Source organism: Stenotrophomonas genospecies 5, from assembly GCF_054473825.1.
The window spans coordinates 1,387,231-1,444,901 of record NZ_JBTMUW010000001.1 but is presented as its reverse complement, the minus strand read 5'-3'; the positions used below and the strand labels follow the sequence as shown (position 1 = coordinate 1,444,901).

43 protein-coding genes (1 of these 43 running past the window's edge) are annotated in these 57,671 nt (G+C 67.8%); 23 read left to right on the top strand and 20 right to left on the bottom strand.

Annotation, left to right across the window (positions count from 1 at the left end; translation table 11 throughout):
- The 5 genes in view from ACX9OW_RS06590 to ACX9OW_RS06570 are tightly spaced (at most 57 nt apart) and all read left to right on the top strand, a layout consistent with a single transcriptional unit that may run on beyond the window.
- Positions 1 to 1,603: the 3' portion of a type VI secretion system Vgr family protein gene (locus ACX9OW_RS06590; protein WP_368865479.1), read on the top strand. It extends 1,172 nt beyond the left edge of the window; only the last 1,603 of its 2,775 coding nucleotides appear in the window; its start codon lies off the left edge, out of view; its stop codon occupies positions 1,601 to 1,603.
- Between the two features lie 2 nt (positions 1,604 to 1,605).
- Positions 1,606 to 2,469: a DUF4123 domain-containing protein gene (locus tag ACX9OW_RS06585; RefSeq protein WP_065182771.1), complete on the top strand. Its 864-nt coding sequence runs from the start codon at positions 1,606 to 1,608 to the stop codon at positions 2,467 to 2,469.
- A 16-nt stretch (positions 2,470 to 2,485) separates the two neighbouring features.
- A complete protein-coding gene (locus ACX9OW_RS06580) occupies positions 2,486 to 2,986 on the top strand; it encodes a hypothetical protein (RefSeq protein ID WP_368865480.1) in 501 nt (166 codons plus the stop codon).
- A complete protein-coding gene (locus ACX9OW_RS06575; RefSeq protein ID WP_053518378.1) occupies positions 2,973 to 4,670 on the top strand; it encodes a T6SS phospholipase effector Tle1-like catalytic domain-containing protein in 1,698 nt (565 codons plus the stop codon). Before ACX9OW_RS06580 ends, ACX9OW_RS06575 begins: the two co-directional genes overlap by 14 nt.
- A gap of 57 nt (positions 4,671 to 4,727) precedes the next feature.
- Positions 4,728 to 5,504 carry a CDP-diacylglycerol diphosphatase gene (locus tag ACX9OW_RS06570; RefSeq protein WP_459062095.1) on the top strand — a complete coding sequence of 259 codons (777 nt, stop codon included), beginning with the start codon at positions 4,728 to 4,730 and terminating at the stop codon, positions 5,502 to 5,504.
- On the opposite strand, the gene ACX9OW_RS06565 is transcribed toward ACX9OW_RS06570, so the two are convergent.
- The gene (locus ACX9OW_RS06565; RefSeq protein ID WP_309250431.1) at positions 5,501 to 6,052 is read right to left on the bottom strand and encodes a GNAT family N-acetyltransferase; all 552 of its coding nucleotides are present in this window, start codon (positions 6,050 to 6,052) and stop codon (positions 5,501 to 5,503) included. The genes ACX9OW_RS06570 and ACX9OW_RS06565 overlap by 4 nt on opposite strands.
- Positions 6,053 to 6,314: 262 nt before the next feature.
- Here ACX9OW_RS06565 and ACX9OW_RS06560 point away from each other — a divergent pair, with 262 nt between their 5' ends.
- Positions 6,315 to 9,041 carry a TonB-dependent receptor plug domain-containing protein gene (locus ACX9OW_RS06560; RefSeq protein ID WP_459062094.1) on the top strand — a complete coding sequence of 909 codons (2,727 nt, stop codon included), beginning with the start codon at positions 6,315 to 6,317 and terminating at the stop codon, positions 9,039 to 9,041.
- Between the two features lie 108 nt (positions 9,042 to 9,149).
- On the opposite strand, the gene ACX9OW_RS06555 is transcribed toward ACX9OW_RS06560, so the two are convergent.
- Both ACX9OW_RS06555 and ACX9OW_RS06550 read right to left on the bottom strand, forming a co-directional pair.
- Entirely contained in the window at positions 9,150 to 9,791 is a 642-nt protein-coding gene (locus tag ACX9OW_RS06555) for a hypothetical protein (RefSeq protein ID WP_065175273.1), read from the bottom strand.
- Between the two features lie 109 nt (positions 9,792 to 9,900).
- Positions 9,901 to 10,782 carry a LysR substrate-binding domain-containing protein gene (locus ACX9OW_RS06550; protein ID WP_053518369.1) on the bottom strand — a complete coding sequence of 294 codons (882 nt, stop codon included), beginning with the start codon at positions 10,780 to 10,782 and terminating at the stop codon, positions 9,901 to 9,903.
- Between the two features lie 92 nt (positions 10,783 to 10,874).
- On the opposite strand from ACX9OW_RS06550, the gene ACX9OW_RS06545 reads away from it, so the two are divergent.
- From ACX9OW_RS06545 to ACX9OW_RS06520, 6 genes are all read left to right on the top strand, one after another.
- Complete coding sequence (locus ACX9OW_RS06545) at positions 10,875 to 11,579, top strand: ankyrin repeat domain-containing protein (protein WP_459062093.1); 705 nt, start codon at positions 10,875 to 10,877, stop codon at positions 11,577 to 11,579.
- Positions 11,580 to 11,630: 51 nt separating this feature from the next.
- The gene (locus ACX9OW_RS06540; RefSeq protein ID WP_459062092.1) at positions 11,631 to 13,097 is read left to right on the top strand and encodes an amidohydrolase family protein; all 1,467 of its coding nucleotides are present in this window, start codon (positions 11,631 to 11,633) and stop codon (positions 13,095 to 13,097) included.
- Positions 13,098 to 13,688: 591 nt separating this feature from the next.
- Entirely contained in the window at positions 13,689 to 22,577 is an 8,889-nt protein-coding gene (locus ACX9OW_RS06535; RefSeq protein WP_459062091.1) for an Ig-like domain-containing protein, read from the top strand.
- A gap of 104 nt (positions 22,578 to 22,681) precedes the next feature.
- Positions 22,682 to 23,851, top strand: coding sequence for a TolC family protein (locus tag ACX9OW_RS06530; protein WP_319637168.1), 1,170 nt, complete (start codon positions 22,682 to 22,684; stop codon positions 23,849 to 23,851).
- A complete protein-coding gene (locus ACX9OW_RS06525) occupies positions 23,832 to 25,997 on the top strand; it encodes a type I secretion system permease/ATPase (RefSeq protein ID WP_164152513.1) in 2,166 nt (721 codons plus the stop codon). Before ACX9OW_RS06530 ends, ACX9OW_RS06525 begins: the two co-directional genes overlap by 20 nt.
- The gene (locus ACX9OW_RS06520) at positions 25,990 to 27,180 is read left to right on the top strand and encodes an HlyD family efflux transporter periplasmic adaptor subunit (protein ID WP_005414746.1); all 1,191 of its coding nucleotides are present in this window, start codon (positions 25,990 to 25,992) and stop codon (positions 27,178 to 27,180) included. Before ACX9OW_RS06525 ends, ACX9OW_RS06520 begins: the two co-directional genes overlap by 8 nt.
- Here ACX9OW_RS06520 and ACX9OW_RS06515 read toward each other — a convergent pair.
- Positions 27,161 to 28,108 carry a LysR family transcriptional regulator gene (locus ACX9OW_RS06515; protein ID WP_065182966.1) on the bottom strand — a complete coding sequence of 316 codons (948 nt, stop codon included), beginning with the start codon at positions 28,106 to 28,108 and terminating at the stop codon, positions 27,161 to 27,163. The genes ACX9OW_RS06520 and ACX9OW_RS06515 overlap by 20 nt on opposite strands.
- Before the next feature lie 93 nt (positions 28,109 to 28,201).
- Here ACX9OW_RS06515 and ACX9OW_RS06510 point away from each other — a divergent pair, with 93 nt between their 5' ends.
- Complete coding sequence (locus tag ACX9OW_RS06510) at positions 28,202 to 29,395, top strand: MFS transporter (protein ID WP_459062090.1); 1,194 nt, start codon at positions 28,202 to 28,204, stop codon at positions 29,393 to 29,395.
- A 22-nt stretch (positions 29,396 to 29,417) separates the two neighbouring features.
- Here the strand turns inward: ACX9OW_RS06510 and ACX9OW_RS06505 are convergent, their stop codons facing one another.
- Complete coding sequence (locus ACX9OW_RS06505) at positions 29,418 to 30,071, bottom strand: response regulator (protein ID WP_065175264.1); 654 nt, start codon at positions 30,069 to 30,071, stop codon at positions 29,418 to 29,420.
- On the bottom strand, positions 30,064 to 33,093 hold the full coding sequence (locus ACX9OW_RS06500) for a sensor histidine kinase (protein ID WP_459062089.1): 3,030 nt from the start codon (positions 33,091 to 33,093) through the stop codon (positions 30,064 to 30,066). The genes ACX9OW_RS06505 and ACX9OW_RS06500 overlap by 8 nt, the downstream gene beginning before the upstream one ends.
- A gap of 96 nt (positions 33,094 to 33,189) precedes the next feature.
- Here ACX9OW_RS06500 and ACX9OW_RS06495 point away from each other — a divergent pair, with 96 nt between their 5' ends.
- From ACX9OW_RS06495 to ACX9OW_RS06465, 7 genes are all read left to right on the top strand, one after another.
- Positions 33,190 to 33,522, top strand: a complete 333-nt coding sequence (locus ACX9OW_RS06495) for a hypothetical protein (RefSeq protein WP_128989511.1) — start codon at positions 33,190 to 33,192, stop codon at positions 33,520 to 33,522.
- A gap of 78 nt (positions 33,523 to 33,600) precedes the next feature.
- Entirely contained in the window at positions 33,601 to 34,017 is a 417-nt protein-coding gene (locus tag ACX9OW_RS06490) for a helix-turn-helix transcriptional regulator (protein ID WP_065175261.1), read from the top strand.
- Positions 34,014 to 34,670, top strand: coding sequence for a hydrolase (locus ACX9OW_RS06485; RefSeq protein WP_065175260.1), 657 nt, complete (start codon positions 34,014 to 34,016; stop codon positions 34,668 to 34,670). Before ACX9OW_RS06490 ends, ACX9OW_RS06485 begins: the two co-directional genes overlap by 4 nt.
- Before the next feature lie 2 nt (positions 34,671 to 34,672).
- Entirely contained in the window at positions 34,673 to 35,092 is a 420-nt protein-coding gene (locus tag ACX9OW_RS06480; RefSeq protein ID WP_065182957.1) for a DoxX family protein, read from the top strand.
- A 119-nt stretch (positions 35,093 to 35,211) separates the two neighbouring features.
- Positions 35,212 to 37,059 carry an amidohydrolase gene (locus tag ACX9OW_RS06475; RefSeq protein ID WP_180875334.1) on the top strand — a complete coding sequence of 616 codons (1,848 nt, stop codon included), beginning with the start codon at positions 35,212 to 35,214 and terminating at the stop codon, positions 37,057 to 37,059.
- Complete coding sequence (locus tag ACX9OW_RS06470; protein ID WP_128989503.1) at positions 37,038 to 38,321, top strand: alginate export family protein; 1,284 nt, start codon at positions 37,038 to 37,040, stop codon at positions 38,319 to 38,321. Before ACX9OW_RS06475 ends, ACX9OW_RS06470 begins: the two co-directional genes overlap by 22 nt.
- Entirely contained in the window at positions 38,315 to 39,961 is a 1,647-nt protein-coding gene (locus tag ACX9OW_RS06465; RefSeq protein WP_340044646.1) for an MFS transporter, read from the top strand. Before ACX9OW_RS06470 ends, ACX9OW_RS06465 begins: the two co-directional genes overlap by 7 nt.
- A 105-nt stretch (positions 39,962 to 40,066) precedes the next feature.
- Here the strand turns inward: ACX9OW_RS06465 and ACX9OW_RS06460 are convergent, their stop codons facing one another.
- On the bottom strand, positions 40,067 to 40,891 hold the full coding sequence (locus tag ACX9OW_RS06460; RefSeq protein WP_074899116.1) for an alpha/beta fold hydrolase: 825 nt from the start codon (positions 40,889 to 40,891) through the stop codon (positions 40,067 to 40,069).
- A 187-nt stretch (positions 40,892 to 41,078) separates the two neighbouring features.
- On the opposite strand from ACX9OW_RS06460, the gene ACX9OW_RS06455 reads away from it, so the two are divergent.
- Positions 41,079 to 41,474, top strand: coding sequence for a hypothetical protein (locus ACX9OW_RS06455; protein WP_459062467.1), 396 nt, complete (start codon positions 41,079 to 41,081; stop codon positions 41,472 to 41,474).
- Between the two features lie 70 nt (positions 41,475 to 41,544).
- On the opposite strand, the gene ACX9OW_RS06450 is transcribed toward ACX9OW_RS06455, so the two are convergent.
- From ACX9OW_RS06450 to ACX9OW_RS06390, 13 genes are all read right to left on the bottom strand, one after another.
- The gene (locus tag ACX9OW_RS06450) at positions 41,545 to 42,252 is read right to left on the bottom strand and encodes a DUF2968 domain-containing protein (RefSeq protein ID WP_065175254.1); all 708 of its coding nucleotides are present in this window, start codon (positions 42,250 to 42,252) and stop codon (positions 41,545 to 41,547) included.
- A gap of 98 nt (positions 42,253 to 42,350) precedes the next feature.
- Entirely contained in the window at positions 42,351 to 44,498 is a 2,148-nt protein-coding gene (locus ACX9OW_RS06445; RefSeq protein ID WP_111185930.1) for a TadG family pilus assembly protein, read from the bottom strand.
- Between the two features lie 8 nt (positions 44,499 to 44,506).
- Positions 44,507 to 44,962, bottom strand: coding sequence for a DUF3613 domain-containing protein (locus ACX9OW_RS06440; protein ID WP_459062088.1), 456 nt, complete (start codon positions 44,960 to 44,962; stop codon positions 44,507 to 44,509).
- On the bottom strand, positions 44,959 to 45,834 hold the full coding sequence (locus ACX9OW_RS06435; protein ID WP_262100531.1) for a tetratricopeptide repeat protein: 876 nt from the start codon (positions 45,832 to 45,834) through the stop codon (positions 44,959 to 44,961). Before ACX9OW_RS06435 ends, ACX9OW_RS06440 begins: the two co-directional genes overlap by 4 nt.
- A 5-nt stretch (positions 45,835 to 45,839) precedes the next feature.
- Positions 45,840 to 46,769, bottom strand: a complete 930-nt coding sequence (locus tag ACX9OW_RS06430; RefSeq protein WP_253118575.1) for a type II secretion system F family protein — start codon at positions 46,767 to 46,769, stop codon at positions 45,840 to 45,842.
- A 22-nt stretch (positions 46,770 to 46,791) separates the two neighbouring features.
- Positions 46,792 to 47,742, bottom strand: a complete 951-nt coding sequence (locus ACX9OW_RS06425; protein WP_065182947.1) for a type II secretion system F family protein — start codon at positions 47,740 to 47,742, stop codon at positions 46,792 to 46,794.
- A 2-nt stretch (positions 47,743 to 47,744) separates the two neighbouring features.
- Positions 47,745 to 49,094, bottom strand: a complete 1,350-nt coding sequence (locus tag ACX9OW_RS06420; RefSeq protein ID WP_065182946.1) for a CpaF family protein — start codon at positions 49,092 to 49,094, stop codon at positions 47,745 to 47,747.
- Positions 49,079 to 50,335 carry an AAA family ATPase gene (locus tag ACX9OW_RS06415; RefSeq protein ID WP_065175248.1) on the bottom strand — a complete coding sequence of 419 codons (1,257 nt, stop codon included), beginning with the start codon at positions 50,333 to 50,335 and terminating at the stop codon, positions 49,079 to 49,081. The genes ACX9OW_RS06420 and ACX9OW_RS06415 overlap by 16 nt, the downstream gene beginning before the upstream one ends.
- A gap of 27 nt (positions 50,336 to 50,362) precedes the next feature.
- Complete coding sequence (locus tag ACX9OW_RS06410; protein WP_459062087.1) at positions 50,363 to 51,721, bottom strand: type II and III secretion system protein family protein; 1,359 nt, start codon at positions 51,719 to 51,721, stop codon at positions 50,363 to 50,365.
- An 18-nt stretch (positions 51,722 to 51,739) separates the two neighbouring features.
- Positions 51,740 to 52,783 carry a Flp pilus assembly protein CpaB gene (cpaB, locus tag ACX9OW_RS06405; RefSeq protein WP_065182944.1) on the bottom strand — a complete coding sequence of 348 codons (1,044 nt, stop codon included), beginning with the start codon at positions 52,781 to 52,783 and terminating at the stop codon, positions 51,740 to 51,742.
- Positions 52,784 to 52,802: 19 nt separating this feature from the next.
- A complete protein-coding gene (locus ACX9OW_RS06400) occupies positions 52,803 to 53,279 on the bottom strand; it encodes a TadE/TadG family type IV pilus assembly protein (RefSeq protein ID WP_065182943.1) in 477 nt (158 codons plus the stop codon).
- Complete coding sequence (locus ACX9OW_RS06395; protein ID WP_065182942.1) at positions 53,276 to 53,821, bottom strand: A24 family peptidase; 546 nt, start codon at positions 53,819 to 53,821, stop codon at positions 53,276 to 53,278. The genes ACX9OW_RS06400 and ACX9OW_RS06395 overlap by 4 nt, the downstream gene beginning before the upstream one ends.
- Positions 53,822 to 53,925: 104 nt before the next feature.
- Positions 53,926 to 54,105, bottom strand: a complete 180-nt coding sequence (locus ACX9OW_RS06390) for a Flp family type IVb pilin (protein ID WP_065175243.1) — start codon at positions 54,103 to 54,105, stop codon at positions 53,926 to 53,928.
- Positions 54,106 to 54,795: 690 nt separating this feature from the next.
- Between ACX9OW_RS06390 and ACX9OW_RS06385 the strand changes: the two genes are divergently transcribed.
- Together ACX9OW_RS06385 and ACX9OW_RS06380 are read left to right on the top strand one after the other, a co-directional pair.
- On the top strand, positions 54,796 to 55,776 hold the full coding sequence (locus ACX9OW_RS06385) for an AraC family transcriptional regulator (protein ID WP_459062086.1): 981 nt from the start codon (positions 54,796 to 54,798) through the stop codon (positions 55,774 to 55,776).
- Between the two features lie 202 nt (positions 55,777 to 55,978).
- Positions 55,979 to 57,671, top strand: a 1,693-nt coding sequence (locus tag ACX9OW_RS06380; RefSeq protein ID WP_459062085.1) for an ESPR domain-containing protein, incomplete at its 3' end; no start/stop codon positions are given.

Sequence of the window (57,671 nt, the reverse complement as noted above, 5' to 3'; positions counted from 1 at the left end):
CCGGCGTTGGCGTCCGACGCTATGGGACGGCACGGGTGCGCGACGCAATCCGCGGCCGCTGGCGCCCGGTTACCAGACAGCGGTCGTGGTGGCTGCGCAGGGCGCCGACGGCACCGAGCTGCACGCCGATGCACTGGGACGGATCCGCGTGCGGTTCCACTTCCAGCAGGAAGAGGGCAGCACGGACAGCGCGTGGCTGCGCGTCGCGCAGCGCTATGCGGGGCCGGGCGTGGGCAGCCAGTTCCTGCCCCGTATCGGCCAGGAAGTCCTGGTGGGCTTCCTCGAGGGCGACATTGACCGGCCGCTGGTGCTGGGCGCGCTGTACAACGGGCGCGGCGAAGCCGGCGTCGCGCCGACACCGGCGGGCGCCAGCGCGGAGGCCGATACGTCCATGTACGCACAGGCGAGGGATGGCACCGGCAGTGCGCAGGCCAACCTCGGGGGCGGCCAGGCGCCTGCCTGGCACGCGGCGGCGGCCGGAGAGCAGGCACACCGCAACGCCGGTGCGCTGTGGGGCCTGCAATCACGGGAGTGGCAGGGGGCCGGCTGGAACCGTCTGCTGTTCGACGACAGCGACCAGCAGCTGCGGGCCCAGCTGGCCAGCAGCCAGCAGGCTTCGGCATTGACGCTGGGACATCTGCGCCATCAGGCGGACAACCATCGAGGCAGCTTCCGCGGCAGTGGATTCGAGTTGCGCAGCGACGCCTGGGGCAGCGTGCGCGGACAAGGCGGGCTCTGGTTGAGTGCCTATGCCCGCCGCAGCGCCGAACCGGCAGGTGCGGCGGCACAGCCTGCTGCGCTGCTGCAGCAGCTGGCCACGCTGGCCCGCAGCCATGCGGCGGCGGCGGGTACGCATCTGACAGTGCGGCCGGCCGCGCATGTCGGCGTGCAATCGCCGCAGCGCTCGCGTTTGGACGGTTCGCAGTCACCGCTGCCGGTGCTGTTGGCCAGCGTACGCAGCACGGTGCCCGGTAACGCGTTGCAGGAAGCGGCCGGGTCGGCGCCGGAACGCAGCGGTGATGCCGGCGAGGGCCGCGTTCCGCATACCGGCGATGCCCTGCTGGGCCTGGCTGCACCTGATGGTGCGCTGATGGTGGCCGGACAGGGGCTGCTTTGGGCGCCGGGCGAGACACTGGCACTGGGCAGCGGCCAGCACGGCGAGGCCGTGGTGATGGGGCAGGCGCGCTGGCATGGACGGCAGGCCATCGGCGTACTGGCCGCAACACTGGAGGGGGCTGATCCGGGCGAGCCGGCGTTGACCCTGGCCAGCGGCGAACAGGTGCTGGACGTCAAGGCGCAACAGGACGAGGTGCGCGTGCAGTCGCGGCAGTCGCTGCGGGGCACGAGCGCACAGGGTGCCGTGGAGGTGGCTGCGGGCCGGACGGTGCAGGTGGCCACCGCAGGCGGGGCCAGCATCACCCTCAGCGGCGGCAACATCGTGTTCAACGCACCCGGGAGGATCGCCGTGCACGCGGGACGCAAGTCGTTCCTGCCCGGCGATCGCGGCCGTTACCCGTTGCCGGTCTTCCCGCAGTCGGTCTGCAAGGAATGCCTGCTGCTGGCCGCACAGCGTGCAGCCCCGCTGACACCAAAGGGAGGCTGAGCGTGGCCAACGACTGGCAGTTCCCACCGTTCTCGCCACCGCCGTTGGAGGAGGGCACCCAGCGTTACGTTCTGCTTGATGGCGCGCAGTGCGAGCAGCCCCTGCAACTGCTGCGCGCGCTGCCCTGGGCGCCGCTGCCCCTGTTTGACGGCCTGCTGGCCGATGGCACGGATGACGCCAGCGTGTTCCTCGCGCGCCTGCCGCGTGGCCTGGAGCTTGACGGTTTCCTGCAGCGTGCGGCGTCGTACGCGCGTTCTCCGGGCCTGCTCAGCCTGATCGACACGGCATTGCCTGCGGAAGAGCTGCAGCAGCGGCTGCAGAGACGGCTGGACGCCAGCTACCCGAACGGCAAGCTGTTCCTGGCCCGCTTCTTCGACGCGCGGGTGCTGCCATGGTGGGTGCAGGTGCTGGACGCGGCGCAGTGCCGGGCCTTCCTGGCGCTGGGAGAGCGCTGGTGGTACCTGCGCCACGATCTGAAATGGGCGCACCTGGAATTGCAGGACAGCGTGCAGGATCCGCACGATCCTCCCTGGGTGCTGGAGGCGGCGCAGCGGCGCGCCCTGATCGATGCCAGCTACCCCTACACGCTGATCGATCACTTCCAGCTCTCCGATCCGGAGCTGCTGGCGCGGCTTCCCCGTGCGCGCTGGTATACCTTCTTCCGACGGGTGGTGGCCACGGCCGCGGACGTCGGCATCGAGGACAGCCGACGGCTGGTGATGGTGTCGACCTGGGCGCTGCTGGCCGGTGTCGATCTTGGCGAGGATCCCGCATGGCGGCTTCGCCTGCAGGACTTCGCGGCGGGGCGGCGCAGCGCTGCCGATATCGGTGACGAAGTGTGGCCGCTTGAAGAAAGCTGGGACTGAACGGAGCGCGATCGGAATGATGGGCAACAAGTACCTGTGGTGGAGCGCGCTGGCGGTGATCGCGCTGCTGGTGGTGGGCGTCGGCTGCAGCCGGGCGATGGCGCGCGGCAAGACGCCGATCATGTCGTTGTTCGCGTTCAACTACAGCCCGTATTACCTCGACGATGTAAGGGTGGATGGGCAGTTTCTGGGCGGAATCGGTGGATACACCAACGGTGGCTCCGGCATGGCCCCGCGTGCGCCCCGAGGCAAGGGGCCGCACAGCGTGCGCGTGCGCTGGATCGAGGCCAACCGATACGATCTGGCCACCAACCGCTATCTGGATGAAGGGCACCGCGTGCCGCGTGAAGCCGTGGTACCGCTGAAGACGCCCTATCCGCCCAACCCGGCCACCTTGCTGCTGCACTTCTATGCGGACGGCCATGTCGAGGCCGAGCTGCTGGACAAGCGCGTGAACAAGTGGGACGTACGGCGCATGCCAGTGCCGAAGGAGCACAAGGACCATGACCAGTATTGATCCGACCGCGATTCCCGGGCAGGTGGATCTTGAACCGGGCACCCCGGATCCGGTCGCCCAGGCTGAGGGCACGGCACGCACTGCGCGACTGGCCCGCGGCACACGTCCGCTGAGCGATGCCGAGCGCCGCCGTCGCCAGGAGGCGATGTGTGGCACCGTGCCCGACAAGGAAGCGGCCACTACGGGATGCACGCAGAGCCTGCACCTGGCCGTATTCTTCGATGGCACCGGTAACAATCGCGATGAGGAGCTGAACAAGGCCCAGAATGAGCGCGCATTGTCGAACATCGCCCGCTTGTTCATCGCGCACAGGGACGACACACGGAACATAAAACGGCAGTACCTGTCCGGCGTAGGAACACCGTGCCCGGAGGTCGGTGATAAGGGGGGGCTGCTGGGGCTGTCCATCGGCAAGGGCGGGCGCGAGCGCATCGACTTCGCGCTGCAGTCGCTGGACGAGCTGATAGACAGCCAGCCCGAGCCGATGCGCATCCTGGTGGTCAGCGTGTCGGTACTGGGCTTTTCGCGCGGAGCGGCTTCGGCACGCGCGTTTGCCCGCGATCTGGCCGCGCGCTGCCGACGCCAGGCCGATGGCACCTGGCTGTACCGCGAGCGTATTCCGCTGCGGATCGGATTCATGGGCGTGTTCGATACGGTGTGCTCGGTGTGGCCCAGCCTGACGGCGGCGGCAGTGAACTACCGCAATGGGCATACCGGATGGGCTGAAGGCATGACCATACCGGAGATCGTGGAGCAGTCGGTGCACATGACCGCCGCCCATGAGCTGCGCGGCCAGTTCCCCCTGGATTCCACCCGCGAGCATGCCGAATACCCCGCCAACACGGTGGAAATATGGTTCCCGGGTGTGCACTCGGACGTGGGCGGTGGCTACGATCCCCAGCACCAGGGGCGCCGGAACAGCATCGCGCGCTTTGCCCTGAACGAGATGTATGACATGGCGCAGGCCAGGGGGGTGCTGCTCAACCCGATCAGTCGCCTGGAACAGCACGTCAAGGCTGAGTTCGACAAGCAGGATCCGGAACTGCAGGCGGTGTTCAACGCCTATCTGCAGGCGGTGCGGGTCAAGCGTGGACGCATGGAGGACGTGCAGGCGTCGCATATGGAGCTGCTGTATCGCTGGCTGCGCGTGCGCGTGGCACGTGGTGACCAGTTGCCGTCGATGCAGCGGCTTGCTGCACGCGAAGAGGCCCTGCGCGAACAGGTGCGCACGCTGCGCCGACGGCAGTCGCAGCTGCCATCGCCCTGGGACAACGACAACCTGCATCTGGCCGACCAGGGCAATGCGGAGAAGACCGCCGAATGGAACCGGGTGTCAGACGAGCTGAAGGCGCGCAACGATGAGCTCTCTGCGGTACGCAAGCAGCGCCGGGGGCTGGAGAAGGAGAACGACACGCTGCTGGACAAGATCGTCAGCCTGCGACGGCGCCGGGAGCGCGGCAGAACGCTGACCATGGCCGAGCGGGTCACTCTGGAATCCTGGGACAATACGACCCTGCTGCCGCCGGACGTGGAGACCTTCTTCGACGGGTACGGTCATGACTCGGTGGCGCACTGGTTCATCGGCAACCTGAGCCAATGGCGGGTGCTGTACTTCGGCGCGACCAAGTACACGCCCGGCAAGGTCGAGGAGACGGCGGATACGCGAGAAGCCGTGCCCGGCTGAGGGGGCAGGGTACACTGGCCGGCGCAGCCCTTGGCCGTGCCGTCGATTGTGAGACCCGTGACCCGCCTGATCCTGTTGTTGTCCTGTTCGCTGCTGGCGGCCTGCGCCAGCGCGCCTCCGCCGGCTCCGGTCCCGTCGGATGCGCTGTGGAGGCTTATCGAGCGGGATTGCCGCGGTGCCGATGTGCCGCGTGGCGCCTGCCTGCAACGGGACGCGACCGCGGCCCGCCGCGATGTGCTCATCAAGGACGCCCATGGCGACTACCAGTTCCTGCTGATGCCACTGGACAAGGTCAGTGGCATCGAGAGCGCTGTGCTGTACCAGCGCGGTGCGCCGAACTACTTCGCGGCTGCCTGGCAGGCCCGCGGGCATACCGAACAGGCACTGGGCCGCCCCTTGCCGCGCAATGTCGCAAGCCTTGCACTGAACTCGCCGCACGGCCGTTCCCAGCATCAGCTTCACATCCACATCGACTGCCTGCGTGCCGATGTGCTGCAGGCGCTGGACACGCACGCCGCGGCGGTCGGAATGCAGTGGGCGGCGTTGCCCGTGCCGCTGCGTGGCCATCGTTACGTTGCGCGCATGCTGCCGGGAGCAGAACTGCGTGCCAATCCATTGAACCTGCTCGCCTATGACCTGAGCGGGCTGCCCGATGTCGGCCAATGGAGCCTGGTGGTGGCAGGCCGCGAGAATGTGCTGGGAGGCCCCGGCTTCATTCTGCTGGCGACCCGCCTGGATCCGGCGACCGGCAACGAGGCCAGCGGCGAGGAGCTGCAGGACCATGCGTGCTCGGTACTGACCGGGGCGGATGCGGCGCTGGAGCGGGTCCGCTAGTCCGGGCGGACCTGTTGTCGCCAGCGCGGCGCGGTCAAGGCCAGCAGTTGCCGGTCCTGCCAGCCATCGATATCCAGATGGTGATCGCGCAGCAGGCCTTCATGCTCGAACCCCACCGAGCGCAGTGCATCGACGAAAGGCGTGCTGCTGGCCACCGGAAGCAGGGTGAACACGCGATGCAGTCCGACCTGGTCGAACAGGAAGGGGCACAGCGCCTGCAACGCCTGCGCGGGATGCTCGTGGCTGTGCTGCATTGAACGCAGCTCGGCGCAACGGGCGTGGGCGGAGTGCAGCTGGATCTGCAGTTGATCATGCAGCATGCCGTGCCGGTCATCGAACACGCCCAGCAGCAGCTGGTCGTTGTCCTGCTGCAGGCGCGAACGGTGGACGCCTGCCAGGAAGCGCGCTTCCTCGTCGACGCCGGACGGGCGGAAGATGCCGCGGCTCCTTCGATCGTCGAAGGCGCGCCAGCGTGGCAGATCGGCGCGGTTGAACAGGCGCAGGGTGATCGGGGCCGCCTGCAGCTGCACAAGGTGTTGGCGCAGCACGGGGCGGAGCGGCGGAATCGGAGGGCCGAAGGAACAGGTCGTCATGGCTTGACGATGCCCGTACATGCGCCGCCACACCATCAAGAATGTTGTAAAACGCACGTTGTCAGCGCGCGGTGTCACTTATCAGGTTCCGGCATAAGCCCATCAGGCCTGGTCATTTCCGCTGAAACTGTCCGTTCGGGACACTTTCGTTACGGGATCGTTATGCGTGCACAGGCCGCCGCGTCCCGTCCAATCGTCCAACTCCCCCAGGAAGCCCATGTCCGCCTCTCCCCAGGCGCTGCGCCATCGTCCGCTGGTGCTCGCGCTGTCGTCCCTGATGCTGGCCTCGTTGCCCGCCTTCGCGCAGGAAAGCGCACCTACATCGCTGCAGGAAGTGAAGGTCACCGGTTCGCGCATTCCGCGCGCCAGCGTTGAAGGGCCGTCGCCGGTGACCGTGATCAGCCGGGAGCAGATCGACGCGCAGGGCTACCGCAATGCATTCGACGCCCTGAGTGCGCTGACCGAGAACACCGGCAACGTGCAGGGCGAGGATTACGGCAATACCTTCACCCCGGCCGCCAACACCATCAATCTGCGCGGGTTGGGGCCGAACCGCACGCTGGTGCTGGTCAACGGTCGTCGCCAGTCCGACTACCCGCTGGCCTACGAAGGCTCGGTCAACGTGGTGAACCTGGCCAACATTCCCAGTGCGCTCATCGAACGCATCGAAGTGCTCGCCGGCGGCGCTTCGGCCGTGTACGGTTCCGACGCCATCGCCGGCGTGGTCAACATCATTCTCAAGGAGCGCTACGACGGCGTGGACATCAACGTTCGTGCCGGCGGTACCGAGCAGGGCGGGGGAGACAACCAGCGCGTGCAGGTGGTGGGAGGTGGTGCCGGTGAGCGATGGGAAGGCGTGTTCGGCTTCGAGCTGGGAATCCGCAAGGCCATCCACGCACGCCAGCGCGATTTCATGGACTCGCTGGACGATGATCCGCGTGGCACGGTCCCGCAGGCCACGGCCATCGCCTATCGGCGCAATGCAGCCACCGGCAGGAACATCGACCCGGGCAGTGACGGCTGCGATGCCGCTTCCGGGATCTACGGCGGGAGCGTGTTCCGCGCCACCAATCCGCGCCTGGGCAGTTACTGCGGCAGCAACGAGGCCGCCGCCAGCTACTGGACCGTGCAGACTGAAAAGCGCAACCTCGATGGCTATGGCCTGCTGACCTTCCACCTGGACGAACGGACCGATCTGTTCGCCGACCTGGCCGTGGGCAGCGCCACCATCTACAACAACACCCGTGCCCCGACGTGGACGTCCGCACGCAATTACTTCTACAACCAGAACAGTGGTGAACTGGAGAGCTGGTATCGCCGGTTCGCACCGGAAGAAGTGGGCGGCCTGCCGCGCAACGCCAATCGCTTCCTGGAAAAATCGTGGTCGTTCAACGTCGGTGTACGCGGCCAGCTGGGTGACAGCGACTGGGACTACGAGGCCGTCTACAGCCGCTCGCGCTACGAGAACCGGACGCGGCGGCCGGTGCTGCTGGCGGGAATAAACGAATACCTGCTCGGCCCCACACTGGGCGTGCGCGACGGGGTGGAGGTCTACGCGCCGGATCCGGCACGGCTTTACCAGCCGCTGACGCCGGACGAGTACGGGCAGTTGTCCGGTTACCAGGAGAGCCGCAATGCGGCGTGGCTGCAGACCTTCAGCGCCAGCGTCAACGGCCGCCTGTTCGAACTGCCCGGGGGAGACGCGGCGCTGGCGGCCGTGGTCGAGGCCGGCAGCCAGGGGTATCGCAACCGACCGGACCCGCGGCTGGGAACCGGAGAGTTCTGGAACACGAGTGCCGGCGTTGGCGCAGGAGGAGAGCGTGATCGCTATGCGGTGGGCGCCGAACTGCAGCTGCCGTTGCTGCCGCGCCTGACCACCACGCTGGCGGGCCGCTACGATCAGTACCGGGCCGCAGGCGAACACATCGGCAAGGCGACGTGGAGCTTCGGCGTGGAGTTCCGCCCGCTGGACAGCCTGTTGATCCGTGGCACGGCCGCCACCAGTTTCCGTGCGCCGGACATGAACTACGTGTTCGCCACTGAAACCCGCGGCTACAACCCGGGCATGACCGATTACTGGCGGTGCCGTACCGCCGGTCAGCCGTATGACGAATGCGACTTCAACGGCCTGTCCATCGACTTCAGCAACCGCGCCAATCCGCAGCTGCAACCGGAAACCGCCAAGTCGTACGGCTTCGGCGTGGTCTGGTCGCCGCTGGCAAGCCTGGATTTCAGTGCGGACTACTACGACATCCGCATCGACAACGAGGTGACCAATCTCGACAGCAGCCGCATCCTGCGCGACGAAGCCGATTGCCGCCTCGGCCGTACCCTGGGCGGTGAAGTGCGCGATATCGGTTCGCCGCTGTGCCAGGACGCGCTGGCCCGCGTGATCCGTAATCCTTCCACTGCGGCGGTGCAGCCGGACCAGGTCACCCGGGTGCTGATCAATCCGATCAACGCGGCATCCGAATCCGTGCGCGGCATCGATCTGAAGGGCAACTGGCGTTTCGATGCCGGGCGGGCGGGGCGCTTCACCACGCGCCTGGCCTACACCGTCGTGCTTGAGCATGAGTACCGGCAGTTCGCCGATGACGAGGTGCGTGACATCCGCAATTCCCTCGACGACTGGCAGTGGCGCAGCAAGGTCAACGGCAGCGTGACCTGGAACCGCGGTGACTGGACCGCGACGGTGTACGGCAACCGCTATGGCTCGCTGCCGAAGAGCGACGGCAGCGGCCGCATCGGACCGTACATGACGTACAACGCAAGCGTGTTCCGCACCTTCGGCGACAACCTGTCGCTGGGTGTCATCGTCAACAACCTGCGCAACAGCCGGCCGCCGGCGGACCGCAACGGGGGGGGCTGGCCGTTCTATCCGGTCGGCAACTACGACCCCTATGGCCGCCAGTTCTGGGTGGAGATGGATTACCGCTTCAACTGAGCAGCGCAGGTGGGGCGCCTCTTCGACTCGCGTCTGCGGCGAGCGGAGAGGCGTCGTTTGGTGCCTTCACTACGCGCGGACAGTGGTCACAGCCATCCGCAATCACGCTTACGGCAACGCCTGTACCAGATAGGATTCGATGACGTAGCTGAAAGGTTGCTGCTGGCGGTCGCGCAGCAAGGCGCGTACTTCCAGGATGATGCCGTGGTCGCCCTCGCCACGGGGGGGCCAGAAGGTCTGGTCGGCTTCGGTCTCGCGCTGGAAGCCCAGCGGGCCGACCACGCGGCCGAAAGGCTCGTCGGTGCTGTCCAGCACCTGGTTCATCGCCGTACTGAGATGGCCGGGCAGGTACCAGTTGTCGGCCTCGGACAGCACGCGGTTCCCGCACACCAGCTGCACGCGGCGGTAGCGCAGCGCGGCGCTGGAGTCGGCGCCCAGTGCCTGCAGCACCTCGGCCGGGGCCTGCTTGTCATCGCCATGGATGCGCACCGCGCGGACGCGGGCCTGCTGGGCCAGGCCGTGTTCGGCACACCAGCTTTCCAGCGTGGCTGTGGCGCTCTGCCCGGACAGCACCCGCTGATGCAGCCGTTCGACCAGCGCCGCCGGGGCGATCCGCTGCTGGCCAGGCGGTGCCTGCGGCGGCGGAGCGCCGACGGCATCGCTGGCGGACAGGCTGGCGATCGGCGCGGCGGCAAGCAGTGAAGCGGCCTGCCAGCGGCGGATACGATCGTGGCGGTCGGACGGGCCCATGCGGCATCACAGCGGAAACAGGTGTCTATGGTACCCGTTCAGCGCTGTGTACGGCGCACCCGCCGCGCCCCTGCTCCCGGCGGTTCCCGGCGGTATTCATCGAACGGGCTCATACCGGCTCGCGCTGCACCTGCTGCCACAGCTCGCTGGCCAGCGCACGCACGGCATCATCGGCGTCGCCACGGTGCAGCAGCCCGATCTCGTAGTTGTCGATCACCGGCAGGTTCCGTTCGCCGTCGATGATGCGGTGTCCGCGGCCCACTGCCCGGCGCGGCAGCAGGCTGATGCCGATGCCATCGGCAACCGCGCCCTGGATGCCGCTGAGCGATGAACTGGTGAAGGCGATGCGCCAGCGCAGGCCGAGTGCTTCGACCGCCTGGATCATTTCGTCGCGGTACAGTCCGCGCGGCGGGAAGGTCACCAGCGGCAGGGGCTCCTGCAGCAGGCAGCCACTGCGCAGGCTGTCGATCCAGTGCATGGGTTCACGCCGGCAATGCACGGCCTGGCGGCTGTTGCGGCGCTGCTTGACCAGGACCAGATCCAGTTCGCCATGATCGAAGCCATGGGCCAGATCGCGGCTGAGGCCGCTGCTGATCTCCAGCTTCACCTGCGGATGGCGGCGGCTGAAAGCGGCCAGCATGCGCGTGGTCTGCGCGTTGACGAAGTCCTCGGGCACACCGATGCGGACCGCTGTTTCGACCGTGGCGCCCGCCAACGCCTGTGCCATTTCCTCGTTCAGGTCGAGCATGCGCCGCGCATAGCCCAGCAGCGTGTGGCCGGCGTCGGTGGGCTGCACATCGCGATGGCCACGCTCGAGCAGGCGATGACCGGCCAGCTCTTCCAGACGGCGCACCTTCTGGCTGACCGTGGACTGGGTCGAGTGCAGGCGGGTGGCCGCAGTGGTGAAGCTGCCGCAGTCGGCCACCATCACCAGGGCCCGCAGCAGGTCCAGTTCGAACAGTGACCTATTCGATTTTGAACTTTCTTGCATTTGAACATTTCATTTCTGGATACCCGTGGCGACTTCTACCATGCGGCCAAGGTACCGGCAACGTCCGGCCGACTGATTCCGGAGGGTTCATCATGTACCTGCAACACCGCTGCCTGCGCTGGGCTGCGCCCTCACGGCGCGCGCTTCTGCTGTGCCTGCTGGCCGTGGCATTTCCGGCCTGTGCCGCAGACCCGTCCGGCCAAGCCGACGTGCGGTTGCGGGAGGCCGCCAGCCGCGGCGATGCCGGAGCGGTGCGCCAGGCACTGGCCGATGGCGCGGCCTTGGAAGCGCGCGACGCACAGGGCCGCACCGCGCTGCTGCTGGCGACCCATGGCAACCGCGTGGACGCGGCGCGCGTGCTGATCGAGGCGGGGGCCGATGTCACCGCCAAGGACAGGCTGCAGGACAGTGCCTATCTGTACGCCGGTGCGCGCGGACTGGACGGGATCCTGGCCTTGACCCTGAGCCATGGTGCCGACTTACGCAGCACCAACCGTTATGGCGGCACCGCCCTGATTCCCGCCGCCGAGCGTGGCCACGTCACCACGGTGCGCATGCTGCTGCGTGCGGGCGTGGCAGTGGACCACGTCAATCGACTGCAGTGGACGGCGCTGCTGGAGGCGATCCTGCTCGGCGACGGAGGGCCGCGCCACACGCAGATCGTGCAGCTGCTGCTCGAAGCGGGCGCCGATCCTGAGCTGGCCGACGGCGAGGGCGTGACGCCGCTGGCTCACGCGCGCCAGCGCGGCCAGGCCGCGATCGAAACCCTGCTGCGCCAGCATGGCGCGACACGCTGATATCTGCTCCTTCCATTCCGCACGCTGGCCGTGCCCATCAGGATATTCTCCATGTTCTGTTTCCGCCCGTTGTCCCTTGCTGTGCTGTTCGCCTGCGCACCGCTGTCCGCAGCTGCGGCCGAACGTGCCGATCTGCTGATCCGCAATGCCACCGTGGTCGATGTGGAGCACGCCCGCACCCTGCCGGGGCAGAGCGTGGTGATCCGCGGCGAGACGATTGTTGCGGTCGGCCCTGACGCAGGGCTGGAGGGCCAGTGGCGCGCGGACCGGCAGCTGGATGCGCAGGGGAAGTACCTGATTCCGGGACTGTGGGACATGCATGTGCACTTCGGTGGAGGCCGTGCGCTGATCGAAGAGAACAAGGCACTGCTGCCGCTGTACGTCGCCCATGGCATCACCACCGTGCGCGACTGTTCGGGTGATCTGCCGCAGCAGGTGCTGCAGTGGCGTGGCGAGATCGCCGCCGGCACACTGTTCGGTCCACGCCTGCTCAGCTCCGGCGCCAAGATCGAAGGCATCAAGCCGGTCTGGAAGGGGACGATCGAAGTCGGCAGCCGCGCCGATGCCGATCAGGCGATCACGCGCCTGCTGCGCGACAAGGTCGACTTCGTCAAGATCACGGACAGTACGCTGACACCGGAACTTTTCCTGTACTCGGCCGCCGCCGCGCGCAAGGCAGGATTCAGGGCATCGGGCCATATCCCAATGGCACTGACCGTGGAGCAGGCGGTCGATGCTGGCCTGGCGTCGATCGAACACCTGGACTATGCGTTCAAGGCGGGCAGCAGGGATGAGGCGCGGATTGCAGCCGATTTCGGCGCCGGGCGTATCGATCGTGCGGAAGCCAACCGGCAGCTGGATGCCAGTTTCGACCGTGACACCGCGATGCGCGCGTATCGTGATTTCGCCCGTCGAGGCGTGTTCGTGACGCCCACACTCAACGGCGGACGCATTCTCGACTTCCTCGACCAGGACGATCATGCCCACGATCCCTATCTGGCCTACATCGGCCCAGGCCTGCGTGCCACTTACCAGTGGCGCGTGGAGCGCGCGGCCAAGGCCACGCCGGCACAGATCCAGGCGCGGCATGCGCAGTACCGGCAGGTGGCCGCGGTGCTGCCGATGCTTCAGGAAGCGGGTGTGACGATCATTGCCGGCACCGACGCCGGCTTCCTCAATTCGTTCAACTATCCCGGGATCGGACTGCACCAGGAACTGCAGCTGTTCGTGCAGGAAGGGCTGACACCGCCCCAGGCCCTGTCAGCGGCCACGCGGTCTGGCCCGGCCTGGTTCGGGCAGATGGACCGCTACGGGAGCGTGGCCGACGGCAAGGCCGCGGACCTGGTACTGCTCACCGCCAATCCGCTGCAGGACATCGCCGCGACCGGGAAGATCGACAGCGTGATCCTGCGCGGCCACGTGCATGATCGTGCAGCGCTGGACAAGATGCTGGCCGACACCCGCGCGCGCGTCGCCGCGTGGAACGATGAAGCAGACAAGGGCCGATCAGCGGACTGAACGCAGTCATCGTTGTAGTGATGAGGGGAACGGGGGAGTCGCCACGCGTTGCTGCGGGCACTCCCGACCGTTCCTTCGTTCGTTTTGCGCTGCGCAAAACGAGCCTGAAGCGTCAATTGGGATCGCATTTTTTCCCCCTGAAAACGGGTGTTCCAGCGTAATGACGTGCCAACTGCGTCACAGAGCTTTCAACGACCTGCGCGATGAAGGCCGCATGCACGCGATCTGCATGGAACGTTCACTTCAACGCGGTGTATACCCTCCCGCAGCGGACGGGGAGCAATGGCCGACGTCCGACGGCCCTGACCGCGTCGCTGAACGCGCGTCGGCGATTCCAGACAAGAGGATTGTCGTTCATGCATCTGCATCTCGCGCCCACGCTGTAGCGCTGCATCGCACCACGACCGGGCGCGTCGCATCGCTGCATCCGGTCGCCTGAAGAATCCGAAGCACGTATCCGACAGCAGGCGATTTGCCCGTTGGCGGTGGCTTCGCGCGAAAACATATCCATTCCGTGCCGCCGTGCCAGCGTGATCGCTGTGCGTGACGTCGTTGTGCGCATGGCGGTGCGCCTGTAGAGAGGAATGTCCCATGGCCATCCGCGTCAAGGTTGTCCCGGCAAGCGAATCGATCAGCTCCGATACCGCCGTCACCACCGTCCGCAATGATGTCGTGACGCTGCAGCAGAGCAGCAACGTCGCACTGGACATCGATCCAGACCAGGTCGCCGGCTACGTGAAGGACGGCCAGGATCTCGTGGTGCAGCTGAAGACCGGCGAGAACGTCCGCATCGTCAACTTCTATGCTGAAGGACAATCGCCCAGCCATCTGTTCCTGGTGGATGACAAGAAGCTCGTGGCCGTCGATCTGCCGGCGGTGGCCAGCGATGGGCCGTTGGCGGCGAGCTATCTGCCGCAGGAGACGCTGGCTGGGTTCGAGTCGCTGACTGCAGCGGGCGCGGGCGCAGGCAGTGGCATCAGCGGCGCGATGGTGCTGGGCGGGCTGGCCGCGGTCGGCGCAGCGGTGGCGTTGGCCGACAGCGGCGGCGGTGGCGGTGGCGGATCGCCGAATCCACCGCAGAATCCCCCGGTACCCGATACCACGCCGCCGGCCGCACCCACCGGGCTGGCATTCAGTGCGGACGGCCGGACGCTTACCGGCAGCGGTGAAGTCGGTGCCACGGTGCGCGTCGATACCAATGGTGACGGGCAGCCTGATGCGACCGGAACGGTGGGCGCCGATGGGCGATTCAGTGTCACCCTGTCGCCGCCGTTGACCAACGGCGAGAGCGTCAGCGTGACGCTGGTCGATGCCGCCGGCAACGTGAGCGGACCGGGGCAGGCGACGGCCCCCGATACGACACCGCCTGCAGCGGCCAGCAACGTGGTGGTGGCTGACGACGGCAGCAGCATCAGCGGCAGCGGTGAGCCGGGAGCAACGGTGGGCGTGGATACCGATGGCGATGGCCAGCCCGATGCCACCGTGGTGATCGGCGGCGACGGCCAGTTCACGGTGCCACTGGATCCACCGCTGACCCAAGGCGAGACGATCAGCGTGGTAGTGACCGATCCGGCCGGCAACAGCAGTCCGCCGGTCACGGTGCAGGCGCCCGACTATCCCGACGCGCCGCTGGTGAATGCCAGCAATGGCAGTGTGATTTCCGGAACGGCGGGCGCGGGCCTGACCATCCTGCTTACGGATGGCGATGGCAATCCGATCGGCCAGACGGTAGCGGATGCGAGCGGCAACTGGAGCTTCACGCCGCCTGCGGCGCTTGCTGATGGAACCGTGGTCACTGCCGTGGCCCAGAATGCGGCCGGCAATACCAGCCCCGCCACGTCGATCACCATCGATGGCGTTGCGCCTGCCGCACCGGTCATCGATCCAAGCAACGGCACGACGATCAGCGGTACCGCCGAGGCCGGCAGCACGGTGACCCTCATCGACGGCAATGGCAACCCGATCGGCCAGGTCACCGCCGATGGCGATGGCCACTGGAGTTTCACCCCGGGCACGCCGTTGCCGGACGGCACGGTGGTGAATGCCACCGCAACCGATCCGGCCGGCAACACCAGCGGCCAGGGAAGCATCACGGTCGATGCGGTCGCGCCGTCCACGCCTACCGTGGAGCCCAGCAATGGCGGCACGCTCACGGGCACCGCCGAGCCCGGAAGCACGGTGGTGCTGACCGACGGCAACGGCAATCCGATTGCGGAAGTCGCCGTCGATGGCAGCGGCAACTGGAGCTATACCCCCGGCACGCCGCTGCCCGATGGCACGGTGGTCACGGTGGTTGCCCAGGATGCCTCAGGCAACAGCAGCCCGCCGGCAACGGTCACCGTGGATTCGCAGCCGCCTGCCGCGCCCATACTCGAGGCCAGCAACGGCACCACGCTCAGCGGAACCGCCGAGCCCGGCAGCACGGTCACCTTGACCGATGGCAACGGTAATCCGATCGGGCAGGTCACCGCCGACGGCAACGGTGACTGGAGCTTCACCCCGGCCACGCCGCTTCCGAACGGCACCGTGGTCAACGCCAGTGCCACGGACGCCACCGGCAACACCGGCCCCGGCGCCAGCATCATCGTTGACGCGGTCGCTCCGGCCGCCCCGGTCGTCCTTCCCAGCAACGGCACGAGCATCAGCGGTACGGCCGAGCCCGGCAGTACCGTGACGCTGACTGACGGCAGCGGCACTGCGATAGGCCAGACCACCACTGACGGCAACGGCAACTGGAGCTTCACCCCGGCCACGCCACTGCCGGACGGTACCGTGATCAATGCCACCGCCACCGACGCGGCAGGCAACACCGGCGGGCAGGGCGGCACCACGGTGGATGCGGTGCCACCGGCCGCGCCTGTGCTGAATCTGAGCAACGGCAGCGCAGTCACTGGCACCGCCGAGCCTGGCAGCAGGGTGATCCTCACCGATGGCAATGGTGATCCGATTGCCAGCGTAACGGTGGATGGAAGCGGCAACTGGAGCTACACGCCCGCCACGCCGCTGCCCAACGGGACGGTGGTCAACGCCGTGGCAGTGGATGGCTCCGGCAACGCCAGCGTCGGCAGCAGCGTCACCATCGACTCGCAGGCGCCGTCGGCGCCCGTGCTCGACGTCAGCAATGGCACCCTGATCGTAGGCACCGCCGAGCCGGGAAGCACGGTGACGCTCACCGACGGCAATGGCAATCTCATTGCGCAGGTCACCGCCGATGGCTTTGGCGACTGGACCTTCACTCCGGCGACGCCGCTTCCTGATGGCACCGTGATCAACGCCACGGCCACCGATGCCACCGGCAACACCAGTGCGCCTTCGTCGATCACGGTCGATGCCGTCGCACCTGCCGCACCCGTGGTCAACCCGAGCAATGGCATCACGCTCACTGGCACGGCCGAGCCGGGCAGTGTCGTCACGTTGATCGATGGCAGCGGTAATCCCTTCGGTCAGGCCCCGGTCGACAGCAACGGCAACTGGTCGTTCCCGCTCGCTACGCCGCTGCCCGATGGCAGCGTCGTCAGCGCGACCGCCACCGATGCCTCTGGCAATACCAGCGGCGCGACCAGCATCACCGTGGACGCGCTGCCACCGGCGACGCCGGTGCTGAATCCCAGCAACGGCAACACGGTCAGCGGTACCGCCGAGCCCAACAGCACGATCATCCTCACTGATGGCAACGGTGGTCTGATCGCGGAGGTCACCGTCGATGGCAGCGGCAACTGGAGCTACACGCCGGCCACCCCGCTGCCCGATGGCACCGTCGTCACGGCCGTGGCGGTGGACGCGGCAGGCAATACCAGTCCGCCGTCCACCGTCCCTGTCGATGCCAGTGCGCCGCCGGCGCCGGTCATCGATCCCAGCAACGGCACCACCGTCAGTGGTACTGCCGAAGCTGGCAGCACGGTCATCCTGACCGACGGCAGCGGCAATCCGATTGGCCAGGTCACCGCCGACGGCAGTGGCAACTGGAGCTTCACTCCCGGCACGCCGCTGCCGGACGGGACGGTGATCGTGGCGACCGCCACCGATGCCACCGGCAATACCGGTCCCCAGGCGGCCATCACCGTCGATGCGCTGCCGCCGCCGGCCCCCGTGCTCGAACCGAGCAATGGCACGACGATCACCGGCACCGCCGAGGCCGGCGCCACGGTGATCCTCACCGATGGCAACGGCAACCCGATCGGACAGACCACGGCCGATGGCAGCGGCAACTGGAGCTTCACCCCGGCCACGGCACTGCCTGACGGGACGGTGGTCAACGCGGTCGCGCAGGACGCGGCCGGCAACACCGGCCCGCAGGGCAGCACCACGGTCGATGCGGTGGCGCCGCCAACGCCGGTCGTCAATGCCAGCAATGGCAACGTCCTCACCGGCACGGCCGAACCGAACAGCACCGTGACGCTGACCGACGGCAACGGCAATCCGATCGGGCAGGCCACTGTCGATGGCAGTGGCAACTGGAGCTTCAGCCCCGCCACGCCGCTGCCCGATGGCACGGTGGTCAACGTCACCGCGACCGATGCCGCAGGCAACACCAGCGCACCGGCAAGCACCACCGTCGACAGCTCGCTGCCCTCGATTCCGCTGATCGATCCCAGCAACGGCTCGGTGATCAGCGGTACTGCAGATCCGGGCAATACGGTCATCATCACCGATGGCAGCGGCAACCCGATCGGCCAGGTCACGGCTGACGGCAGTGGCAACTGGTCGTTCACCCCGGGCGTACCGCTGCCCGGTGGGACCGTGGTCAACGTGATCGCGCGCAGTCCTTCGGGTGTCGACAGTGCGCCGGCGGCCATCACCATCGATGGCGTTGCGCCGCCGGCGCCCGTGATCGATCCCAGCAATGGGGTCGAGATCAGTGGCACTGCGGAAGCCAATGCGGTCATCGTGCTGACCGACGGCAGCGGCACTCCGATCGGGCAGACCACGGCCGATGGCAGCGGCAACTGGAGCTTCACCCCGGCCACGCCATTGCCCGACGGCACGGTGGTCAACGCCATCGCGACGGACCCGGCCGGCAACAGCAGTGGCCCGGCCAGCATCACCGTGGATGCGCTGGCACCGTCGGCACCGATCATCAACGCCAGCAACGGCGTGGTGATCAGCGGCACCGCCGAAGCCGGTGCGATAGTGATTCTCACCGATGGCAACGGCAACCCGATCGGGCAGACCACGGCCGATGGCAGCGGCAACTGGAGCTTCACCCCCGCCACAGCGCTGCCGGACGGCACGGTGATCACCGCGGTCGCCCAGGATGCGGCGGGCAACACCAGTGGCCCGGCAAGCACCACGGTGGACGCGGTGGCACCGCCGGCGCCGGTGATCGACCCGAGCAACGGCAGTGTGGTAAGCGGTACGGCAGAAGCCGGTGCCACGGTGATCCTCACCGATGGCAGCGGCAACCCGATCGGGCAGACCACGGCCGATGGCAGTGGCAACTGGAGCTTCACTCCGGCCACGCCATTGCCCGATGGCACGGTGGTCAACGCCATCGCGACGGACCCGGCCGGCAACAGCAGCGGCCCCGCCAGTACCACCGTTGATGCGGTGGCGCCGCCAGCGCCTGTGATCAACGCCAGCAACGGTGCGGTGATCAGCGGTACCGCCGAAGCCGGCGCGACGGTGGTCCTGACCGATGGCAATGGCGATCCGATCGGGCAGACCACCGCCGATGGCAGTGGCAACTGGTCGTTCACGCCCGGCACGCCGCTGCCCGATGGCACCGTGATCACGGCGGTGGCCCAGGATGCGGCAGGCAACGCGAGTGGCCCGGCCACGACCACCGTGGATACGGTGGCGCCGCCGGCACCGGTGATCGACCCGAGCAACGGCAGTGTGGTGAGCGGTACAGCCGAAGCCGGTGCCACAGTGATCCTGACCGATGGCAGCGGCAACCCGATCGGCCAGACCACCGCCGATGGCGCCGGCAACTGGAGCTACACGCCGGCTACACCGTTGCCGAATGGCATGGTGATCACTGCGGTGGCACAGGATGCGGCGGGCAACGGCAGCGGCCCGGCCAGTACCACGGTCGATTCGGTCGCGCCGCCGGCACCGACGATCGACGCGAGCAATGGCAGCGTCATCAGCGGCACCGCCGAAGCCGGTGCGACAGTGATCCTCACTGACGGCAACGGTATTCCGATTGGGCAGACCATCGCCGATGGCAGTGGCAACTGGTCGTTCACGCCCGGCACGCCTCTGCCCGATGGCACCGTCATCAATGCACTGGCGCGCGACGCGGCCGGCAACAACAGCAGCCCGGTCAGCACGACCGTCGATGCGGTCGCGCCCTCGGCGCCGACGCTCGATGCCAGCAACGGCACGGTGATCACCGGCACCGTCGAGCCCGGCGTGAAGGTGATCCTGACCGACGGCAACGGTGATCCCATCGGCGAAGCCATCGCCGATGGCAGCGGCAACTGGAGCTTCACCCCGGCTACGCCGCTGCCCGACGGCACCGTGATCAATGCCATCGCGCAGGATGCGGCCGGCAACAACAGCGGCCCGGTCACCACCACGGTGGATGCGGTGGCGCCGCCGGCCCCGGTGATCGATCCGAGCAATGGCAGCGTCATCAGCGGTACGGCTGAAGCCGGCGCCACGGTGATCCTCACCGATGGCAATGGCGATCCGATCGGGCAAGCTATCGCCGATGGCAGTGGCAACTGGAGCTTCACCCCTGGAGCGCCGCTGCCCGATGGCACCGTGATCAACGCGGTGGCGCAGGATGCGGCGGGCAATAGCAGTGGCCCGGCCACCACCACGGTGGACGCTGTGGCGCCGCCGGCCCCGGTGATCGACCCGAGCAATGGCAGCGTCATCAGCGGCACGGCTGAAGCCGGCGCCACGGTGATCCTCACCGATGGCAGTGGCAACCCGATCGGGCAGGCTATCGCCGATGGCAGCGGCAACTGGAGCTTCACTCCTGGAGCGCCGCTGCCCGATGGCACCGTGATCAACGCGGTGGCACAGGATCCCGCAGGCAATACCAGCGGTCCTACCACCACCACGGTGGATGCGGTGGCGCCGCCGGCCCCGGTGATCGACCCGAGCAATGGCAGCGTCATCAGCGGTACGGCTGAAGCCGGCGCCACGGTGATCCTCACCGATGGCAATGGCGATCCGATCGGGCAAGCTATCGCCGATGGCAGTGGCAACTGGAGCTTCACCCCTGGAGCGCCGCTGCCCGATGGCACTGTGATCAACGCGGTGGCGCAGGATCCCGCAGGCAATAGCAGTGGCCCTACCACCACCACGGTGGATGCGGTGGCGCCGCCGGCACCGGTGATCAACCCGAGCAACGGCAGCGTCATCAGCGGTACGGCTGAAGCCGGCGCCACGGTGATCCTGACCGATGGCAACGGCGATCCCATCGGCGAAACCACCGCCGATGGCAGCGGCAACTGGAGCTTCACTCCTGGAGCGCCGCTGCCCGACGGCACCGTGATCAACGCGGTGGCGCAGGATGCGGCGGGCAATAGCAGCGGCCCGGCCACCACCACGGTGGACGCGGTGGCGCCGCCGGCACCGGTGATCGACCCGAGCAACGGCAGTGTCATCACTGGCACGGCCGAAGCGGGTGCCACGGTGATCCTCACCGATGGCAACGGCGATCCGATTGGGCAGGCTATCGCCGATGGCAGCGGCAACTGGAGCTTCACTCCTGGTGCGCCGCTGCCCGACGGCACCGTGATCAACGCGGTGGCCCAGGATGCGGCGGGCAACAACAGCGGCCCGGCCACCACCACGGTGGACGCCGTGGCGCCGCCGGCGCCGCTGCTCAGCGTGAGTGCTGACGGTACGCTGCTGAGCGGCACGGCCGAGCCCAACAGCCAGGTCCGGATTGTGGTCAATGGAGACACCGCGAATCCGATCACCGTCAATGTGGATGGCAGCGGCAACTTCAGCCTGCCGTTCGCACCACCGTTGATTGCCGGCGAGCTGATCTCTGCGGTGGCGATCGATCTGGCGGGCAATACCAGCGGTCCGGCGACGATCAATGCCCCCGATCTTGCGCCACCGGACATCAGCGTGCCGGAGGCCGCCGACACGTGGATCAATGCTGCGGAAATCGGCGACGGCATCCAGGTCGACGTGACCGTTCGCCCGACGATGCAGGTCGGGCAGGTCATCACCGTCAGGTTCGCGGGCCAGAACGGCTACGAGGCCGATGTCAGCCACACCCTGACCGCTGCGGACATCGCGGCCGGTTCGGTGACCGTGACCTTGACGCCGCCCGCTGGCATGGGGCCGTTCCCGGAAGGCGCATCGACCATCACCGCCGAAGTCGCCGGTGGCACCGCATCGGCGCCGGAAGCCTTCACCATCGATACGGTTCCACCCGCAACCCCGGTGCTGTCGCTGGTCGGCAATCTGCTGACCATTTCCGCCGAACCCGGCACCGAATTGACGGTCACGCTGACGGTAGGAGGTGTGACGGCCACGGCGACGGTCACCGCCGACAACAGTGGCCTGGCGTCGCTGAACCTGCTCACCGATCTGGATATCGACTTCACCTGGGACCAGCTGCTCAACGCACAGGTGTCGGTCGTGGGCAGTGATCCGGCTGGCAATCCGAGCAACGTGGCCAGCATCGGCATCGGCACCAGCATCGAACAGCCGGTCACCATCGGCAACTTCGGGGTGGACGTCAGCCTCAATCCTCTCAGTCCGCGCTTTGGCTTCAGTGGCACCACCGAGCCGGATTCGAGCGTTGTGATCCGGGTGATCACGCCCGCGCTGAACGTCGAGCTGCTGCCGATCCAGGCCGATTCCTCCGGCAACTTCTCGCTGAACCTGCTCAGTCCGACCATCCTCAGCCAGCTCGGGTTGAACATCACCGATATCCTCAACCTTGGGTCGCAGATATCCTTCAATCTGGTATCTACCGATTCCAACGGCAACGACAGCGCTGCCTACGGCGTCACGCTGAGTCCGAACGGCCTGTCGTTGAACATCGGTCAGATCGATGTCAACGGTACATCCGGGAATGACGTACTGTCCGGCGCCAACGGCAGTTCCGAGCACATCAACGGCGGCGATGGCAGCGATCTGATCTTCAACGTCGGCAGCGGCGATCACGTGGTCGCCGGCAACGGCGACGACGCGATCCAGATCACCGCCACCAACTTCGTCAGCATCGATGGAGGGGCTGGATTCGACACCCTGATCCTGGCCAATGGCATCGACCTGGACTACAACTCGGCCGGTGTGGGCACGCTCAGCAACATCGAGCGCATCGATCTGGGCACGGGAGATTCGGGCAGCGTGCTCACCCTCACGGCGGCGGAAGTGGCGGCGATCACCGATGGCAACGACACGCTGCAGATCACCGGCGAGAGCAACGATGTGCTGAACGTCATCGGTGCGGTCAACACCGGAACCACCCAGTTGATCAATGGTGTGACCTACGACGTGTACACCTTTGGCAGCACCACGCTGCTGGTGGAGGACAACTCGGTGCAGGTGGTGGCCTGATGCCGCAACGGCGGAGCCGAAGGCGGTGGGCAGGAGGAGCGTTCGCGCTCCTCCTGCTGTGCGGCCTGCCGGCGGGGGCCAGTGCGATGAGTGTGGAGCAGGCTGTGCAGACCGGACTGGCGATCCATCCCCGGGTGCGTGCGGCGCTGAGCGAAGCGGAACGGGCAGGCACCGACGTGAAAATCGCACGGGGGGGCTACTTTCCCGCACTGCAGGTCTCCGGCGGACCGCAGGCCGGACACATGTCCGAGATGGTGTACGACGTCACGCTGTCGCAGATGCTGTTCGACTGGGGCCGGACGCGCAGCCAGGTCGAGGCCGCCAGTGCGACCCAGCGCCGCTATCTGGCAGCGCTGGAGGTCGCCCGGGACGACGCAGCGCTGGATATCATCGAGACCTACCTGGACGTGCTGGTCGCCCGCGAAAGAGTGGTGGCCGTGCGTGACTTCCTGCAGCGGATCGAGGGCGTCCGCGGCATGGCCCGCGACCGCAGCGGCAGCGGCTACGCCGACCGCACCGAGCTGGATCGCGCGCAGCTGGAGTTCGCCCGCGGCCAGGACCAGCTGGCGTTCGAGGAAGGCGCCTTGCGCGATGCCAACAACCAGCTGGCCCTGCTGCTGGGCCGGGATCCTGGCCCGCTGCAGGCGCCGGACCTGCCTGCCGGCCGGCGGGCGTGGCAGCGTGACGGCCTGGATGCAGCAATCGAGGCCGCGCCGCTGCTGCGGGAATCGCGCGAGGATGCCGCGGCAGCCGAGGCGGAGCTGGCCGAATCGCGCGCGGCATTGAAGCCACAGCTCAACGTGGAGGCATCGGCGCTGCGCCGCGAGATCGGCGGGCAGATGGAGAACGATTCGGTGGTTTCGCTGCGCCTGCGCATGGATGTCCTGCGCGGCTTCAGCAATTTCCAGCGGCCGGCGGCGGCCCGGCAGCGACTGGAGGCGGCGCAGTGGAGTGCCGACGCCACCCGCCGTGATCTGCGGCGCAAGATGCGCACCTTGTTCGACAACGCCGATGCGCTGGTACTGCGTGAGCAGGCGCTGCAGCAACAGGTGGAGGAGTCCACGCACGTCGGCGGCCTGTATCACGACCAGTTCCAGGTCGGACGCCGCGACATCATCGATCTGCTTAGCGTGCAGCGCGAGCGGATGGAGGCCGAACGCCAGCTGGCAACTCTGCGCATGGAGCGGGTCCGTATCGATTATCGCGCTGCCGCCCAGATCGGGCAGCTGGGTGAGTTGCTTGGAGGGAGGACGCATGCAGACGCCGCGCATTGAATCGACTACCACCGGCAGCGGCAACACGCCGCGCGACCCGCTGCAGGATGGCCTGTTGCTGCTGTGCGAGCGGCTGGGCCGGCCACTGGGTGCTGCCGAGCTGGTTGACGGCATTGCTCTGGAGCAGGGGCGGCTGCCATTGCAGCGGGTGCCACGCGCGCTGCGGCGGGCGGACCTGAACGCGCGCGTGGAGGCCTTCGAGCTGACCGACATCGACGCCTATCTGCTGCCGGTCCTGCTGCTGCTGAACAATGGGAACACGCTGTTGTTGACGGCGATCAGCGATGACCAGGCGCAGGTGGAGGTGCCACAGGCCGAGGGTGGCACACAGGCCATGCCGCTGCAGGCACTGCAGGCGCTGTACAGTGGTACGGCAGTGTTCGCCAAACCGCGCTTCCGCTCGGATGGCCGGGTCGGCGATTTCGCCGCGGGCCGGGGCGAGCACTGGTTCTACGGGCCACTGCGTCAGCTGTGGCGCTCCTATGTCGAGGTGGGGGCCGCCGCATTCGTGGCCAACCTGCTGGCCATCGCGACGGCGATCTTCGCCATGCAGGTCTATGACCGGGTGGTGCCGGTGGCAGCGTTCGACACGCTGTGGGTGCTGGCCAGTGGCGTTGCCCTGGCGGTCATCATCGAAGGGGTGCTGCGCGTCCTGCGCGGGCAGCTGCTGCATGTGCTCGGCAAGCGCATGGACCTGCAGCTGGGAACGCTGCTGTTCGCCCGCGTGCTCGGTACCCGGATCAACGCCAAGCCGGCGTCGATGGGGGCATTCAGTACGCAGGTGCGCGAGTTTGAGGGCGTGCGTGATTTCTTCACCTCGTCCACTGCTGCGCTGCTCAGCGACCTGCCGTTCGTGTTCGTGTTCCTGCTGCTGATCGCGCTGATCGGTGGGCATGTGGTCTGGGTGCCGGTGGTGGCCTGTGTCCTGATGGTGCTGCCGGGCGTGCTCGCGCAGCGCCGGCTGGGTGAGCTGTCGCGGCAGAATCTGCGCGAAGGGGCGATGAAGAACAGCGTGCTGCTGGAGGCCTTTGAACACCTGGAATCAGTGAAGGCCACCCGTGCCGAAGGCCGCAGCCTGAAGCACTGGGAAAGCCTGACGGCGCAGCTGGCGGGAACGGCGTTGAAGACGAGTACGCTCACCGCCAGCCTCAGCCATGGCGCGGCCGTGGTGCAGCAGCTTGCGTATGTGGGTGTGGTCGCCTTCGGTGTCTACCGCATCAATGACGGTGCGATGACCGTGGGCGCACTGGTGGCGTGCTCGATCCTGTCATCGCGGGCGATCGCGCCGCTGGCGCAGGTTGCAGCGGTGCTGGGGCGCTGGCAGCACACCCGCGTCGCCATGGAGGGGCTGGACCAGTTGATGGGCGCCGAGCAGGAGCGCCCACAGGGTGCCCGCTTCGTGCACCGGCCGCGCCTGCAGGGTGCCTACCAGCTGCACGATGTCCGCCTGGCGCTGGGCGAAGGGCCGTGGGTGGTCGACGTGCATGCGCTGTCCATCGCACCTGGGCAGCGGGTGGCGCTGCTGGGCGGCAATGGTGCGGGCAAGTCCAGCCTGCTGCGCGTGCTGTCCGGACTGGTGACGCCGCAGCAGGGACGCCTGCTGCTGGACGACGTGGCGCTGGCACAGATCGATCCCGGTGACCGCGCACGGAACATTGGCTATCTGCCGCAGGACGTGGCGTTGTTCCATGGCAGCCTGCGCGACAACCTCAATCTGGAAGGTGCCGCCTGGCGGGATGAGGAGCTGCTGGAGGCGCTGGACGCGGTGGGCATGGGGCCTTTCGTGCGCGGCAATCCGTTGGGGCTGGACCAGCTGGTGATGGGCAACGGCAGCCTGTCCGGTGGCCAGCGCCAGGCCATCGGCCTGGCCCGGGTGATCCTGCAGGATCCGCCTGTCGTGCTGCTGGATGAGCCCACCGCCGCCTTCGACCAGCAGAGCGAGACCCATGTCATCCAGTTCCTGCAGCGTTGGCTCGGCCAGCGCACGCTGGTACTGACCACCCACAAGCGCAGCATGCTGGCCCTCGTCGAGCGTGCCGTGGTGATGCGCAACGGCAGGATCATCATGGACGGCCCATTGGAGCAGGTGGTGCAGGGCAACCAGGTGCAGCCGATCGCCGCGGTCGCAGGGGGACATCATGGTTGAGCGGCAGAAGCGTTCGCAGCGACTGCGGCGCGAGCTTGCGGATCCACTGCTGGCGTCCACGCATCCCGTGTACCGACCGCTGTTGTGGGTGCTGCTGGCGACGGTGGCCATCGCCGTGGGCTGGGCCGCGCTTGCGCAGCTGGACCAGGTGACCCGTGGCGAGGGCAGGGTGGTGCCGTACAGCCGCATGCAGAAGATCCAGAGCCTGGAAGGCGGCATCCTCGATCGCCTGCTGGTGAAGGAGGGAGACCTGGTCGAAGTGGGCCAGCCGCTGGTGCGGCTGGAGGAAACCCACTTCCGCACCAACTACGAGGAATCGGCCAACCAGTCGCAGGTGCTGCGGGCCGCAATCGCGCGACTGGATGCGGAGGTGCTGGGCAAAGGTGCCATCGAGTTCCCGGACGACATTCCAGCCGGGAGCGCGCTGGCACGTTCGGAGAGGGAGCTGTACCAGTCCCGCCGTGCGACATTGCAGCAGAGTTCGGCAGCCATCGGCCAGCAGCTGTCGATCGCGCGCGACCAGCTGCGGATCGTGCGGCCGCTGGTCGCGCGCAACGCCGTCAGCCAGATGGAAGAGTTGAAGCTGACCCAGGAAATCGCCACGTTGACCGGCAAGCTCAGCGAGTTGCGCAACACCTATTTCCAGGAAGCCTATACCGAACGCTCCAAGCTGAAGGCGGAGTTGTCCGCACTGGAGCCGATCGTGCACCAGCGGCAGGACCAGCTGCGGCGCACCGAGATCCTGTCGCCCGTGCGTGGGCGGGTCAACACGGTGCTGATCAATACCCGCGGTGGCGTGATTCCTCCCGGCGAGCCGATCATGGAGGTGATTCCGGTGGAGGAACGGCTGCTGGTGGAAGCCCGCGTCAAGCCGCGCGACGTCGCGTTCCTGGTGCCGGGCATGCCGGCCAAGGTCAAGATCACCGCCTATGACTACACCATCTACGGCGAACTCAGCGGCACCGTCGAGCAGATCAGTGCCGATACCATCGAGGAGGATACGCCGCGGGGCAAGGAATCGTTCTACCAGGTGCTGATCCGCACCGATGGCAGCCAGCTGCGGCGGCACGGCGAGGCCCTGCCGATCATTCCCGGCATGGTGGCGGATGTGGACATCCTGACCGGCAAGCGCAGCGTCCTGAACTACCTGCTGCGACCGTTGATCAAGGCGCGGTTGAACTGAGACCGGGAGTCGGCCGCATGCCATGCAGCTGCGGCAGGGCGGCCTTCATCGCATCGATGAAGGCGCGCAGCCGCGCCGGCTGCTGGCGCGCGGCAGGAAACACCACATGCACCGGCAGGGGCGGCGCTTCCCAGCCCGGCAACAACTGGACCAGGCGGCCGTGCGCCAGATCCTCGGCGACCAGCCAGGCCGATACCACCGCCGCACCCAGGCCCGCACGCGCCGCCTGCTGGACCACGAACAGGTTGTCACTGAGCAGGCGCGGCGTGATCGACAGTGTGTGCGGACGCCCGCGTGCGTCGTACAGCAGCAGGCGTTCGCGGTAGTAGGTGACGAGGGAGATCCAGGGCAATGCCTGCGCCTGTGCAGCGGTGGTCACCGCATCGGGATCGACCAGCGAAGGCGCGGCGACCACGATGCGTGGGACTTCGGCCAGCGGCAGCGCGACCATGCGTGGCTCGTCCACCGGGCCGACCCGCACCGCACAGTCGACGCCCTCGGCAATGAAGTCCGGGCGCCGGTCTTCGAGGATCCACTCCAGGCTCAACTGTGGATGCCGGGCGAGGAAGGCGAGCATGGTCGGCAGCAGCTGTGCCTGTCCAAACGCATGCGGCACCATCACACGCAGGCGCCCACGCAGCACGTCGGGTTGTCCCTGCAGTTCGGCCTGGAGCGTTTCCCATTCTTCCACCACCCGCTGCGCGTGCCGCTGGCAGCGCATGCCCTCCTCGGTCAGCTGCAGACCATGCGTGGACCGGTGCAGCAGTCGCAGGCCCAGTTGCCGTTCCAGTGCCTGCAGGCGGCGGCTCACGGTGGGCTGGGTGGTACCCAACTGCACGGCGGCGGCAGACAGGCTGCCGGCGTCGACGATGCGCAGGAAGGTGCGCAGCAGGTCGAGCCGGTCGGCGCCCGGGGCCATGTCCATCATACGCACCATGTATGAAAAGTATTCATTTGATCCTACTACAGACGTGAGGCGAATAGGCGCAGGCTACCTCCCGTTCCCTGACTGGAGTTGCTGATGTCCACCCCCACGCTTTCCGTGACCGCCCCGCCGGTCGTGGCTCCTTCCACCTCCCTGGTACTGGCGATGGCGGCCGGTGCCGGGTTTTCGGTGGCATCGCTCTATTACAGCCAGCCGATGCTGGGACTGATCGCCCAGGACCTGTCCGCGGGCGAGCGCGCGGCAGGTCTGGTGCCGACCCTGACCCAGCTCGGCTATGCGCTGGGCATCCTGCTGCTGGCGCCCTTGGGGGATCGTTTCGACCGCCGGTCGCTGATCCTGCTGAAGTCCGCGCTGCTGTCGGTTGTACTCGCCGCAGCGGCCGGTGCGGGGCACCTGCCGGGCCTGCTGATGGCCAGCCTGCTGGTCGGGTTGATGGCAACGCTGGCCCAGGACATCGTGCCTGCCGCTGCGGCGCTGGCTCCGGATGCGCAACGCGGGCAGGTGGTCGGACGGGTGATGACCGGTCTGCTGCTGGGCATCCTGCTGTCGCGCGTGGTCAGCGGGATGGTGGCCGAGGCCTGGGGCTGGCGCACCCAGTTCGTGCTGGCGGCCGTGTCCGTGGCGGCGATGGGGGTGGTGATGGCGCGTGCACTGCCCCGCTTCGCACCCACCAGCACCCTGCGCTATCCGGCGCTGCTGGGCTCGTTGCTGTCGCTGTGGCGGGAGCAGCCGCAGCTGCGCCGGGCGGTGGCGAGCCAGTCGTTGCTGGCGGTGGGTTTCAGCGCGTTCTGGTCAACCCTGGCGCTGATGCTGCATGCGCGTCTGGGACTGGGCAGTGCTGCCGCCGGCGCCTTCGGTATCGCCGGTGCGGCGGGCGCGCTGGCGGCGCCTTTCGCCGGTCGCTTCGCCGACAGGCTGGGCAGCCCCGCAGTGGCACGCCTGGCGATCATGGTGGCATTGCTTGGCTTTGCACTGCTGCTCGCCGAATCGTGGCTGCCCGCAGCGGCACTGCTGCCGCTGCTGGTGGCCAGCGCACTGCTGTTCGATTTCGGCTTCCAGTCGGCCCTGGTGGCCCACCAGACACTGGTGTATGGCCTGGCGCCCGCCGCACGCAGCCGTCTCAATGCAGTGCTGTTCACCGGTATGTTCATCGGCATGGCGGCCGGAGGGGCACTTGGCAGCCTGGCATTGGCGCAGTGGGGGTGGCATGGGGTGGCATGGCTGGCGACGCTCTGTGCCGGTGGCAGCCTGCTGATCCGCCTGCGCTGAGCGCTGCGCGCGCAGCCGCGCGTCAATCGTGGCCGCTGTCGTCCAGGCTGATGATGCCGCGGCGCAGGGCCTGGGTGACCGCATGGGTGCGGTCGCCGACGCCCAGCTTGTCCATCAGGCTCTTCATGTGCGCTTTCACCGTCTGCTCCGAGATCTGCATGCGTTCGCCGATGCGCTTGTTCGAGAGTCCGCCGGCAACATGCCGCAGCACCTCGGTTTCGCGCGGCGACAGCCGGTCCTCCACCACGTGCGCGGCGATGCTGGCGGCCACCGCGGGTGGAATAGGCGCACGGCGACCACCGGCCACCATGCGGATGGTATCGATCAGTTCATGGCGCAGCATGTCCTTGAGCAGGTAGGCGCTGGCGCCGGCCTGCAGGGCGCGCACCGCGCGCACGTCGCCGCGGTAGGTGGTCAGCACGATGATGCGGGCACGCGGGTCGAGCGCGCGGATCCGCATGATGGCCTCGACACCGTCCAGCCGGGGCATCTGCAGGTCCATCAGCACCACGTCCGGTTGCAGATGCTGGTACTGCGCGATGGCTTCTTCACCGTCGGCAGCTTCGCCCAGCAGCCGCAGGTCCGGCTGGGCGCCGAGCAGGGCCGCCAGGCCGTCGCGCAGCAGCGGGTGGTCATCGACCACCAGCACGCCGATGGGAGGGGAGAGCTCAGTCATGGTCAGGTCTGCTCCAGGGCCAGCGCCAGCGCGACGGCCTTCGGTGATAGAGGCGGCGCGCGGGGACCGACAGCGCCACTTCAGTGCCCAGGCCGGGCCGCGTCCACAGCTTCAGCGCCGCGCCCAGCCGCTGCGCGCGCTCGCGCATGCCCTGCAGCCCCCAGTGGCCGGCACCGGCATGGTCGTCGGCAATGCCAACGCCGTCATCGCGGACATGCAGCAGGAAGCAGCGGGCACCGTAGGACAGCTCGACCTCGATGGCGCTGGCCTGCGCATGCCGCAGTGCATTGCGGATCGCCTCGCGGCCGATCAGGAACACTTCCTCGGCAGCATCCGGCTGCAGGCGGGGCGCGGTGCCTTCCACGGTCAGGCGCAGTGGGTTGGTGCCCTGGCCGGCGTACTCAGCGTGCACATCGGCCAGGGCCGAGGCCAGATCACGACCCGCGAAGGGACCGTCGCGCAGGGCGTTGACCCGTTCGCGGCCCTCGGCCAGATTGCGTTCGGCCAGCTGCATCGCCGATTCCAGCTGGCTGCGCACGGTTTCCGGTGTCTGTGGTGACTGGCTGATCGCGTGCAGGCGCAGGATCAGGCCCTGGCTGCCCTGCAGCAGCGTGTCATGCAGGTCACGGGCGATGCGCTCGCGTTCGCCGTTGCGCTCCTGCAGCCGGGCCCGGAACAGCGCGGCCAGCTGTCCGCTGCGGATCCGTACGGCCATCACCAGCACCGCCAGCACCAGCAGCGCGCACAGCAGCTTGAACCAGACCGTCTGCATGAAGGTCGGTGCGATGCGGAAGCTGCGATGCGCCGGCACCCGGCTCCAGATGCCGTCTTCGTTGGCGGCCTCCACCTCGAAGCGGTAGCTGCCGGGGGCCAGGTTGGTGTAGTAGGCGCGGGTGCTGCTGCCGGCGTCCTGCCAGTCCTCGTCGACACCCGACAGTCGATAGCGGTAGCGGTTGCGTTCGGGCCGGGCCAGTGAAAGGGCCACGTAGTCGATCTGCAGCTGGGTGGTACCAGCGGGCAGGCGCATATTGTCACGCAGTGGTTCGTGCACGTTGCCGTACAGCACATCGCCGATGCGGACGCTCGGCGCCATGCTGTTGACGTGCGCGTGGGTCGTGTCCAGCCATGCCAGGCCCTGGTTGGTGGCCAGCCAGAGCAGCCCGTCACCGGCCAGCACCGCCGTGGAGATCGGACCGCTCTGCAGGGCGACGCCCGGCATGCCGTCCACGGCATCGAACAGGCGCGGCGTCACCGGCAGGCCGGCGCGCAGCGCGTGCCGCAGATGCGCGCTGTCCAGACGCACCAGGCCGCGGCTGCCGTTGAGCCAGAGCCGGCCCTGTGCATCGGCCACCATGCCGGTGATGCCTTCGAGCACGCCCGCAAGGTCGGTGCGTACCGGCATGAAACGTCCGCCGCCCAGGCGTGCGGCCAGGCCCGATTCGCCGGCGACCAGCAACAGATCGCGCTGCTGCAGCAGGGCAGTCACCGGCCCCACTGACAACCCCTGCGCGGCACCGAAGGTCTCGATCGCGCTATCACCCAGATGGCGCAGGCGTCCATCGGCATACCCCAGCAGCAGCTGGCCGTTGTGGTCCATTGCCAGGGAGGAACAGGCCTGCTCGGGCAGGCGCGGTTCGCGCTGCCAACGGCCCTGCGCGTAATGCAGCACGCCGCGCTCGCCGGTACAGACCCAGGCCTGCTCGTCATCGGGAAACAGCAGCGCGTGCAGTGGCTGGCCGGTGAACGGCGCCGGTAGTGCGATCCGTGCGGTCCGGCCGTTACGCGTGCGCGCGAGATTGACCCAGTCGAATTGCCAGATCGGCGTCGGCGCGCCGCGTGTAGCGGCTTTCAGTTGCGCGCCGCTGCCGTCGAGCAGCTCCCGGCGCAGGTCATAAGGTGCCAGATCCTCGCCGTAGCCATACACGCGGCCATCGCTGGCACGGACCAGCGAGCGATACGGATCGGCAGGACCGGCCGACAGCGTTTTCACGCTGCGCGCGCGGAAGCGGTTGAGGCCGAGATTGGTGCCGACCCAGATATTGCCTTCGCGGTCGGCCATGATCGGCACGGCCGACGTTGCGGTCAGGCCATCCGGTGAATCGAAACGTTCCATGCGCACGGCGCGCCTGCCATCGAACGTGACCCTGGCGACCCCACCGTGCGGGCTCATCGTCGCCCACAGCGCGCCATCAGCGGTGAACTGCAGCCGCGCAGCGACCAGCTCCGGCAGGCGGCGTGCTTCGCGCTCGTGCTGTGGCAGCACACCCTCCGCGTTGGCCAGCGGCGAGGTGCCGCGCACGCGGTCGGCCAGCCACACCTCGCCCAGCGGGCTCTCCACCAACGTGGCCATCTGCGAGACAGCGATGCCGGTGTCCTCGAAGCGGACGGCACCCGGCGCGCGTTTCCAGATCTTCAGGTCGGCCAGCACCCAGAAGGTATTGCGGCTGTCCTGCAGGACCCACTGCACGCGCCGCTCGGGCAGGCCTGCGCTGGCCGGTGGCGGCCGCCAGCGCTTGCCGTCGAACCAGCGCAGCCCGCCGTTGATGGCGGCCCAGCGGCGCCCCTGCTGGTCGCGGCTGAAGCGCGGCACCACGCCGACCGGAACCCCTTCCGCGCGCCCGAAGTTGCGCAGCTGGCCATTGGCGAACTGGCTGATGCCCGCCTGGAAATAGCCGATCCACAGCGCATCGCCATCGCCGGGCACCAGGGTGACCATGTTGGTGGAGGGAAATCGGCTGCCGGGCGGTGCGGGCTGCCGCTCGAAGCGACGCCCGTCGAAGCGGTACAGCCCGGAGCCGGTGGCCAGCCAGAGCAGGCCGTCGCGATCCTGGGCGATGTCCCAGATATCGCCGGGTGCGCCCTGTCCCACCCGCCAGGCGGTGTGCTCGTAGCCGGGCAGCCCGCTGCTCACTGCCGGGCGCTGCACGGCGTGGGCGGGCAGGGCGATGCACAGCAGCAGGCACATCAGCAACGCCGTCAGGCGACGCAGGGAAGGGAAGGGGCAGCCATGCATGCAGCGCATTCTCGCAGGTGCGGGGCAGGGCGGGGTGACCCGAACGGGGTAGGCGCCTGCCGCGGCACTCGGCTATCACGCCGGCATGGACCACAGAGACTCTCCATGCAGCGCCTGTTCGTGATGTTTCCTGACCGCGGTCCCGGCGCCGGCCTGTTGTGGCTGCGGCTGTGCGTGGTCGCAGCGCTGTGCGTGCGCCCGTCCGACGCGGGCTGGCTGACGGCTGCCTGCCTGCTGGTCGCCCTGTCGCTGCTGCTGGGGGTGCTGACGCCGCTGTCGGCGCTGCTGGCCGTGCCGTGCCTGTTCTGGCAGTCCGTGCCGTGGGCCCTGGCGTTGCTGCCGTTGGCCCTGCTGGCACTTGGGCCGGGTGCCTACTCGCTGGACGCGCGGCTGTTCGGACGACGTGTGCTGGAGCGACGGTCTCCCCCATTCGGGTAGGTGCTGCCCTCGTCCGTCGGGGGTAGGGCATCGTGCCGGCGCCCCGCACCATGGGGCACCCCGTCGTGGCACCCCTCCATGGCTACCGTATCCCGCCCTGTTCCGACCGTCGCGGCGCTGCCGCCCCGGCAGGCTGCCGCTCTGCAGCGTGCGCTGCATTACATCGATGAACATCTGTCACAGCCGATGCGGGTCACTGAGCTGGCTGACGCGGCCTGCGTGAGCCGCTTCCATCTGGTGCGGCTGTTCCGCACCGGAACCGGCGCGAGCCCACTGCGCTACGTGCGCCGCCGCCGTATCGAGCGTGCCCGTCAGCTGCTGCCCGTCGTGCAACTGCCGATGTCCTGCCTGGCGCAGCAGCTGGGCTTCTTCGACCAGAGCCATTTCGTCCGCAGCTTCCGCGCGGAGACCGGCTGCAGCCCCGGCCAGTACCTGGCTGGAGATGCAGCCCTGTCCCTTCCCCCTGCCCTTGTTCGCAACGGAGTCCATCCATGAGCCTCGCTACCGCAATTCCTGCCAAAGGCCTGCTATCGCCCACCGATCACGCACTGGTCCTGATCGATTTCCAGTCGCAGATGGCATTTGCAACCCACACGATCGACATCTCGGCGCTGCGCAACAACGTCGCGCTGATCAGCAAGGGCGCGCAGGGTTTCAATGTGCCCGTGGTGCTGACCACGGTCGCGGAGACCTCGTTCTCCGGCCCGATGTTTCCGGAGCTGCCGGTGATCTTCCCCGGGCAGAAGGTGTTCGATCGCACCTCGATGAACACCTGGGAAGACCAGCCGGTAATCGATGAGATCAATCGCATCGGCAGGCGTCGCCTCGTAATGGCCGGGCTGTGGACCAGCGTGTGCATCGTGGGGCCTGCGCTGTCAGCGCTGGAGCAGGGTTTCCAGGTGTACGTGATCACCGACGCCTGCGGCGATGTCAGCGTGGAAGCACATGAGCGGGCGATCGCCCGCATGGTGCAGGCCGGTGCGGTGCCGATGACCAGCGTGCAGTACCTGCTGGAGCTGCAGCGCGACTGGGCGCGCGGCGAGACCTATGGCCTGACCACCGGCATCGCCCGTGATCACGCGGGCGGTTACGGCATCGGCATCCAGTACGCCAAGACCATGTTCGGCGCCCAGGAAGGCGGGCACTGACCATGGATCCGGGGCTCGACCTGGCGCTGCTGATCCTGCGCGTGGCGGCGGGCGGCTTCCTGCTGCCCCACGCGCTGGGCAAGCTGTTCGGCTGGTTCGGTGGCCCTGGCCTGAGCGGCTTTGCGGCCGAACTGCGTGGCTTCGGCCTGCCGTCGGCCGCGCCTCTGCCATTGCTGCTGGCCGGGCTGCAGGTGCTGTCCGGAATGGCCGTACTGCTGGGCTGGCAGACACGCATCGCTGCGCTGGCCGCAGCGGCGTTCATCGGCTTCACCGTGCTGCTGGCCGTGCCCAAGGGCTGGTTCTGGATGCGCGCCGGCGCCGAGTACCCCCTGATGTGGACCCTCGTCCTGCTGGCCATCGCGCTGGCCGGGCCGGGAGCCTGGGCGCTGGACAGCCCCGTATTTCCCGGAGACATCGCATGAACCATGAGCCACTCGATCCCGGCCGCCGCAGCGTCGTACTGGGCACCGGCGCTGCCGTGGCGCTGGGCCTTGCCGGACAGGCCGGCGCCGCCCTCGATTACGCCCCCAAGGAGCGCCGCATGCACACACTGGTCATCCGCAACGCCCGCATCACCACGCTCGATCCACACCGTCCGCATGCACAGGCGCTGGCCGTACAGGAAGGGCGCATCATCGCCGTAGGCAGCGATGAAGAGATCATGCGTGGTTGGGGAGCCGAAGCCACGCTCATCGACGCACAGGGCAGGCGACTGGTGCCCGGCCTCAACGACAGCCACACCCACCTCATCCGTGGTGGCCTGAACTACAACCTGGAGCTGCGCTGGGACGGGCTGCGTTCGCTGGCCGATGCAATGGCCATGCTCAAGGCACAGGTCGATCGCACCCCGGCGCCGCAATGGGTGCGCGTGGTGGGGGGCTTCACCGCCGCCCAGTTCCACGAGAAGCGCCTGCCGACCCTGCAGGAGCTCAACCAGATCGCACCGGATACGCCGGTGTTCCTGCTGCACCTGTATGACCGCGCGCTGCTCAACGGGGCGGCGCTGCGTGCATGCGGCTACACCCGCGAAACGCCGGACCCGCCCGGTGGCCAGATCGTGCGCGATTCGCTGGGCAACCCCACCGGCCTGCTGCTGGCCAAGCCCAATGCGTTGATTCTGTATGCGACGCTCGCCAAGGGGCCACGCCTGCCGGTCGAATACCAGGCCAACTCCACCCGTCACTTCATGCGCGAGTTGAACCGGCTCGGCATCACCTCGGTGATCGATGCCGGGGGAGGCTTCCAGAACTATCCCGAGGACTACCAGGTCATCGAGCAGCTGCACCGCGACGACCAGCTGACCGTGCGTATCGCCTACAACCTGTTCACGCAGAACAAAGGCAAGGAAGTGGATGACTTCCGTGGCTGGAGTGAGATCCTGCAGCCCCGCCAGGGCGATGATCTGCTGCGCCACAACGGCGCCGGCGAGATGCTGGTGTTCTCGGCAGCGGACTTCGAGCTGTTCAGCGAACCACGCCCCGAGCTGCCGCCGGAACTGGAGCCGGAGCTGCATGATGTGGTGAAGCTGCTGGTGCAGAAGCGCTGGCCGTTCCGCATCCACGCGACCTATGACGAGAGCATCGGCCGCATCCTCGATGTCTATGAGCAGGTCAACCGCGAAGTACCGTTCGATGGACTGCACTGGTTCATCGATCACGCCGAGACCATCACCCCGCGCAACATCGAGCGGATCCGGGCACTGGGTGGAGGCATTGCCGTACAGCACCGCATGGCCTACCAGGGCGAAGCGTTCGTCGAACGCTATGGCGTGCAGGCGGCACGGCACACGCCGCCGGTGAAGCGCATGCTGGCCGAAGGCGTGCCGGTCGGCGCGGGCACCGACGCCACCCGCGTGGCCAGCTACAACCCCTGGGTCGCGCTGTCGTGGCTGGTCACCGGGCGCACCGTCGGCGGCCTGGCGCTGTATGGGGAGGAGAACCTGCTGGAGCGCGAGCAGGCCTTGCGCCTGTGGACGCAGGGCAGCGCATGGTTCTCCGGCGATGAAGCGGTGAAGGGCACCTTGAGGGAAGGCCAGTTGGCCGATTTCATCCTGCTCTCGGCCGATTTCTTCCGCGTCGAAGATGCCCGCATCGCCGACATCACCAGCGTGCTTACCGTGGTCGGTGGCCGCATCGTGCATGCCGGCGAAGACTATGCCGGACTGGCGCCGCAGCTGCCGCCGGCGATGCCGGACTGGTCGCCGGTCAACCGGTTCGGGGGGTATCACGTGGGCGGCGCGGCCACCGGCCTGGCGATGGCGCATCACCATCACCATGGTGCGGCCTGCAGGACCCACGGTGCACACGACCATGCCGCGCGCCACGCAGCACCCAGCAATGATCTGACCGCATTCTGGGGTGCGATGGGATGCTCGTGCTTCGCATTCTGAGCCTCGCCCTGCTGGCCGCGCCGTCCCTTGCGCTCGCCTGCGAGGGGGGCTACTGCAGCGATGCCGCTGATGGCACGTTGCAGTGGGATGCCTCGATGCGTCTGCGCGGCATGTACTACGACCCGACCCGCTTCGGTATCGGCGGCGGCGAGGATGGCTACGGCCTGCTTCGCGCATTGGCGTCGGCCACCTACGGTGAACGCGACTGGAAGGCGATGCTGCAGCTGGGCGTGCACGGCGAGCGTGGGAGGGCCGGTGGACCTGGCAGGACCGATCGGGGTGCGCTGGACGTGCAGCAGGCGTACTGGCGCTGGCAGCGCGGCGGCCTGCATGTGCAGCTCGGGCGGCAGGAGGCGGGCCATGGCAGCTCGCGCCTGCTGTCGGTGCGCGACGGGCCGAATATCCGCCTGGCCTTCGATGGTGCCAGGGTCGGATGGCAGGGCGGACTGGGCGTGCTGGAACTGATGGCACTGCGTCCGGTGGAGAACCGGCCGGGTGCGTTCGATGACCGTGGCGAACGCGGTGCGCATCTGTGGGGTGCCTATGCAACCACGGCGCCAGGCCAGGGTCCGGGCCAGTGGGACCTCTATCTGCTGGACTATCGCCGGGAGGACGCCCGCTTCGCGGCAGGCGCCGGCATCGAGCGCCGGCAGACTCTCGGGGCGCGCTGGTTCGGCCAGGCCGGATCGTTGGACTGGAACAGCGAGCTGGTCGTGCAGGGCGGTGAGCTGCGGACCACCAGCGAGCAGCTTGATATCCGCGCGTGGACGCTGGCCACCGATACCGGTTGGCGTTGGCCGCAACTGCCCTTGCAGCCACGGCTGGGACTGAAGGCCGACATCGCCAGTGGTGATGGCCGCCCGAACGACGCCCGGCTGGGCACCTTCAATGCCCTGTTCCCGAAATCGGCCTACTTCAGCGAAGCCAGCCTGCTGGCGCCGGCGAACCTGATGGACGTGCAGCCAACCCTCACACTGCGGTTGCACGAATCCGTCACCACTGAACTGGGCATGCAGATGGCCTGGAAGCACCGCCGCGCCGATGCGGTGTACACCACGCCCGCACCGCTGGTGGCGTTGCCCGGCAGCGCAGGCGGCGCGCGCAGGATCGGCCGCCAGTACAAATCCGAAACCCGCTGGCAGGCCAGTGCACACTGGCAGTGGCAGCTGCAGCTGGCCTGGGTCGATGCCGGTCCTGCGCTGACGCAGGCCGGTGGCCAGGACACGTTGTTCGCCTCGATCGTTGGAGCATGGCAATGGTGAATGCACGCACATCGCAACCTCCCGCACCGGCCGCAGGTGCCTGGTCCCCGCTGAAGATCCGCATGTTCCGCTCGATCTGGCTGGCGATCCTGGCCAGCAACATCGGTACGTGGGTCAATGACGTGGCCGCGGCCTGGGTGATGGCCGAACGCACAGGATCACCGTTGATGGTGGCCCTGGTGCAGTCAGCCACAACCGTACCGATCGTGCTGCTGGCACTGGCCGCAGGAACCCTGGCCGACATCGTCGATCGCCGCACGTACCTGCTGGCCACCCAGGGATGGATGCTGGCAGTGGCGGCCTTGATGGCGGTGCTGACCTCGCTCGGCATGCTGACGCCGCAGCTGCTGGTGCTGCTCACGTTCTGCATGGGATGTGGCGCGGCGATGGCGATGCCGGCGCAGGCAGCGATCGTCTCCGAGCTGGTTCCGCAGCCGATGCTGCCGTCGGCAGTGGCGCTGAATTCGATCGGCATCAACATCGCCCGTTCGATCGGGCCTGCTGTCGGTGGCCTGATCGTCGCCCAGCTGGGAGCCGTGTGGGCCTTTGGCTTCAATGCCATTACCTTCGGTGCGATGCTGTTCGTGGTCTGGGGCTGGAAGCGTGACCCGAAGGCATCGAGCCTGCCGCCGGAAGGCTTCGGTGCCGGACTGAAGGCCGGACTGCGCTATGCCAGCCGCGCCGGGCGTCTGCAGGCGGTGCTGATCAAATCGGTCGGCTTTTTCTTCTTCGCTGCGGCGATGAACGCATTGTTGCCGGTGGTGGTGCGAGGGCAGATGCATGGTGGTGCAGGGCAGTACGGCATGCTGCTGGGCTGCATCGGCATCGGCGCGGTTGCCGGGGCGCTGCTGCTGCCTAGATTGCGCGCACAGCTGGACCGCGATCTGCTGGTGTTGCTGGCGACGCTGGCGCTGGCACTGAGCCTGGTTGGGCTGGCGCTGACCCGCAGCTGGTACTTGCTGCCGGTGGTGATGCTGGTGAACGGTTTTGCCTGGATCACGGTGCTGTCCTCGTTGCAGATCGCCGCACAGACGGCGGTTCCGGCGTGGGTGAGGGCACGAGCGCTGGCGCTGTACATCATGGTGTTCTCGGCAGGCATGGCCGCCGGCGGCCTATGCTGGGGCGCGCTGGCGCAGCGAACATCGCCGGAACTGGCGCTGCTGGTTGCGGCAGCAGGCGCGGTCATCGGCGGGCTGCTGGTGTGGAGGGTGCGAATCGCTGGCACCGAAGATCTCAACCTGCGCCCTGCGGGTCATTGGCCGGCGCCGGAACTGTCGGTGCCGGTCTCCAACGATCGCGGGCCGGTGCTGGTGACGATCGAATACCGCATCGATGCCGCCGACCGTGCATCGTTCCAGGCGCAGATGCGCGCGCTGGGCACGGTCCGGCGCCGCGACGGTGCGGTGGTGTGGGGCGTGGTCGAAGATGTGGCCAGCCCGGGCATCCATCTGGAGTATTTCGTGACCCCGTCCTGGCTGGAGCACCTGCGCCAGCACGAACGCATCACGGCCGACGACAAGGCGATCCAGGAAGTGCTGCGTGCTCTGCACCGTGGTGAACGCGCGCCGGTGGTACGTCATTTCGTCGGCGGGCATGACCCGTTGCCCACGGCGGTACCGCACCATCACAGCGATATCTGACAGGTAGCGCCGGGCCATGCCCGGCGGATGCTGGATACGTTCGCCGGGCAATACCCGTCGCTACCCCGCAGGAGCGGCGGCGCAGTGGGGCGCCGCCGCGGGACATCATTTGCGGGCGAACGCCAGCAGGTCGGCGTTGAAGCGATCGGCATGGGTGACGGTCAGCCCGTGCGGCGCGCCGGGGTAGACCGTCAGTTCGGCGTCCTTGATGATCTGCGAGGACAGCTTGGCCGACGCATCGAAGGGGACGATCTGGTCGTCGTCACCGTGCACGACCCATGCCGGCACGTCGATCTTCTGCAGATCTGCGGTGTAGTCGACTTCCGAGAATTCATGGATGCAGTCGTACTGGCCCTTCACACCGCCCAGCATGCCCTGCAGCCAGAACGAATCGCGCATGCCCTGGGTGACCGTGTTGCCGTCACGGTTGGCGCCGAAGAAGGGCGTGGCCAGGTCCTGGAAGAACTGCGAACGATCACCGCCGGTGCCCTTGCGGATGCCGTCGAAGACCTCCAGTGGCGTTCCGGCCGGGTTGCCTGCGGTCTTCAGCATCAGGGGCGGTACCGCACCGACCAGCACCACTTTCGCCACGCGCGCGCTGCCATGGCGGCCGATGTAGTGAGCCACCTCGCCGCCACCGGTGGAGTGGCCGACCAGGATGGCGTCCTTCAGGTCCAATGCGTCGATCACCGCGGCCAGGTCGTCGGCGTAGGTGTCCATGTTGTTGCCATCCCAGGTCTGGCTGGAACGACCGTGGCTGCGCCGGTCGTGGGCGATCACGCGGAAGCCGTTCTGGCCCATGAACAGCATCTGCGGGTCCCAGGCGTCTGAGGACAGTGGCCAGCCGTGCGCGAAAACGACCGGTTGCCCGGTGCCCCAGTCCTTGTAGAAGATGCGGGCGCCGTCGTTGACGGTGATGTAGTTGCTCATTGCGGTTTCCTTGGCGGAAGGGAAGGACGGCGGCGGCGAAGGTGGCCGTCGCCTGTGGCAGTACAGCGCAGAGGCGATGCAGTGGCTTGCACGGCTGTGCTGGATGAGCACGGATGTGACGCGGATCGCTCTGGCGCGCGGCGCTCGTCGTACCGACCATGAGTGCTGGTCGTGGGAGGGGGTGAAGATGAGGACTCTGCCGGGATGGGGGCTGCTGGCCATGCTGCTGGCGACATCCGCAGCGGCGCAGACCCAGGTCTACAAGTGCGCGGACGGCGGGCGTGCGCTGTACCAGCAGACGCCTTGCCAGGGGCAGGCGGAGTGGCGCTGGGAAGTCCCCGCCGAGCAGTCGCTGCCGCGCGGCAGTGCGCCGCCCACCGCCGGGGCGCCCCCCGGTAACGGTGGACGCAGGCCGATGCGGCGATCGGGCCGTGCACAGGGGGCGTTGATTCCGATCAGTGCGGATGCTGCGGCCTGTGCACGGGCGCGCAGGATGCGCACGGAGGCGCTGGCCAGAACGCGCCGGGCGGATTTCGTCCAGCGCCGGCAGTGGGACGATGCCGTGTTCGAGGCCTGCCGCTGAATCGGGTCGCAATCAGGCCAAAAACGACAACGGCGCCGTTCGGCGCCGCTGTCGGGTTCTGTCGGGGGATTCAGCGAACGTCGCTGGCCGCTGCCGGCGCGGGTGTGCTGTCCGGCTTCGGCAGGCTCAATTCGGGGTTGCCCTGTTCGGCCTGCAGGATCTGGATGCGGCGCTGCAGGGCGTCCAGCTGGCTGTTGGTGCTCTGCACATCGGTGCTCAGGCTGACGGCCTGCTGCTGGGCCTGCTGCAGTGACGCGCTGACCTGGGCCGACTGCGCCTGCTGCTGCTCCATTTCCTGCTGCAGGGTACGCAGGCGCTCTTCGTTGTAGGCCACCAGGCGCTCGGTATAGCGCTTGCCGGCCTCCAGGCGGGTGGTATCGATGTAGACCTGCGCGAGCTGTTCGGTCTGCTGCACGAACGTGCGATAGACCCGCTCGGCGTTGTCGACGGCATCGGTCTTGATGACGCGCCAGAAGTTCTTTTCCTGGAACAGGGCGACGTAGTAGGTCAGGGTACTGGCATTGAAAAGCAGACTGGCGCCGTAGTTGCCGTTGTACGTGGTACGCAGTTCGGTCAGCTGGCGTGCGTCCATCAACTGCTTGAGCTCGTCCACCGTGTTGCGTACCACGGGTGCGCTGCTGCGTACCGGTTCGGCTGCGGCTTCGCGGCTGCTGCGCGCCGCCAGTGCGGACGGTGCCGCCAGCAGCATGGCCACGGCCAGCAGTGCCGCGCCGCGCGCGTGGCGGGCGAAGACGGTGCCCCCTGAAGTTTCTCGCATGTCTGGACCATCCACGGATGAGTGTGGGTTGAGATGGAAGTGTTCCCCGCCCGGGAGTCTAGCATGCGCGGCGGCGGCGCCAAGGGCGCCGGCCCGGCTCAGAACACAAGCTGTGCGCCATTGCACTGGATGGACTGGACGTTGACATCGGTGCGGCCCAGCTCCAGCCCCAGCAGGCTGGCCAGGGTCGTGCTCAGCAGGGAGCCGACGGTGTTGAGCACCGGCTTGAGCGCGGCCAGCACCGGGCTCAGCACGGTGCACAGCACACCGCTGCAGGACACGTTGTTGCCGGGCGTGGTGACACCGCCGCCGGCCGCCGCGTCGAGGAAGCCGTCCGGGGCGGTCTGGATGTACGAGGCCAGATTGGTGCGGACGCAGCCGTTGTAGTCGATCAGGTTGCCCAGCAGGCTGTCGCAGCGGTTGATGAGCAGCCCGCCGACCAGTGAGCCGAGCAGCCCGTCGAGCAGACCCAGGCCCTGTCCCGTCACGGTGGCGCGGTAGCCTGCCCACACCGAGCCATCTTCCCAGCAGGTGCCCAGCCCGATCAGGCAGGGTTTTGGCACGCCCTTCTTGACCGTCCAGTTGCCCAGCGGTGCCAGGTTGCGCGACGGGTCGCCGTCGCGCAGCAGGGGAATGAGCTGGTCGACGTTGTAGCGGCCGCCCGAGGGGAACGCTGCCTGCAGGTAGCGGTCGGCCAGTGCCTTGGCCGTGTCGTTGGCATTCATGCCCTGTGCCGGCGAGCTCAGCATGCCCGACAGGACACGCAGCAGCTCGTTGACCAGGTGCGAGACCGCGTCACCGACGGCCAGGGGATTGATCCGGGTGGTGCCGGTCTGGCCGGCGGCCAGGGTCAGGCTCTGCGTGCCGGTCAGCGCCGGCAGGGTGATCTTGTCGTTGATCAGCGGCCGTCCCAGCAGTGTCAGCAGTTGTTCGTTCTGCAAGGTGGCGTCGCAGACATTGCTCTTGGAGAAGCGGTCGGCGGCATTGACCTTGCCGACGCACGCGCGCAGTACCGAGGAGTCCACCTGGATGGTGGCGGTGGGCGGTGCCGCGCTGCACTGGATGCTGGTCAGTGTTCCCATCGCGTTGGCCACGTCCACATGCAATGGCAGGTGCAGGCGCGTGCCCAGCAGGTTGAGCAGTGGCCCCACCCCGAACAGGCGGTCGCTGTCGACGTCGACCATCAGCCGGACCTGTGCGTTGTAGGCCCGCGAACCGACACCGCCGATGGCGATCGACGGCGGTTCGACAACACCTGCCTTGATATCCATGCCGAGCAGGTTGAGGTTCGGCACCGCTACGCCATTGCCATCATTGGCGATGGAGATGGCTGCATTGACCAGGTCAAGCACGTTGATCTGCGACTGCAGCGCACTGCCCACCGTGCCGTCGGGAGAGATCACCTCGGCGAACAGTCCGCCGCCGCCGTTCTGGCTGCCCAGCGCGATATTGACCCGATTGATGTCAAGGCGGGTGGCCACCAGGTCCGACAGCGCACGCAGCTGCACGCCTGCGGTGGTGCTGCGGCCGACCACCGTGGCGGTGGCGTCCACCAGCCGTGCCAGTGAAACCTGGTTCAACGACAGCAGGCGATTGAAGTCGGCCACGCTGAGATTGGCGGTGACCGGAATGCCGAGCGCATTGAGCAGGCCTGACGGTGTGATGTTGGCCTGCGCCAGTCCGTCGTACGACAGCACCGTGGCGTTGGTGACGTCCAGCCCCACCAGGCGCAGGGTGCCCATCAAGGGCGAGTTGCCGTTCGTGCGCAGCAGCTGCGAACCCACCGCGAACACCGCCGTCGGCTCCGAGCGGCGCGCCACGGCCTGCACGGTGATGGTCGGCAGGCTCTCGTTCTGGCCGAAGAACGGCAGCACGCTGCGGGTCGCAACCACCCGCACCGCATTGCGCGGATTGCTGGCGTCGACCGTCTCGCTGAAGCGGTTGCCTCCGCGTGCGGCGCTCCAGTTGCCGCAGCGGACCTGCACCGTGCCCGGGAACTGGTTCTGCGTGAGTGCGCTCTGCCGCGCGGCGCTGTTGTCGCCGTTGTTCGATGTACACAGCTCAAGTCGCTGTGCACCTGCCAGCGCCGCCAGGTCCACGACCTTCTGCGCATCGCGCTTGGCCCAGAACAGGAAGCCGACCTCGATCAGACCCAGCATGGCCACCAGTGCCAGCATCACCAGCATCATGGTGACGGACATGCCGCCGCGCGGGCGGTGGAAACGGGGCTGGCGAGAGCGGTTCATGGCATGCCTCAGCGTCCGGAGTTGGAGGTGCTCTTGGAACTGCCGACATCCGTGTCGAAGAAGGCGGGGATGTCCTGCTCGAAACTCTTCAGGTAGCGCGCGTAGCTGGCGGTGGCCTGGTCGCCGAGGATCGGCAGCCGCGCGCCCGCCTGTTGCCCGGACGCCTGCAGCTGGAACAGCTGGCGCGTGGCATCACCGACCTCGTTGCGCCGTGGCGCAGCCGGTGCGGCGGCCACCGGAGCAGGAGGCGCGGGCGGCATCGCCGGGGGCGGCGCAGGCGCCGCGAGGTCGACGGTTGCCAGTGCTTCGGCCTGCTGTGGGGCGACGGCCGGGCCGGCGGCCGGGCCGCCTCCCAGCATCTGGCCGGTCAGCGGCGCCTGTGGCGCCTGTGCGTGGGCTCCCGTGGCAAGCAGGCAGCAGGTGACCGCAGGCAGCAGGCGTCGGATCAGGGTCATGGCGGTCATGGCGTGTTCTCGGTCGGGTGGTCGGACGTGCCGAAGCGCTCCAGCATCGACGGCGGCAGACGGGAGGGATCGCGATCGCGGGCGTCACGGCGTGTTTCGGCCGCCAGCCGGCTGCTGGCGGGGGCGGTAGCGTTGGTCGGCGCGGTGGTGATCCGTGCCGCGCTGCTGGCCGCCGCCTGCGCCTGGCGCTGCTGCAGCCGGCTGCGGATCTGCTGGGCCTGCTGCTGGATGCTGCGCCGGGTGTCTTCGTTGAGGTTGGCCTGCGCAGCCAGGCGTTCGGCCGTGGCGTTGTCGCCGCGCAGGACCGCCCACAGCGCCAGGTTGGCGGTCGCCTTGGCGTTGCCCGGTGACAGTTCCAGTGCTTTGGCCAGCGGCTCGCGGGCCTGGTCGAAGCGGCCGGCACGCAGACGCGCATACCCCAGGTCACCCAGATAATCGGTATTCAACGGCTGCAGCTGGGTGGCGCGGGCCAGCGACAGTTCGCTGCCGGCCTCGTCATCGCGATGCGCGGCGATCAGGCCCAGGCCATGTGCCGCGGCGGCGGCCTGCGGCCCGCTGCTGAGTTCGCGGTACAGCGCGGCCGCGGCGTCGGTCTGGCCGGTCTCGCGCAGTGCATTGGCCTGCAGCAGGCGCAGCGCCGGAGGATCGCCGTAGCGCTGGCGGAATGCATCCACATGCGCCAGCGAGGCGTACCAGGCCCCTTGCAGCTGCATGCGCTCGATCAGCTCAAGGTAGGCATTGCGGCTGTCCTGCGGCGCGGGCCCGGGCTCGGCCAGGGTGGGCGCGCGCAGGTACTTCGGGGTGGACGAGGCGCATCCCGCGACGGCAGTGGCAAGAGCAAACAACAGACAGGCGTGGCGCAGAGCAGGCATGACGGTCATCCCATGTTCGACAGGGTTTTGGCCAGCGCGACCAGCGCAGGCCCGGCCAGCACCAGCATCAGTGCAGGCAGCAGGGTCAGCATCATCACCACGGTCATCTTCACCGAGAGCTTGCCGACCTTCTCTTTCAGAGCATTGCGGCGCTGTTCGCGCAGCCGGATGCTGAACTGGCGCAGCGGCTCCTGCACCGCGCCGCCGTGGGCGTGCACCTGCAGGATCAACTGCACCAGGCTGGACAGGTCGTCATCGCCGTAGACATCGCTGAGCCGGCGCAGCGACTGGGCGCGAGTGCGTCCATGGGTGTAGGCGACGTTCGCCTCCTGGATCTCGCCACCGAGCACCGGCAGTGCGTCGCGCAGCTTGTCGCCCAGGGTCTGCAGGCTCTGATCCATGCTGAAGCCAACCCCCTGCAGCAGGCGCAGCAGGTCGATCAGCAGCGGCAACTCGTTGTTGACGGCGCGCCGCCGCCGTTTGACCCACGCGGCCAGCACGAACTTGGGCAGCAGCAGGCCGGCGGCGAGCGCGCCGACGATCACCATGATCCGGGCCAGGCCGGTGGCATCGCTCACGGCCAGGGTCAGCGCCAGCACCATTACTGCCAGCAGAAGGCGCAGGCCCAGATAGATCGCCGTGCCGCGACGGGTGTTCCAGCCGGCCAGATCAAGCAGCAGGCGATCCTCGCCTGCCAGCAGCGCGGCTTCCAGGCGCCCGCCGCTGAGCGTCCGGCCGAAGCGCTCCAGCCAGCCCAGTGAATCCCTGCGGGCCGCGTCCTCGTCGGCGATCGGATCACGTGGCTGCAATGCGGTCTTCAGCGTTGCCGCACTGCGGTCCTCGCGATGGCTGCGGACCCAGCCGCCCACACCGAGCAGGGCGACGCCGGCGGCCAGGACCAGCAGGGCAAGTGCAAACCAGGCAGTTGCGCTCATCGGGAATCTCCGCTGCGGATGCTCATAGCGACTTGGCCAGGCGATACAGCAGGAAACCACCGAGCAGTTCCAGGCCCAGGGCGATCAGCAGGATCTTGTGACCGAGCGGATCGTGCAGCACGGGCTGGAAGAACTCGGGGCTGGAGATCGCCATCAGTACGGCGCTGGCGGGCGGAAGCAGTCCCAGCACCCAGGCCGACATGCGGGTCTCGGACGTGGTGGCTGACAGCTCCTGCTGGGCCTGCTCCAGGTCGCGCATGAAATCGCCCATGCGCTGCAGGATCTGATCGGCGCGGCCGCCGATGCGGACGCTGACGCCCATCACCACGGCCAGCACCTTCAGCACCTCCATCCGATAGGGCTGCGCGGCGAGGTTCAGTGCGCGGTCCAGGTCCATGCCGCCCCGCGCGTATCGCACCGTGGTGTCCAGCAGCTCACGCAGCGGCGGCGTCGCCTGCTGCGACGCGACCTGGAAGGCCGACTGCAGGCTGTTGCCGAGCGCGGTCAGGCGGACCAGGTTGTCGAGGAAGTCCGGCAGCTGATGCAGCAGCTTGGCCTGCAACTTGGCGGTGCGGCGCATGATCCACAACCAGCAGCCCAGCAGGTACAGCAGCAGCGTCAGCGGCAGCATCCATGCAGTTCCCAGCCGCAGCATCGCGAACAGCGAGAGGGCCAGGCCAGGCACCAGCAGCATCAGCGGCACCTTCCAGCCGGTGGCGAGGCCCGCGCGTTGCAGCAGGCCATTCCACGGCAGCGCGCGACGGCCAGCTGCTGCCGGCAGCGGCCGCGATCCATCGTTGGCCGCAGCCGCGTTGCTGCCTGGGCCCGCGCTGCCACGTGCCAGCTGCTGTTCGGCATGCTGCAGGGATGCCTGCCGCTGTTCGCGGCTGTTGGCGGTGCCCCACAGCCATACCGCCAGCGCCAGCAGCACCGACACGATGCTCAATACGCCCAGCAGCAGGCCGGTTCCCATGTTCAGTAGTCTCCGTAGAGGGATTCGCGCAACAGTTGGCGGAACGGCTCGAGCTTGTGCGAGTGCGGCTGGAAGCCCAGCCCGATCCAGCGGTCGGTCTCCTTGCCACTGCCGTCGATCTGCACTTCGTGGCGGAACATCTCCTGGGTGGTGATCAGGTTGTCGCTGACGCCGGTGATCTCGGTGATCGATACCAGCACGCGCCGGCCACTGCCGAGGCGCGAGATCTGCACGATGAAATCGATCGCGCTGGCGATCTGCCGGCGCAGGCTGTCTTCGCTGCCCTGGAACCCGGCGAAGCCGGCCAGCATCTCGATGCGATAGAGACAGTCGCGCGGCGAGTTGGCATGGATGGTGGCCATCGAGCCGTCGTGGCCGGTGTTCATCGCCTGCAGCATCTCCAGCACTTCCGCGCCGCGCACCTCGCCGACCACGATGCGGTCGGGGCGCATGCGCAGGCTGTTGCGCACCAGGTCACGGATGCTGACGGCGCCCTGTCCCTCCGCACCACCGATGCGGCTCTCCAGGCGCACCACGTGCGGATGGTTGAGCGAGAGCTCGGCGGTGTCCTCGACGGTGATCACGCGCTCGGTGGGTGGCACGTAGCTGGCCAGGGCGTTCAGCAGCGAGGTCTTGCCCGAGCTGGTGCCGCCGGAGACGAGGATGTTGCAGCGACCCAGCACCATCGCCTTCAGCAGCGCCTGCATCGGCGCATCGAAGGTGCCCTTGGCCAGCAGTTCATCGGGCGTGAACGGGTCCTTGCGGAACTTGCGGATGGAGACCATCGGGCCGTCCACCGCCAGCGGCGAGATGATCGCATTGAGGCGGCCGCCGTTGGGCAGGCGCGCATCCACCATCGGGTTGGAGTCATCCAGGCGCCGGCCAAGTGGCGCGAGGATGCGGCGCAGGATGCGCAGCAGATGGGTGTCGTCGGTGAAGCGCTGGGTTGCGCGCTTGAGCTGTCCGCCCTGCGAGACATGCACATCCTTGAAGCCATTGATCAGGATGTCTTCGATGGTGGGATCATGCAGCAGGTCGTCCAGCGGGCCGAAGCCGGTCAGCTCCTTGACCAGGCCCTCGGCCACCACCTGCATCTCCTCTTCATTGATCGGGATGCGCCATTCCTGGATGAAACCCACGGTCTGCACCTGCACCCAGCGCGCGATCGTGTCCGGAGCCCACGAATCGATATCGATGCGCTCGTCCTCGATGCTGTTGAGCAGGTGCTCATGCGCCGCGGACAGCACCTTCTGGTACTGCTCGGTCTCTGCGAACGGCAGATTGCCCGCAACGTGGTCAGGAACGGTGTGGCGGGCGACGGCGTGCGGAAACGGGGTTACTTTGTCTTCCATTGCGATCCACCCAGGGCAAGGGCAAGTCTTTCCCGCAGGCCGTGCGTCTGGACCGGGCATGCAGCCGGATCCAGGCGTTGGACGAGCGGGGCGAGGGCACGCAGGTACGGATCACGCGGCGCGTCCTGCAGCAGCAGGTGGCCGTGGCTGGCGGAGGCGCGTACGCGTGGTCGTTCGGGGAGCGTGGCCAGCAGTGGAAGCTCGAACCGTCGGGCGATCTGCTCCGGGCTCATGCCGCTGCTGTCGTCATGGCGGTTGATCACCAGTTGCAGGCGCTTCTCCCGTTCGCGCTGGCCGGACAGATGCTTGAGCGCATGGTCAAGCGAGACCAGAGTGGCGATCGAAGCGTCCGCGACCAGCCAGATCTCGTCGGCCTGGTCCAGCAGCAGCGGTGGCAGTTGACGCAGCGGGCAGCCGCCGGCGTCGCACAGCACGCTGGCAAACACGCCGCGCAGCCGCTGCAGCAGGGCGCCCGGATCGGACGGTGGCAGCGCATCGCTGCCGCTGGCGCGGTCGAGCAGGACCAGTCCGCTGTCATGGCGCGCCATCGCAGTGCGCGCCAGGGTGGCGTCGATGCGGCTGGCATTGCGCAGTGCATCTTCGTAGTGGAAGCGGCTGTCCAGATTGAGGTAGAGCGCCAGGTCGCCTGCCGGCTGCGCCAGTTCCAGCAGCAGACCGTCCTGGGTGCTGGCCTCGCCCTGCGCCAATGCATGGGTCTGTTGTGCAAGCACGGCCAGATGCGCGGCCAGTGTGCTGGTGCCGACCCCGGCACGTACGCCCAGCAGCAGGATCAACCGCGCCTTGTGCGGCTGGTGTGCGGCAGCGGCGGGCCGGGGCGAGAGCGCGCGGCGCAGCGCGGCCTCGATGCCGGTGTTGTCGCTGTCCAGGTCGAGCACATCGCGCAGGCCGGCGCGCAGCGCCATCACCACGCCTTCGACCTGCCCGGCACTGGTGGCGCCAACGGCGACCAGCGCAAGGTCCGGCTGGGTCTGCTGCAGCTGCTGCGCCAGCACGGTCGAGGCGGCGGCGTGCTCGGGGCGGAAGTCGAGCAGTACCAGATTCTGCGGACCGCGTTGCAGGTCCTGCGCGGATGTCGGCTCACCGCTGTCCTGCCAGTGCAGGGTGGTGGCAGGCGGCAGCTTGGCCGCCAGCCGCGGCAGCAGTTCGCGATCCATCCCGTACAGGACCAGGTTCATCGGCGGTCCTTGCGGATGCAGCGGCTGGGCAGTGGCGTAGGGCATGGGCGTGGTATCGCAGGCATCATGGATTCAACGTGAGAAACCGGGCACCGGGTCCTGGCTGACCGGACCCAGCAGCCAGGAACCCCACTCAGGCAGGTTGGGCCGGGCCTCGCGCTCGCCTGGCAGTGCCAGCTCGGCATTGCGGGCGAGGGGCTGCACCAGCCGTGGCGTGACGATGATCACCAGTTCCTTGTCCTGGCGCTTGTAGTCGAAATCGCGGAAGAACGAGCCGATGATCGGCAGGTCGCCCAGCAGCGGGATCTTGTTCACCGTGGAGGCGACCGTCGAGCTGACGAGACCGCCGATCACGAAGCTCTCGCCATCGCCCAGTTCCACCGTGGTATCGGCACGGCGGGTGCTGATCGACGGAATCTGCACACCGTTGAGGGAAATGGCGTTGGTGTAGTCGAGGTCGCTGGCTTCCGGCGCCACCTTCAGGGCGATGCGGTTGGGCGCGAGCACGGTCGGGGTGACGGTCAGGCCGATGCCGAACGGCTTGTAGGTGATGGTGGTGGTCCCCAGGCCCTGGGGTTCGAGGATCGGCAGTTCACCACCGGCGAGGAAGCTGGCGCTCTGGCCGGACAGCGCGACCAGGGTCGGCTCGGCCAGCACCCGGGCCATGCCATTGGACTGCAGCAGATCGAGGTCCGCATTCCACAGGCCCTTCGTCGAGCCGAACACCAGGCGGAAGGCCGACGAGATGGGCGATTCCGATTCGTTGCTGGAATTGCCCTCCTGCATGCCGGGCAGCACGCCGGTATTGCCCGGCAGGATGCCGCCCGGACGAGCGAAGCCATAGGCAAAACCGCCGTTGCGGTTCTGGAAGCTGATGCCGACCTGTTTCAGCGCGGTCTTGTTGAACTCGACCACCTTCACCTCGACCTGGACCACACCGCCGCTGGCGATGGTGGAGGCATCGGCCAGCTGGCCATCCTTGCCCAACGCCATCGCGGCCGCCTTCTGTTCCTGCATGTGCGAGAGCGCGCTGTCGGTGCTTCCCTGCAGCAGGCCCTGTTGGTCCTGCTGGGTGAACACCAGGCCGCTGGAACCCGCATCGGCCGCCCCCTGCACCGCGCTCTGCACGCGGACCTGCACGCGCTGTGGCTCCGACTGCTTGCGGTGCCACAGCAGCAGGGTGGTGGTGCCGGGGGCCTTGCCGACCAGCAGCGCCTGGCGCTGGCCACGCAGCATCACGATATCGGCGACGCCCGGATCGGCGATGGCCACCCGTTCCAGGTCCGTGGGCAGTGTCCATGGCCGCTGTTCGCGGGCCTGCAGCACCAGGTCGTCAGCAGCCACGCTGGTCGCAGGCGCCAGCAGCACCAGCAGCAGAGCGAGCCAGCGCTGGCGGGAGGAGGGGCGTGGACTCTGGCGACGTTCGGTCATGGAAGCTCTCGGTGCAGGTCAAAGGGAGCCGCGGGGCGCAGAACCATCGCCGCGGATGATCTCGATTCCGGATGCGCGCGGTGCGCTGCGGCGGGCGGCGGGGGGCTGTGCGGGGGCGTCGTTCACCGTGCGTGCGCGTGCGCTGCTGCGGCCGGCCAGGGCATCGCCATCGATGCCGGCGAAGGCGTGGTTCTCGGGGCGCTGCAACGCCAGCTGCTGTTCCGCGTCCAGGCCACGCAGCGGATCGATCACGCCTCGCGCCTGCGGGAACAGGGCCAGGTCGGGCTGGCCGGCGTCGGCGGGATTGCGCAGCGCGAGGTAGAGCTTGCCCTGCTGCGCGCCCAGCAGCAGCCGGTTGGCATCGGCCACCGGCACCGCCAGCACGGCGCTGCGGGCCGGCTGGGCTGCGTCACCGCTACTGCCGCCACCGCTGCTGGCGTTGCTGGTGATATCTGCCGCGCGCGGGTCTGCACGGTTGCTGGCATCGGCGCTGGCATTCGTGCTGCCCGTGTTCGGGGCGATGTCCTGCTGGCCATAACTGAGCACGCGCAGGCGCGACAGCAGCAGGCGGGTCTGTGCGGCGTCGGGTGCCGCGTTGTAGCTGGCGGGTTCGCTGCGCAGGTTGAGGAACACATCGACGAAATCGCCTGGCAGGATACGGTTGCCGGCACCGACCAGTTCATCCACCGGCACCGCCAGTGCACGCTCGCCGGGCCGCAGCTGCAGCGAGAAGCCCTGTGCCAGCACCGCGTCGCTGATGGTGCTGCCTTCGGCGATGTCCTGCACCGGCACCTTGCCGACCACGGCGGCCAGGTCGGCGACGGCGCCCGGCACGGCCGCGCTTCGACGCGCCAGGCGCACGCCATTGGCAGTGATCGGTTCACCGGCCGGCAGCCGGGCGATGGCCTCGACCACCGTAATGGCCTGTGCGTCGGCCTGAACGACCGGAGCCGCGCTTTCCACCGAAGGGGCGGGCCTGCGGCCGATCACGAATGCGATCAGCGCCAGCAGCACCGCGAGTGCGATCAGAGCGATGGCGGCGATGCGGGTCAACTTGAGCATGGAACCGTCTCCTGTACCGTCAGTTGCCGGAGCCGAGGTCGAGCTGGGCGACCGCGACGCTGCGGATGGGGGCCTGCATCACCCAGCCGTAAAGCGTGGCGGTGCCGGGGAAGAAGGGGTGGGCGGCGTAGTCGTAGCGGACGGTGACCGTCATGCACTGCGCGGTTGCCATGCCCGCGCACGGTGCCTGCGCCGAGACCTGGATCGGACCGGTGCCGCCTGCGCTGCAGTCGGGGTTCTGCCTGGAGAACTGCAGCAGCCATTGCATCGACTGGCGTGCTGCGACGCACGCGGCGGTGCGTCGTTCGTTGGCGGTTCCGAAGCGCAGCGATGCGCGCGCGCCTTCGGCAGCGGCCGTTGCAAGCGTCTGCTGGGCAGCCATGATCAGCACGCCGGAAAAAGTGAACAGCAGCAGCGGCACCAGGCCGAGGATCATCATCAGCGCGTATTCGACGGCAACCACGCCACGCTGGCGCCGCGGACCGAGGGTGTTCATGCGAGACCTCCGTAGGTCGTGGCCAGGAGCCAGCCGATCGCCGCCAATGCGAGGTAGGCCGCATAGGGAATGCCGCGGCGCCCCTGGCGGGCAGCCTCCATTCCGCGCAATGCGGGGTGTGTCTGCCATTGCTCGCTGGCGCGCGATACCTGCAGCTGCACGCGCATCGGCAGGTGCATGCCCAGCTGACGCCCGAGCAGGATCGCCACTGCGTGGGCGCCGGCGGCAAGGCTGGCCACTACCCATATCGGCAGCAAGGCATGCCATCCCAGCAGCAGGCCGAGCACGGCAAAGAATTTCACGTCGCCTGCGCCCATCCAGCGTAGTGCGTAGAAGGGCAGGAGCGCGAGCAAGCCGGCAACGGCACCGAGCAGGTGCGCCGGCCATGGCAGTCGTGGCTCACCAAATTGCCCGGCGACGAGCAGAGGTATTGCGAGTGCGCACGCAGCCAGCAGCCAGGCATTGGGCACCCGGCGGGCATACAGATCGCTGATCGCGATCCGCAGGCACACACCGATGGCCAATAGTCCCAGCAGTGTCATCGCACTCCCCTTCGTCCGTCACTGGACCGTCTGCAACCGCATCCCGGCCTGCGGCCACCGTGGTCGCGGATGGCGCGACCAGCGGTGGTGCGTCCGCAGGTCGCTCAGGTGGTTGCTTCGGTGGCGATTGCCGAAAGGCGGGTGAACAGCGTGGTGAAGAATTCCGTGATCTGGGTGCGGCCCACGGCAATCAGGATGCCGGCGATCACAGCGGCCAGCAGCCCGTACTCGAGTGCGGTCACGCCATCTTCTTCTTTCAGGAACTTGCGGATGGAAGCGTTCATGACGGTTGTCTCCCTCTACCTGTCAATGGCAACAAGACACCTGCATCGGCCGGTTGCCCGACTCCGTCGGGACCGTCCATGGACCTCTGCCATCCTGGCGGAGGTGGCAATGCGGGACTGTCCCGCATCGCTAAAGCAGGGTGATCTCCGCCAGGGAGTGCAGCGACCGCGCATGTGCGACCGCGCGGCACCAGGCCGGTGGTCGCAACGTCATCGAGCAGCGCGTGCATCGTCATGCTGTCCCCTGGGTGTGACCGCATCGGAGCGGTTCGATCACCGTGATACCGACTTTGCCTGAATGGCGGCCGGGTGCAACCGGAACCTATATGCAAATTCGGCAGGAATCTCTTATTCCTGATAATCGGTTGCTTATTCTGTGATGAAGCGCCGTTCCCAGGCGTAACGATTCATCGTGATGTTAATAATGTGACCCGGGTTAACGCATGCGAGAATCGTGCCACTGGCGCCCACATTTCCTTCACGCCGGGCGCGGGTTGCTGTATTCCCGTGCGACCTGTTTACCTGCGTGGATTATCGGGCATACTCGTATTCAAGGTTTGGTACTTTCAAGGTGGAGCCGGCCAGTGGCCGCATCCATCACGGCAACGGATGATGCTCTTGGAAACCGCGCGCACCTGTAGGGCAGTGGGGGTTGCGGCGGGCAGCTGACCAACGGGGGACGACACTGTCATGGTTGATGGTGGGGTGGTTGACAGCGACGACGGCGAGCTCCGGTCGATCGACCTGGCCACGCTGAGCGGTGTGCTTCGCGTATGCGATGTGGAACTGTTGCTGCTCGACGGCAATGGTCCGCGCGCGGCGTTCGCTTCGCGCGTGCATGAGGAAGCCCTGTTCTGCAGCATCAGCTGCGGATTCCATTGCCGTGGCCGCTTCATGCTGCCGCCGGACTGGGCGATGCTGGGGTATCTGCAGGCCACCGACGAGGCGGTGAGCTGGTGCCATGGCGTACCGCTGGCGGCCGGGATGGCGTTGACCGTGCTTCCCGAAGGCATCAGTGAATTCACCCTCAGCCCCGGTACCCGCATGACCCTGATGCTGGTGCCGGTATCCCGCGTGCAGCGCAAGCTGACCGAACTGAGCCTGCGCAGCACCCCGCCGGCGGGACAGGCGCTCTCGCTGTTCAATCTGTCCGGTGATGATGCCCCGCTGGCGCTGCATTACCAGCAGCTGCACCAGCAGCTGGGGCAGGGTGCCAGCCTGCAGCCGGAGGAAACCGAGCGGCTGCTGCATGAGCACATCCAGGCCCTGCTGGGTGCCGGTGCCGTCGATCGCCCGGGGTGCAGCCGCGCACGGCGTACGCATTACCTGATCGCCCAGCGCGCCGAGAATTTCATGCGGCTCAACCTGCGTCGCAATATATACATGAATGAAATCTGCGACGCCGCCGGTGTCAGCGAGCGTGGCCTGCGCTATGCATTTGAAGATCTGTTCGGTACGTCGCCCAACCGTTATCTGTCCATGCTGCGCCTGTGTGCAGCCTGCCGCAGCCTATCGATGGCCGACTCCAGCAGGCGTTCTGTCAAGGCGATCGCGCTGAGCTGTGGCCTGTGGGATCTCTCCCGCTTTGCCGACAATTACCGGAAGGTGTTCGGTGAACTTCCGCGGGATACCCTGATGCGTGCACCCGCGCAGTTGGGCCAACCGGCCTGAGTCTTGCCCCACAGGGGCTTTCACGGCATTGCTGCCGGTTTTGCATATCCGGCTGCCGAATCCGGCCGTGGATTTGCCGGATTGCGCGATTGCCCTGCCGGATTGAAGTGCGCCACGCCTCCGCGAACCGTTGAAATGTCAGTCACCTGCCTAGCGGCAAGTCCACTGTCATTCAAGTTGTTCGCCTACGGGGGAAATGCTCATGAACCGCATCTACCGGCGTGTATGGAACCGCCAGCTCAATGCTCTGGTTGTGGCCTCGGAACTGGCCACCGGCGATAGCGGCGGCACCGCATCACGCGATCCGCGCACCTCCCTGCTGACGCCCAGCGCCCTTGCGCTTGCACTGCTGTGCGTGCTGGCCAGCGGGCCGGCATCCGCAACCGAATCCAACCAGTCGCTGCGCGATCTGCAGGCGCTGGCGGCCAAGTACACCCAGACGTTGCCGGTGAAGGTCGATGCCGAAGTCGCCCTGGCTGCAGCCGCGCGACAGGCGCAGGCCACGCCTGCGATCAGTGCCGATACGCGTGTGGGCCTGCAGCTGAGCACGGCCTCGCTGCCGCTGGTGCACGAGGTCCTGCCGGCCGCCGTGCAGGTGAAGCTGGGGGCGAACGCATCGCCGCAGCATGTGCCCACGCCAGCGCTGGCCGCTGATGTGCGGGCCCAGCTCGGCATCGGAGCAGGTACCCAGGTGGATACCTCACTGGCAGCGAACGTTTCCTCCGGCTCCGCTTCGCCGCTGGGGCTGACGGCCGATGCGAAGGCAAAGGCCAGGGTCGGCATCGCGGGTGCCCCGGTGGCATCGGTGGGTGCCGGCGCCAAGGCGGCAGCGGGTATCACGACGTCCTCGCAGGGATTGTCCGGGTTGAAGGCCGGCATCGACGGCAACGCCGACTCGCATCTGGCCATCGCCGGACATCGAATCGAGGGCCAGGGCAAGGCCTCCGCAACCGCAGCGGTGAGCTTGCCCGCCAAGGAAGAACTGCCGGGCGAGACCGATGATCGCGCGATCACGGCGGCGTTCGATGCAGGCGTCGCCGGCAAGGTGCGCGTGCAGGGCCCGGGTGGCCAGGACGTGGTGGCCGATCGCAACCTGAAGCTCGCGGGCCGGACCGTCGTGAGTGCGCAGGCCAGCACGCTCGGTCTCGGAGGCCTGCATCACGGCGCCCTGGGCGATCTTGGCGGTGCGGTGGGTGGCGTAGTGCACGGCGTAGTCGGCACGGTGGGCAGCGCAGCAGGCGGGACGCTGCACGAAACCGTCGGCACCGTAGGTGGCGCAGTGGGCGGCACGCTGCATAACACCGTGGGCGCAGTAGGTGGCACGCTTCACGGAGCTGCCGGCACGGTCGGCGGTGCGGTGGGTGGCGTAGTGCACGACGTGGTCGGCACGGTGGGCAGCGCAGCAGGCGGAACGCTACACGAAACCGTCGGCGCCGTCGGCGGTGCGGTGAGCGGTGTACTGAACGGCACTGTCGGCACCGTAGGTGGCGCAGTGGGCGGCACGCTCCACGGTGCTGTCGGTACGGTCGGCAGTGCGGTGGGCGGTGTACTGAACGGCACCGTCGGCAACGTCGGTGGTTCCCTGGGCGACACGTTGAACAACACCGTAGGTGCTGTAGGTGGCGTCCTCGATGGAACCGTCGGCACCGTCGGTGGTGCTGTGGGTGGCGCGCTCAACGGCACGGTCGGCACGATCGGCAGCGCCGTAGGCGGCGCTTTGAACGGCACCGTGGGTGCGGTTGGCGGTGTCCTCGATGGAACCGTCGGCACCGTCGGTGGTGCGGTGGGTGGCGCGCTCAACGGCACGGTCGGCACGGTCGGCAGCGCCGTAGGCGGCGCTTTGAACGGCACCGTGGGTGCGGTTGGCGGTGTCCTCGATGGAACCGTCGGCACCG

Bases quoted from the DNA above. Each gene is read 5' to 3' on its own strand.
- ACX9OW_RS06580 (WP_368865480.1), top strand. From the start codon at position 2,486: ATGATGGGCAACAAGTACCTGTGGTGGAGCGCGCTGGCGGTGATCGCG.
- ACX9OW_RS06575 (WP_053518378.1), top strand. From the start codon at position 2,973: ATGACCAGTATTGATCCGACCGCGATTCCCGGGCAGGTGGATCTTGAA.
- ACX9OW_RS06560 (WP_459062094.1), top strand. From the start codon at position 6,315: ATGTCCGCCTCTCCCCAGGCGCTGCGCCATCGTCCGCTGGTGCTCGCG.
- ACX9OW_RS06555 (WP_065175273.1), bottom strand. From the start codon at position 9,791: ATGGGCCCGTCCGACCGCCACGATCGTATCCGCCGCTGGCAGGCCGCT.
- ACX9OW_RS06550 (WP_053518369.1), bottom strand. From the start codon at position 10,782: ATGCAAGAAAGTTCAAAATCGAATAGGTCACTGTTCGAACTGGACCTG.
- ACX9OW_RS06545 (WP_459062093.1), top strand. From the start codon at position 10,875: ATGTACCTGCAACACCGCTGCCTGCGCTGGGCTGCGCCCTCACGGCGC.
- ACX9OW_RS06540 (WP_459062092.1), top strand. From the start codon at position 11,631: ATGTTCTGTTTCCGCCCGTTGTCCCTTGCTGTGCTGTTCGCCTGCGCA.
- ACX9OW_RS06535 (WP_459062091.1), top strand. From the start codon at position 13,689: ATGGCCATCCGCGTCAAGGTTGTCCCGGCAAGCGAATCGATCAGCTCC.
- ACX9OW_RS06525 (WP_164152513.1), top strand. From the start codon at position 23,832: ATGCAGACGCCGCGCATTGAATCGACTACCACCGGCAGCGGCAACACG.
- ACX9OW_RS06520 (WP_005414746.1), top strand. From the start codon at position 25,990: ATGGTTGAGCGGCAGAAGCGTTCGCAGCGACTGCGGCGCGAGCTTGCG.
- ACX9OW_RS06515 (WP_065182966.1), bottom strand. From the start codon at position 28,108: ATGATGGACATGGCCCCGGGCGCCGACCGGCTCGACCTGCTGCGCACC.
- ACX9OW_RS06510 (WP_459062090.1), top strand. From the start codon at position 28,202: ATGTCCACCCCCACGCTTTCCGTGACCGCCCCGCCGGTCGTGGCTCCT.
- ACX9OW_RS06505 (WP_065175264.1), bottom strand. From the start codon at position 30,071: ATGACTGAGCTCTCCCCTCCCATCGGCGTGCTGGTGGTCGATGACCAC.
- ACX9OW_RS06500 (WP_459062089.1), bottom strand. From the start codon at position 33,093: ATGCGCTGCATGCATGGCTGCCCCTTCCCTTCCCTGCGTCGCCTGACG.
- ACX9OW_RS06495 (WP_128989511.1), top strand. From the start codon at position 33,190: ATGCAGCGCCTGTTCGTGATGTTTCCTGACCGCGGTCCCGGCGCCGGC.
- ACX9OW_RS06490 (WP_065175261.1), top strand. From the start codon at position 33,601: ATGGCTACCGTATCCCGCCCTGTTCCGACCGTCGCGGCGCTGCCGCCC.
- ACX9OW_RS06485 (WP_065175260.1), top strand. From the start codon at position 34,014: ATGAGCCTCGCTACCGCAATTCCTGCCAAAGGCCTGCTATCGCCCACC.
- ACX9OW_RS06480 (WP_065182957.1), top strand. From the start codon at position 34,673: ATGGATCCGGGGCTCGACCTGGCGCTGCTGATCCTGCGCGTGGCGGCG.
- ACX9OW_RS06475 (WP_180875334.1), top strand. From the start codon at position 35,212: ATGCACACACTGGTCATCCGCAACGCCCGCATCACCACGCTCGATCCA.
- ACX9OW_RS06470 (WP_128989503.1), top strand. From the start codon at position 37,038: ATGCTCGTGCTTCGCATTCTGAGCCTCGCCCTGCTGGCCGCGCCGTCC.
- ACX9OW_RS06465 (WP_340044646.1), top strand. From the start codon at position 38,315: ATGGTGAATGCACGCACATCGCAACCTCCCGCACCGGCCGCAGGTGCC.
- ACX9OW_RS06460 (WP_074899116.1), bottom strand. From the start codon at position 40,891: ATGAGCAACTACATCACCGTCAACGACGGCGCCCGCATCTTCTACAAG.
- ACX9OW_RS06455 (WP_459062467.1), top strand. From the start codon at position 41,079: ATGAGGACTCTGCCGGGATGGGGGCTGCTGGCCATGCTGCTGGCGACA.
- ACX9OW_RS06450 (WP_065175254.1), bottom strand. From the start codon at position 42,252: ATGCGAGAAACTTCAGGGGGCACCGTCTTCGCCCGCCACGCGCGCGGC.
- ACX9OW_RS06445 (WP_111185930.1), bottom strand. From the start codon at position 44,498: ATGAACCGCTCTCGCCAGCCCCGTTTCCACCGCCCGCGCGGCGGCATG.
- ACX9OW_RS06440 (WP_459062088.1), bottom strand. From the start codon at position 44,962: ATGACCGCCATGACCCTGATCCGACGCCTGCTGCCTGCGGTCACCTGC.
- ACX9OW_RS06435 (WP_262100531.1), bottom strand. From the start codon at position 45,834: ATGCCTGCTCTGCGCCACGCCTGTCTGTTGTTTGCTCTTGCCACTGCC.
- ACX9OW_RS06430 (WP_253118575.1), bottom strand. From the start codon at position 46,769: ATGAGCGCAACTGCCTGGTTTGCACTTGCCCTGCTGGTCCTGGCCGCC.
- ACX9OW_RS06425 (WP_065182947.1), bottom strand. From the start codon at position 47,742: ATGGGAACCGGCCTGCTGCTGGGCGTATTGAGCATCGTGTCGGTGCTG.
- ACX9OW_RS06420 (WP_065182946.1), bottom strand. From the start codon at position 49,094: ATGGAAGACAAAGTAACCCCGTTTCCGCACGCCGTCGCCCGCCACACC.
- ACX9OW_RS06415 (WP_065175248.1), bottom strand. From the start codon at position 50,335: ATGCCCTACGCCACTGCCCAGCCGCTGCATCCGCAAGGACCGCCGATG.
- ACX9OW_RS06410 (WP_459062087.1), bottom strand. From the start codon at position 51,721: ATGACCGAACGTCGCCAGAGTCCACGCCCCTCCTCCCGCCAGCGCTGG.
- cpaB (WP_065182944.1), bottom strand. From the start codon at position 52,783: ATGCTCAAGTTGACCCGCATCGCCGCCATCGCTCTGATCGCACTCGCG.
- ACX9OW_RS06400 (WP_065182943.1), bottom strand. From the start codon at position 53,279: ATGAACACCCTCGGTCCGCGGCGCCAGCGTGGCGTGGTTGCCGTCGAA.
- ACX9OW_RS06395 (WP_065182942.1), bottom strand. From the start codon at position 53,821: ATGACACTGCTGGGACTATTGGCCATCGGTGTGTGCCTGCGGATCGCG.
- ACX9OW_RS06390 (WP_065175243.1), bottom strand. From the start codon at position 54,105: ATGAACGCTTCCATCCGCAAGTTCCTGAAAGAAGAAGATGGCGTGACC.
- ACX9OW_RS06385 (WP_459062086.1), top strand. From the start codon at position 54,796: ATGGTTGATGGTGGGGTGGTTGACAGCGACGACGGCGAGCTCCGGTCG.